We start from the raw sequence: 40,810 nt of genomic DNA, 5'->3' as shown, positions 1-40,810 counted from the left end.
GAAATGAAGCGCTCCTATTTTTCGAAGGAGCAGGCAGAGGCACAGCTCGGAAAAAGGATCAGAAGTTTGGTAGAGTTTTCCGGCGTGCCAGTGGGAACAACGGGCACCGTGGTTGCCTTTGATGAAATTTATCCGGAAGGCTTTGATGTTGTTATTGAGTGGGATCTTGCAGATCGCTTATATGGAGCGCAAACGAAGCCGCTGCGTGACTGGTTCACGCGTGGTGAATTCGAGGGATTTCTGGTTGAATGTTAATTCCGAGCGGCATCCCCTCTATTTTTTGAGAGATGGTCTGCAATCGTGAAATGAAGAAGGTCGAGTTGGAACGGATACAACGGTATGAAATGATTCGAGCTGCCGAGAAAGGCGATCTAGAGACGATCCAGCAACTTGTGCATACCGGTGCAAACGTCAACTGCCGGGACTACTGGAAAGCAACACCCTTACTGTATGCCGCCAGGTACGGACATCCCGTGATTGTCGAGTCGCTCCTTCATTCGAGTGCCAATACTCATCTCAGATCTCGATATTTCGGAACGCCGCTGACGGCCGCTTGTTCTGGAAATCACATCGAGGTTGTCAAAATTCTGTTGAAGCAGCCGGACATACATATCAATGAAAAGCAGCATGGAAAGACTGCCGTAATGATTGCGGCCGAGAACGGGTACGGAAGACTTCTTCAAGTCTTGCTGAGACACGAAGCGGATGTTGACGCACGCGGTCCATTTAATGTAACTGCCTTGATGCTGGCTGCTGAAAAGAAAAGGCACAGAATTACACGCAAACTCTTGAAGGCAGGCGCAAATGCGGATCTCCAGGACTGGTATGGCAAGACGGCTTTGATGAAAGCTGCCGCGTCAGGACACGAGCCAACAGTGAAAGAACTAATCAAAGCTGGAGCGAATTTGAACGTCCGGGACCAGAATGGAAATAGTGCTGCAGATCATGCGGCTTTCCATGACCGTCAGTCTGTTCTGCGATTCCTGATCAAGAATGGCGCTGATCCACGTTACGTCAAGGAAAGTCTCTTGCTCGCGGCTGTTCAAAGTAATTCCCCGCGTCGAATTGCTCACCTGCTCAAGAACGGTACGGATCCAGGGAAAAAGGACGGGCTTAAAAGGACGCCATTGATGTGGGCCGTCATACTGGGCAAAGAACGAGCAGCGCTCGCATTGATCCGGGCAGGTGCTCGGATTAATTCGAAAGATTTCCAAGGCTGTACGGCATTGATGTACGCAGCGATGGATGGCCTAAACAGGATTGTTCAGGCGCTCATTCGCAGAGGAGCCCGCGTGAATCTCCGTGACCGGTCAGGTGAGACTGCCGTATTGATGGCACGAAAAAACCACAAACACAAAACAGTTCGACTTTTGGTTTATGCCGGACGCAAAGCCCCCTAGATGGTAGCGATGGTAGCGTTCCTCAGATTGACAAACTAGGTCTTTTGTAATAAGAAATACGGTTCGCCTAAGACACGGCGGGGGAATCCACCAGCGACCTTAACAGGTCTCGGCATCGACCAAGATCGGGGTGTGTCTTAGTGTGGATGTCAGGAGGGGTACTCGTGCTTGCAAGATTTTCTTCAATCATTTCTGTTCTTCTACTTCTTAGCATAAGCAGCGCCGGCCTTGCTGCTGCGCCTCGCTATAATGCGGCAGTGGGAACCGGCGAGATACGCTATTCGCCATATCTGCATTCCGGTGAGTGGAGCCTCACGGTTGTTGATTTCCAAATCAAAGGCCGCGGTTTTGACTATGTCTTCGCGCGGAAGTACGAGTCGCAAGCACTCTACGATGGTCCACTGGGTCAGAATTGGGACCATCAGTATTTCATGCGGCTCATGGAACTTCCGAACGGCGATGTCTTTTTTTATGATGGCATGGGAAGAAAAGAGCTTTTCCGTGTGCTTCCGCCTGCGCCGCTTCCCGGTCCGTTGCTTTATATGTCTCCTGCCGGACAATTTGCCGAACTGAAGAAGCTTCAAGACGGGAACTGGCTGGTTCATCAACCTGACGGAATTGCCTATTTGTTCAATAACTACGGTCAGCTTGTCCGCATTCAGGATCGCAATGAGAACTACATGGAGTTTCTCTACAATCCAGTTGGCCAGTTGAGTGTGGTGATCGATACGATGGGACGTCCCATCTCCTACCAATACAACGGAGATCAAAAACTCATTAAAGTGCGTGACTTTGCCGGACGAGAATGGAAATTCAATTATGATGAAGGGATTGCTTCAAGTGATCCGGACCGCAAACCGAATTTCTTAACTTCGGTTACGACGACTGCTGTCACCGGCACATCAAACGGGAATGAGTTCCCAAATGGGAAAACCACTAAGTATGAATACAAGCTTGGAGACATTCTCTCGCTGCGGGCAAACCTCACGAAAGTCACCAATCCGCGTGGTGAAGTGCTTATCGAGAATCAATACAATGACCAGGACCAGCTCATTAGACAAAAATATGGCAACGATTTCATCGAATTTGCGTATGAAGAAAATAAGACAACGGTCACGGATCGCAACGGAAATGAAATTGTATATGAGTTCAACGCATACGGTAATCCCACGGCAATAACCAGAGCGGGTCTGACCACCAGAATGGAGTATGATCCTGATATCATCACCCCTGAGCTGCCTCTCATTCCGTCCGATGGGCTTTTGACCAAGATTACATTCCCGGAAGGCAACTCCATTGAATACACATATGAAAAATCGCTTCTCGCGCGATTCTTGCGAAGAAGAAGTGAGGCGAATCTAATCTCCGTCAAACAAATTCCTGGACCACGCGGGTCCGGCGGAAGCAGCGAGACGTTGACCACTACTTATATGTATGACCCGCTTCACAACCAGGTTTTGACTGTGACTGATCCAAAAGGAAATGTTACTACCTATGAACGCGATCAACATGGCAACGCAAACAAAATCACCATGCCCGAAGGGGTGATACAAAGCTTCACGTACAACAAGTACGGCCAATTGCTCACCGAAACATTTGGCGAAGGAAACAGCAACAACTATGAATACTATCCAGAAGCTGGCGGGTCGACGGTCCGGCAAAATGCAGATCAGGCAACAGGAGGATATCTCAAAAAGAAAACCACTGGCGGGCTCTACTCCAACACTTTTGTGTATGACGACCTGGGACGTCTGAGTGAATTCATTGATGGAAATAATGTCAAGAGTACATATGAAGTCAATGCTCTGGATCAAATTATTAAAGAGGTCCGCTTCGAACCGCTCTCTTTTGAAACTCGCTATGAATACGACCTCAATGATAACCTTGTTAAGAAACTGATCCAGCACAGCTCGGCAGGTGGGGATGGGTTCACGGAGTACCGCTACAACCACGATCATCCCTTGAACTACTTGATGCAGGAAGAAAGTGAGATCTCTGAAGGTGTTTTTGCCATTACGAAATATGACTACGATGCCAATGGGAATCGTACGCTCGTAACAGATCCAGAAGGAACTCAGACCAGTTATGTGTTCGATTCTCGTGATCTCAATACTGAAGTTATCAGGGGTTTTGGATCTTCTGATGCCTCATCTTCCGTTTTCACTTATGACGGCAACGGAAATTTGAAGACCTCCGGTGACGGAGAAGGCAACACAACGGAATTCTTTTACGACGGATATGATAGTCAGTTCGAAGTTAAGGATGCTCTTGGGAATATTGCTTCATATGGATTTGACGATGTAGGGAATGCGATAAGCCAAATCAGCAAAGATTCTGAGGATGTGGTTTTAGCACAGACTACAAACACGTATGACGGATTGAATCGTCTGAAGACAAGAACAGAGAAGTTTCAGCCTTCCGATGCGGTAATCACATACAATTATGACAAGAACAGCAGGATCACATCTTTGATCGATGCCAACAACCATACTACCAGCTACAGCTACGACACAGCCAATCGGATCGCGACAATGACCGATCCTGCTGGCAACAAAGTCACTTACGAGTACGATCCAAACGGCAATACCAGGAAGATCACCGAAGAAGAGACCGGACCGTTGGGATCAGAAACGTTTGTCACGACCAGTGAATTCGACAAAGCGAATCGCCTTGAGAAATCCATTGATCCAGCGGGTGACACGATGCAGTATTTTTATGATTCGATGGGCAACAACGTCATCACGATCGATGCGGAAGGAAATCAGACTGCAGCCAGTTTTGATAACGCGAACCGTAGAGTCAAGACCGAAGAAGCAAACGGTTCAATTGTCACCAAATTCGACTATGACCTGAACGGACGCCTTGAAAGCATCACCGATGCTAATGGGAACACTACCACCTACAGATACGATAGCTTAAATCGGAATACGAAAACGATCTATGCGGATGGGAAGGAGATAAATCTGACCTTCGATCTCGCAGACAATGTGAAAACCGCTACGGATCCAAACGGGACGTTTGTTACAAACACATATGATCCACTGAATCGACTCGCTTCGCGGAGCATCACAAAAGCTGCGGGTGTGGAGGGCACGACAACTGAGAGTTTCGATTATGACGGATTATCCAGATTGAAGAAGGCAACGGATGACGATTCGGTCGTTGAACTGAATTATGACACTCTTTCGAATGTGACTTCGGAATCGCAGAATGGCAAAACCGTTTCCAGCAAGTATGACGGCATCGGCAATCGAACTGAGATTACATACCCATCAGGCCGTCAATTGAACTTCCGTTATGATTCGCTGAACCGTCTGGAAAAAATAGAAGAGCAAACCGCACTTGTTGCGCAATACACATATCAGGGAACGGGAAGAACGGCCGGGATCGGCTTGAACAATGGGACCCACTCAGAATTCGGATACGACAATGACAGAAGAATCACTGCCATTCGCCATGTGAATGCAACAAACCAGGTTGTTTCAGGCTTTTCGTATGGCTGGAACAGAATGGATCAGCGAAATTATGAGCAAAAGCTGCATGAAAATGGCCGCGCAGATGTCTACAGTTACGATGCGATTTATCGCCTTACACAGATGGCAATGAATGCTCCTGATCCCATAAATGTTTCTACGGCGCAGAAGACGATCGTCTACAATCAAGACGACGTTTATAACTTCAAGCAAATCACTGAAACGGAAGGCGGAATTTCCAGAATCAAGACCACTCAGATTAACAACCGGAATCAATATACGGTTTTTGACAACCAGCCACTTTCCTATGATCCAAACGGAAATACCAAGAATCTATTTGGAAAGCAGCTCACTTATGACTATGCCAACCGGTTAACAAGAGTCGTAACTCCGGATGGAACGACGACAACAATGACTTACGATGCCCTCGGACGACGCACGTCTCTTTCCTCCGGCGGACAAACAACAAATTACGTGTGGTCCGGGCAACAAACTCTGGAAGAATTTGCCGGCGCCGGACTCCAGGCTTCTTATGTGTACGGCCGTGGAATTGATGAGATTGTGCAAATGAAGCGCGGCGGTCAAGCTTATTATTACCATATGAATTCGATCGGATCGGTTAAAGCGATTACCGATTCAACTGGAAAACTAATTGAACGTTATGATTACGACGCTTACGGCAACCGTATCATCCGCGCCGATCAGACGCCGCCTGCTGTGGAACAGGTTCGACTGCGATCCGGAGATTTGCACGTGCGCCTCACTGAGCCCGCCCAGAAAACGACATTACTGGCAATATTGAAAGATAGCAACAATCAGAATCATGCAGTTACTACAGCATTCGAAGAAGGAGATAGAAAGATCATTCTGCATCCCACTACGCCCCTTGCAGCCGATAGTCAATTCGTTCTAACGATTCAAGCTGGATTGACGGATTTGGCATTGAATAAAACCGCAACTGCTTTTCAGCAATCTCTTACAGTATCGGGCGACGAGATTTATTTTGACAACAAGGCACCTGAGGTGGCAGAGATTACGATTGCAAATGGTCGCAATATCAAGATCCGCTTCAGTGAGGAAATTTCCGACTTTCCGGCGGCGGCAATTTCACTGGTATTCAATAACCAACCGGTTGTCGCCTCTCTTTCTTTTTCCGCTCCGTCTCTTGAAGCGACACTCTCTTTAGCAGAAATTGCCACACCTGGAGCATATACCGTTCAACTTTCTTCTGCGGTCAAAGATGAAACAGGCAAACCTCTCTCGGACTTCCAACAGATTCTGATCATTGCTGGTCCGGATCAAGTGGTGTATCGCAATGAAAAGGATGTGGTGTCAACCAGTATAGTGAACAGCGACATGGGATTTCAGGGAAGGAAGATAGACAGTTCTTCTGGATTAGCATATTTCCGAGCTCGATACTTGGATCCTGTTTCCGGAAGATTCACGTCACCAGATCCTCGTACGTACGTGGATTCTTTCAACATTTACCAGGCTTTCGGCAATAATCCAGTAAACGCTGTGGATCCCCTCGGACTCGATTGGTTTTTTGTAACGAACGTAAAGAATCAACCAGACCAGTGGGAATGGCACGATGGCATTGCTTACTCATATGCCGATAAAACGGGTCGTATCAAGACGCCAACTGGTTATAAGCACTTGCTTGTGGCGAAACATATAGAAAATGATATTACTACTGGTGCGAAGATATACCAGATGGATATGTACAATCAGAATACAAAGAAAATCTCTGGACGTGCCTTCTCTGGAGGGGAGTTCTTTGGTTTTAGTCCAGTACGTCAAGGAAACTATACAATCCGCGCGGATCTTGAAAGAGATACAACCGGCCCAACCGCAATTAATCCGGATTCAGCATTATGTAATCCGTACCCCGCTTACGGGCTTCAAGTGATTCCCGACGCAACCTTACCTCTGGGACCAGCGACCAAACCAACAACGTGCGGGCCAAAGAACCCATACGGTGCTTATGGACCAAAGCGGGCAAGACTGATTCCATGGCAAGGTAAGGATGAGGGCTATTATCTGCATGGCCAGATACCCAAGAGAGCAAGTACCCCGGGTGCGACACACGGATGTCTTTGCTATGGAACGGATACACGCATTATTGATTATTTATGGACACTGAACGAAAAAGTTCCAGTTGCTGTGGATGTTCCCGTAAAACAGCCTCCACCTCCGAAACGTTCTAGACTGCGCTTTACAGAACAGACTGAGTAAGTATGATGACTAAATTTCTCATTTTCTTTCTCGTGATACCGATGGCAGCTTTTGCTTGCGAGAGTATGCCTTCGGATTCGTCGAGCCCAGCGGATCCTAATTCAGAGGAACTTAACAAAGAATTGCTTGAGGCAGCAAGACTGGGTAAAAGAGAGGAAGTCTCGATTTTGCTAAAGAAAGGAGCAAAGGTAGAAACCATGGATAAAGATGGCAATTCAGTTCTGATCGTCGCCGCATGTCATGGTAAGGTCGAATTGATAAAGGATCTCATCAATGCTGGAGCGAACCCGCGGACTGAAGGAGGATCTAGGCTGTCTGCGCTTACAGAAGCTGCAAGGTGCGGTAACGAAGGGGTATTGAGCTTCTTGTTAAAGACAGGTTTAGACCCGAATTCAGCAGACTCATTCGGATTTACTCCCCTTATGGGAGCTTCGAAGGCAGGAAGCTTAGATTGCGTGCAATTACTAATAGGGGAAGACGCAAACATAAACGCAAAGGATCATTTCGGAATTACTCCGCTTCTCTGGGCGGCCCAAAGTGAAAAGCCACAGTTAGAAGTTGTCAAAGCCTTGATCCAATCGGGCGCAAATATGAATGAGTCCACGAAAGGTGGTTGGACAGCTTTGATAGCCAGCACTGGCCGAGGCGCTGCAGATATCGTTCAATATCTTCTTGAACTCGGCGCGGACGTGAATGCGAGTTCCAAAACTGGTTGGACGGCTCTAATGGCGGCGGCGTACTCCGGGCGAAGCGACCTCGTCCAAATTTTACTGGCTTCGGGGGCCACAGCAGAGACGAAAGACAAGAATGGCAAAAGCGCCCTTGATTATGCTCGAGAGCGGGGCCACAAAGACATTGTCGATATTCTACTCCGTGCCTCGAAAGATTAGACGCATTAAGTGCAGAAATTATCCGAGTGAAACTTCCTAAAGGACAGACAATCATGAGATTCATTCTAAGAGTCGTGATTGTCTTCACCGTTATTGCTCTTGGTTACAGTTTGCTAATTCGAAGTTCAAAAGCAAACGGCGACGATTCTTGCGGTGCAGTTCACGCGGACATTACTTTCTGCAACTTCGAGGTACCGGTATCTCTCAAAAAAGGCTACGGCAACTTCTCCGTAACTTACTCTTTTGATTTAGGTGCGCAGGGGCGCGTCCAGAACATACAGAAAGTGAGCGCTCCGTTCGAGAATTACGAAGACGTATCGAAATGCCTGAAAAGTTGGAACTTTGTGGGGGTTAAAGAGCAAACGAAAGTCGTCGCGATCTTTCAATGGACTCACGGGATTGGTTGGGAAAAACTTCTTGTTAAGGGAGAATGCATTGATTACGCCATTTCCCTAACGGGAGTGTAATTTAGTGTTTTATTTTAGCTCTGATTTTTCGTGATAATTTCTTTTTGTTTTGCTTTGAGTTTTCGATTTTTGCATTCTTTTTTCGTTCTTCTGTTTTGTTTTTTTCGCGATAGTTTCTCCCTTTTTTGTGTTTAGCTGGTTATTGATTCTGAGTTGTTTTTCTACCAGCCGCGTTCTGCACCCATCTTCGGAGGAAGAGGCGATAACGGAGATTGGGATGCGGAGGACATTCCGAGAGCCAGAGACGAAAGCGGATCAATTCTTCTTCTATATTTACGCTGTGGAAATCCTTCATGAGTTCAAATAGGAAGTCCAAATCCTTGGAGCGATTGAACGGATAACCGGGTATTTGCTCGAGTTTGTCGAGTAATCTTTCCATCGGGTCGATGCTCATGGAAACACCTCAACTTTCACGGGCAGCCATAAAGACTTCCTCTGCGGTAAGAGAATCTTTTTCGGCAAGCGCGCCGGCGGCAAGAGTTTTGAAGGCGAGTTGGCAGACTTTGCGTTGAATGCCACCTGAGCTTTGATAAATGGCATCGGCGGCATCAGCGGTAAAGAGTGATTTGGAGCGTCCCGCAATTTTGAGATGATGCGTCAGGAATGGCGCAATCTCTGCCGCCGATAGAGGGGGCAGATGGAACTTGAGCTGGATTCGTTGACAGAGAGATTCAAGGATGGCCAGATTGAGGCGATCCAAAAGTTCGGGCTGGCCGGCCAGGATAAACAGCGCCGGATCGATGGAATCCATTTGAAAGTTGGCAATGATCTGCAATTCCAAAAGAGCGTCTCTGCTGATGCGATGCGCTTCATCGAGGATGAGCACTGGAACTTTCTTTTCATGAGTGACCAGGTGCTTGATTTGCTGCTGAATCGAGGCAAAGGTATCGATTTTCCGGAAACGACGCTCGCCACCAAGGGATGCATTGATCTGGCGATAGAAGTCTGAAACAGTCACGGTGGAAAGCGGCAGATAGACCGAAAAGTAGCAAGCAGCCGAAAGCGAATCGGTGAAGGCGCGCAGTTGCAAGGTTTTTCCAACACCCGATAGTCCGGTAACAACCAGGATTCCGCGGCGGTCCTTCATGTACTCAAGACGCGAATGGAGTTCTTTTGCCGCATCCGTTGAAAAGATTTCCGATGGCGCCATGCTTTTGGCGAAAGGAAGTTTTTTAAGGTTGTAAAAAGATTCAATCATGGTAGTGAGCATTATTTTTTCTCCTTCTTTTTAGAATCCGAAAAGCGGATGGAAGATGATGGAGTAGTTGCGTTTTCGTTTGGCTTGCAGCGCGTCAGTTTCAAGACAAGCTTTCCGTCTTCAAACAGATAAAGTCGCTCCGGCGAGCCGGTAGGATGTCGAACCTCGATCTTTTTGCCGATATAACGCGCGGGAGCTTCCCAGAGTTTTCCATCGAGCGCAACGGTAGAATCGTTTTTGACTTTTCGCTCAAAGGATTGATAGAAAGCCCAATCGAGTTCTTCATCGGAAAGCTTTCGGATCCGGGTAACTTTGGCATCAGCCAACCAGCGATCTATGGGTCGTGCCTCGATGCCATGATGAAAGCTCTTGTGGTAATCCGACTCGAGCCAGCCGGCAAACAGATCATTGATCTGTTGTATGCCAATCGGTCCGGCAGCGGGAAGTGTTGAGAGAAACTGATCGCGCACGCGTCTCCACATGCGCTCAATTTTGCCGCGAGACGGCGAGTCGTAAGGTTTTGAATGTCGCAGCACGATTCCAAGTCTTGCGCAAGAGAGCTGCAAGCTCTGGCTTGAGAAAATGCTGCCGTTGTCGCAATAAAAAATTTCAGGCAGACCAAAACGCCGGATCGCCTCTTTGAGCACCGTCTCCAGGGCAAGAGTGTTTTCGGCAAAAAACCATCCGCTTGCCACAATCATTCGTGAATGATCGTCAATGATGGCGATCAGATAACTTTTGCGTTTCTTCTTGCTATCAGAAAGATGAGGGCCATGCATGGTGTCTGAGATCCAAAGCTCGTTGATATGCTCCTTTTCATATTTCTTGCGAGGGACAGTTTCCGCTGTCCGCTTCAGCAAATGACGAGCAGAGGCAAATCTGCGAAGTGCGGATTCGGAAACATACGGCGGATTGATGATTCCTTGTGAATCCAGGAACCGATAGAAAACTGAAAGCCGAGCGCCCGTAAAATCGGCAGCCGATTCTCCGATAACTTTGGCCAGCTCAGGTGTGATTTTACGCGACGTTCCGGTATCGTTTCGAGTGCTCGGAAACAAGGCTTCAAATCCGCCGGCGCGATAATCAGCAAGCCAGGACTTAAACGCCGAAACGGTGTAATGCTTGGTTCCGTAACCGGGAACATCCCATGTTTTTTCCGCCTGCCTGGCAAAGTATTCCTTTTGCCGGATTCCCTTCTCCAGCGCAGCGGCAATGATTTTGTACCGGAAAAGCGCAATGAGTTCTGCAAGTTTTTTCTCCATGAGTCCTCCGTGCCGCTTATCCTACGAAAAAAAAATCGTCCACTCACCGAAAGTGGTGTGATTTTTTCGCCAACTTGAATGAACCGGCGTAGCAAATCAAAAAAGCGTGAATCTTTCGCGCATGAAAAGTAATTATTGCCCCGCTGCATGCCTGCAGAAACGTACGGGTCTACTGCTCTTTATCCAACCTGTATCAATGAAGGAGCGGGTGCATAAATTGGACACTCACGTTGGTTGCTCTGAAGCTCGCCTGCGTTTCTGGGATGCAGTCCCCAACAAGAATTGATTTTCGGCCGCATAAAAATCAGAAATCATGCCGGATAATCCGTCGCTATAGCTCTCCACCATCGAAACCAACGCCGACTGCCAGCGATCCGCCGGCTCAACAAACTCGGCTTGTAGCAATAATTGAAACGCTACTTGAAACATCAACATCATCCAAAAGATCGTTCGCTCGCACAGACTCTCAAATACTGCCTGGTAATGGTCCAGCGCCTTCGAGCTACCACCTTCAGCGGAAACCTTAAAAAAATTGTAGGCTGTTGGCGCCGAATAGCGCCTGTAAGGAATCACCAGATGTGGCAGAAGAGAAAAAGTTTTGTGCGCCGCCAGTTCTACTTTTCCCTTCCGATGGCAGAGATACCGAGCAATCCAAATCTCGAGACTCTGTCCGTTTTCTTCTGTAACTTCCCGGCTGTAAAAACCGTGAAACTTTGCACAGCCAGGCCCTTTGCAAATCGCGCAGCATGCTTCATAAGACGGAAAATCCCAACGATTCCGCTCCACTAATCTCTGATAATTTGACAGCGAACAATCAATTTTGTACTGTAGTTGCAGTCTATGGGGAAAGGCATCTGTTTTCTGCAGCGAACAGAAAACGAAAGGATGCCTTTCGTACCTCCGATAAAATATTCCGACAAAAATTCTACCGGATTATTTTCTCTCAAAGGCACACAATCTACCAAAACTATTTGAAGAAAACTCAGGCAGGAAAAAGAAAAGAGGGCGCTAAATTACACGGGAGATCGATGTCCTTACGTTCCTCCACTTCCTTGAGTTCGGGAAGACCAACTCAATAATGTGAAAAACAGCATGAGGCGATTAAAAAAACTCTTTGTAGTTGCTGTTGTCATCGTTTCATGCATGATTGCATGTTCATCAAAGGACATGAGCAAGGCGACTTGGGAGTATCGGTATTTCCAAAGCCATACACCAACAGCTCGCGAGAGAATTCCTGGGGAACAATTACTCCACAAGTACGGGATTGATATCAACACCAGCGAAGGCACCATTAACAAAGCTCAGTATCGGCTAGAGCATATCCCTCACAGAGACCGGACTGAAACCATAGAAGTTTCATTTCCTTCGAGTACAGGGAATTATTTCTCGTTTCTCCAGATAACACAGTTTCAGAATGAAGTACTGTCGGTGGATCTTTTCTTTTTATCTGATGAGGATACCGAATTCACACACCGTCTGTATGACAGCAGCAAAGGATGGGCACGCTACGAACAAGCATGGAATGAATACTTATCCGGGTATCTCCAGGAACGGCCATTTCTTCCGGACATTAAATTGCCATACGCGTTAAGGGAGTCATTTCTTCTCTTGATTGATCCAAGCAAGGAAGGGATTTACGGATTCTTCTGTGATGTGGCCGGCATGGCTCCCGCAAAGCGGCGAGCGATCATGCGCTTGCTTGACGCAAAGCAATATTCTGCTATACGTCATGTACTCCACAGTCACTCGAACGTCAGCAAGGTATATGCTGCTGAAGCTCTTATGATGTTGAGAAATGATGGAGAAGTTCTCGATCCCACGGACGAACAAATAATCACTGGATTGAAAGCGCGAGAGGATTCGATCGAGGTTTGTGAAGGCTGTGAGCATTCCAACAGAAAGATAAGAGACATTCTCTCAGAAGCGGAGAAGCTCAGACTGCCTGATCTACTTCAACTATATCGTCTCGAAAAAGATCAATAAACGTTCATGCTCTTGAGCTCAAGATCTTACAAGGGAACATGAAATTTGCAGCGCAGATAGTATTCATTTTATTGACGGTCACAGTGGCATTCCTGAGTTGCGGCTCGCACAAGCAAACTGGAATTTCGGGCATGCCTCCAGAAATCCCAATCCCAAAGGAATTGGCGGATTGGCTTTTACCCATTTTGGAAGGCGAACTGGATCACTTTCCTTCTGAGTCGCGCATTGCACAGATTGAAATTGATACACCCGAACAAGCGTACAGCGAACTTCGCAAACTTTATCCAGAGAAGGCTAAGCGGGTAGATTGTTGGAGCCTCACTCGAGAGTATTTTGTATTTTCTCTTGGGTTCGAAACCGGTGGCAAATGCACGTACTTATCTGTTCTGTATGTCCCGAAAGATGGTAAGCAATTCAGGTATTTTTGGCCTCATACCTGATGGATAGATCCTGGTATGGAACATGATCCAGCAAAGAGGTGTCCAATCAGTTGCATGTTGCATAAGGTTGACAGGATGAAGGTTGTATGAACCGAAAGGGTGCCATCATTTTCACTTTCCTTGTTGGAATATTTCCAGTGGTTTCCTTTGCCAAGGACGGTTCTTCCTCACGTTCCGTCCATGTTTTTGTTGCATTATGTGATAACAAGAATCAGGGAATTGTTCCGGTTCTGGAACATCTTGGCAGAGGCGACGATCCGGTGGGAAACTTGTATTGGGGTGCCCGTTTCGGCGTTAAGACCTTTCTTAGAAACTCTCGAGAATGGAGAATGATTTCTTGCAATTCAGGCCCCGACGCTTCCGTTCTGGAGCGTTGCATTTTTCGGTACGCGACGGAAGCTGTGTATTTGACTGCGGACGCTTACAACGGAAAAGAGATCAGGCGGACCATCAATGACTTTTTGGAATCGCTTCGGGCGGGCACGGAGACAGCCTGATTCTCCCATCAGAAAAGAATCTTGCTTTGAATATTCGCGGAAAAGCGGACCTTCTAATCTATGTCGGTCACAACGGATTAATGGATTACTGGCCGAGATCGTTTCCGACGAAGAAAGATTCTGTGAAACGAGAAGTTATGATTCTGGCTTGCGCGAGTAAACCGTATTTTTTGGAGCCCGTTAAGCGGACAGGAGCGACTCCGGTTTTGTGGACCAGCGGCCTACTTGCTCCGGAGGCATACATATTAACTGCTGCTGTCGCTGGATGGATCGCCAATGAGAATCACCAGCGTATCCAGTTACGAGCTGCAGAGGCTTACAACCGGTATCAGAAGTGTGGCTTGAAGGCCGCGAGGCGACTTTTTGAAACAGGATCGTAAGCTCTTACTCCAAACTCGATTCAAAAGCATGGTCGGGAAAAAGATCATTGTGAATTGAGGTAAGAAGTTTGGTGCCTTCCCTGCTCAAGCCAAGCGTGCGGTCCGGCTCAACATACATTTTGTGAAAGAATGCTTCCACCCATACTTCGATTGGGCTTTCTTGAGTAATTATTTTCAGTCCCATGCCACCTGTTCCCGTACAAAAACACAGGCAGTCGCTATAAGAAGCCGCACTGTTCAAAATGCGGATGAGTTTATCAGCACATGTTCCACGGCATTTCCTGATTTCAAGAACCGGCATGCGATGGAACATTTGTTTGCGTCGTAATTCGGCCGAGATCAATTCTTCGGGACCAAGCCGGTAGGCGATAATTTCGATCTGCGAGGATGAGTAGTAACCGGGAATTAGAGCCTGATGGCGGGAGGAATCATAATCTCGCTCGCATTGCTCAATTGTGCGAGGCTCAGGAGGCGGCAGCGGTGTTTCAGCTTTTGGCCCGCCTCTAACTACAGGCCGCAACGGCATAGAAATTTCCCGCTGTAGATCGAAAAAATAAATCATGACAGCGGCAGTAAATACCGCAAGCGCCAAAGCCAAAAAAGCACGTATGTTCGTTCTCATCGGATTACTGCCACTCTGCGTAAGTGAGAACTGAAGGTTCTTCCCATGTTCCGTTGAACTTGTAGTAGTAGCCACCAATTTCCATCAGTTCGGATCGGCTGTTCTTCGCAAGCGCTCTTATCTCCACCCAACCGTAACCGAGATTTTCTGCATCTTCACGGATGGATCGGAAAATGCTCTTCAGCTCAAGTGCTACTGGGCTTTTTAAATCAACCATGCGGCGATCGAGAACAAAGGCTGTTTTGTACGAATACGATGAACCTTCGCCACCATGCGCTGCAAAAACCGGCTCCGAATTGATTTCAAATCGTTTTCCATAATTCAAAACGATGAGGGTCCGCTGCTCGGGCCAATGCACTTCGACGCAGTCCGCTGATTGAGGAAACAGCGGGACCAGTGGAGGAGGTACCCACTCAGCAATTGGAGTTGCCGGCGAGACCGGAGTATTCCAGCCTTCGATTAAGCTCAAGTAAATTTCCGTAACCCAACAGGAAATGACAACAAGCACGACTGCGACGAACGCCGCAACCAACCTCCTTCCCCAAAGTGAAGATACAGGAAAGCGCCGACGGTTTGTATGCTGCAATGGCTTCGGAGTCAGTGATTTCGGCAATGCCAACTTGGCCTGCTTAAGCCGATGCCGAGGGTTCCCTGTCAGAGATCGGATCCTCCGAGCAATTCCAACATTCTGGAGCAAACACAAAAATAACAGAAGGTTCAAATACGTGATCCAAACTTTCGCAAAAAGCCAACCAAACCAGTTGTAAGGACTCCAAAAGCAACCGAGAGTAATGCCTCGTGGAGCGGGATTTAGGAGGTTGACCGGAGCGAAGATCAAGGATCCTATCCACGGAATGCTTTTAGAAAAACAAAGCGAAGCACAATAGGCCGCCAATACAAGTGCAATCGCGGTCCGCCAAACAGTACCGAATATCAGTTTACGTGGAGAACGGATAAGTAAAGCGATCAATGTTACCTGGATGAGCGAAAGGAACAAAAGCGGTCTGGAGACTGCGAAGAGAAAAGTGTTTGCCGCATCATGCATAAACCATGAAGTAGGAAAGAACAGATCTTCGCTGGTAATGATTAATGCCAAAGGCGAACAGAGTAGCGTGAACAAGATTCTCTTATTCAGAAAGAGCGATGGCGCCCATCTGCTTATAGAAGGAGAACATCCGAAAACAGCGCATCTTTTCTGGTTCAGCCGCCAACATTCCTGATGATGACGGGTACGGCAAGAAGTGCACACCTCTGTGCCTTCCCATCTATCAAACGGCATCCGGCAGAAAGGACAGTGCTTCATCAATTAATATTGGACACATCAGAAGCGTTTTTGATCGGGTATCCTTTCGGCTGAAGACGAAATAAAATATTCCCAATCATTCCCAATAACAGATTACATTTTTGGGGGCGCCAATGATTCCAGAGATTGGAATACTTATCGCATTGTACGTTTTCCTGCAAGTTCTCCCTTCGAAGTGGACCGTAGTAAATACAATCACACGAACTGTTATTGCTGCCGCAGCGATTACAGTACTGTTCGATCTTGCATTAAGGGGATTTACGGACAGTAGCTTGGCGACAATGCTTAAAGGAAAACCCGAAGCCGTAAACGGTCCCGAGGGACAAAGAGAGGAGAGGATAGAAAGTGAACCTTCAAAAGTTTCCGTTACTAAAGCAGACGGCGGCAGCATAACGACCAAGTTGGGACATGGCTTTGCAATAGCCAAAAACTCAGCTTTACACCGCGAATGGATCGCGATTCATGATCCATCACTTCCTGCTGATCTTGATGGTACCCCAGGGATCAAAATGGTCTATGTTTCTTCAGAATACAGGGGTGATTACAACTACAAAGCAAACGTGACTTTAATACCGAGAGAACCGCTCAGTTCGATTGAAGTACGCTTCTTAACTTTCGACGTGTGGGGTGATCACGTCCGTAGCCTGGTTTATGAAGAGGTCATCGATCTGCCAGCCGGGAAGAAACATCAATTTGAAGGAGCGTGGAATGTCTTCTCGGAAAACGAAGCCGAAAAACATTATGCTTCGATTGCATATGTCTCACGGGTGCGCCTTGCGAACGGTAAGGTGGTGGAGGCTTCAGTCAGCCCGGTGGTGGCTGAGGCAAGAAAGTTTACTGGCAAATTTACACGAGAGGATCTCGAACCGGAAACTAAGAAGCCTGCAAAAGAAGAAAAGACTTGATCTGACGCGGGCAAAACTTCACCGTCTAATGACTCTTCAGGCTATTTGCTTCGGTCGCCGTAGACTTGTATGTCGGTGCTTTTGTGAAGGACGTAGCTGTTTGAAGTGAGATCTACCTCCCTTTTGATTTCGCACGCGCCATCTTGGCTCTAGCGATGTCGCCATCTTTATCAAGGAAGTACATGTAGCCCTGTTCCCTCTTCACATCGGCTTTTGCAACTTTTTCGGATTTGCGTTTTGGACCACCTTTCTTCTTTCCGCCACGCGCCATTGGGCTTCTGCTGAGATCACCATCCTTGTCAACGAAGTACAAAAAGCCTGGTTCGCGCTTCACTCCCAGCTTTGCAACTTTTTCTTGTGCCATTCCATCCTCCGAGATCCAACAGTATTTTGCACAGAATCCTAGCATGATTCTCAGAAAAAGTGAGGCGAGTTCAGTCGAGTGAAGGATCACTGACTTTTGGTTTTCAAGAACGAGAATTATGGGAATAAGATGAATTCTTTATTTGCCTTCCTTCCTTAATTGCCGGAGCTCATTAACAAATTTTTCAAAATCGTCATCATCTTCCCAAAGATCGGCGCCTTTCCCAAATACTTCTTCCCACTGGAAAGGTCCGACACCCTGCTCATCTGCAAGTTCCTCCAGGGTTTTCTCCCGCCAAAACTCTTCTGGATCAAATTTGAATTTCATACTCTTGGTCTTTTAAGCATACACGCACTAAGAAGTGAATTCACTCATAGCAGCAGGAAAGCCCAGGCAGCAGGTAGTCTGCAATAGCTGCCAGTACCAGTTTCCCCAGGATCCTTGCTTCGAAGTCTCTTGCCCGGAATGTGGCGCCGGACGGGAACGATACTGTAAACGGCCAAGCGAACACTCCGGTCCCTTCGTCCCGTTTCATGCTGCGCGCGATCTGAAAGCGCTTGAACTTGGGTTTTACGACCATGCTGGAAACTCGCACTGTGGACCCCATTCGAAAAGCGAAAAGGCGAAGCAAATATTACAGGCCGCGCGAATCACGAACGATAGCAGGAAAACAGAAACGTCTTCATCACAGGATACGCAAACAGCCCAATTCAGTCTGATGTATGACTGATCGCCTCTAGTTCTGCCAGGGTAAGCGGGAACCGGTTTCTGTTTTTCAACTCTTAAAACTTTTCAAAAAGAAAATGGCAAGACTCGCATCACAAGCAAAACTCGGGTTCTATCCAACACCACCAAAGACTCTCGAACTGATCTGTAAGATCGTCAAACCGGAAACATCGATCAGCGAGAAGACGACCGTTCACATCTTTGATCCATGCTGTGGCGAAGGTGTGGCGCTGGCAGAAATCGGCAACGCGTTCCGCACACAAGGATCGGACGTCGCATCTTACGGCGTGGAGATTGATGCCGGAAGAGCTGCGAAGAGTCAAAAAGTACTGGATACTTTCGTAAACTGCAGCATATTCGATCTAACGTGCACCAGGGAGACCTTTTCACTGCTCCTCCTTAACCCACCCTACGATTTCGATTATCGAACCGGCTTGCGCAGCACACGGCTTGAAAAAACGTTCTTCAAAGAGACTGCGGATTACGTTGCCCCGCGGGGCGTGATGATTCTCATTGTGCCCGTAAACGGGATCGATGGTTACATGGCAAAGAGTCTGACCTATCGATTTGAAAACATCAGAGCATTCAGAATGCCGGTCGAGGAGTTTCAAGAATTCAATCAGATCGTAATCTTCGCAACACGAAAAATAAAGAGCAGCTTCGAAGCCGAGACAGCACAGCAGCTCATGGAACAACTCTACAATTCTCCCTTTCTGGGCAAAGAGACAGTTCAGGATTTTCGTTATGCGGTTCCCGCAACAGCCGGGCCGCGTCTATTCAGGGATTCTCATCCGACAGTTGATGACATGATCAAGGATATGGCCCACTCGCCGCTCAACAAGCAGATGCAACGAATTCTACAGTCTCCTGAGGAGCTGTCCGCAGTGACTCCTATCATGAGGCTCAGACTGGCTCATCTTGCAAATCTGCTGACTGCCGGGTTCATCAACGGCTGCGTGACAAACGGCAACGAAACGATCGTTGTGAAAGGCTTCACCGAACAGCTCACTGAAACACGCACTGAACAGGTTGATGCCAGCACAGTTAAGGTAGTGGAGACCAGTAAGGCGCGCGCATGCGTTCGTTACTTCGATTCCGAAGGCACGCTCTACGAAGTCCGGTAAACGTCCATCTCTCTATGAAAAACGTTATCTATCAAGGGATTGCTGCGTATGCGGATCAGTTTGCCGTTTCCAAAGAAGGAGGTCTCTACTTTCTATCTTTGTACGGCAACACTCAAGCAGTAAATGGGATCCTGGCCGGAATCGTGCAGCACAGCGCTATAGAAGTTCAACTTGCGGGAGAACCGTTTCAAAAGCTCCAGCCATACGCACGAATAGACAATAGCAAAAATTACATCGCCGCAAGACGCAACTGGGCAGAAGACTCTAAGACGCACATCAAATCCGTGCCTTTGTCCTGGGGACGCTGTCACGGTGTTTTCTGGGATGACAGGTGCGTGCTGCGGCAAACGAAGAAAGACTTCGTTGTCATCGGAGCTGACGAAACAGATTCACGCAAAAGGATCTTCGCAACTCTATCGGCACGCCCGATACCGCTGCTTGAGTCCTGGCAAGATGTCCTTTTCGAAATACTGAAAGAAGATGGAATCATTACAGATCTGCTTTCCTACGGTTGCTGCGCTTACGCCTTCAGCTACCAGGAAGAACGCATCCTGGAGCTTATCGGTGATGCAATTCGTTCGAAGTCGATCAACATCTGAAAATCTCAACTGACTGCGAACCACGATCAAACCATGCTGCAACGAAAAGAAATATCACTCAAGTCTTTTCTGGACGACTGGGCCGAACGGCTCGGTGAAAAGGTACTCCAGCTTGTAAGTCCTCTTCACGATCCGCTGGAAACCAACGACAACTGCAATCAATTTGAGCCCAGGATCGCTGAGGTGCCTGCAAACAGAACCCCTCTCCCTGCGCAGAAAGAAGTAATCAAAGCTCTGGCAAAAGCATTCTACATGTACGGGAAAAAGTCCCTGGTTCTTGTTGGTGAAATGGGAGTCGGCAAAACACTCATTTCAATCATAACCAGCACTCTGGCACCTGTTTCCGAGCGAGTTTTAGTGTGCTGTCCTCCGCATCTTTGCCCGAAGTGGGCTGCGGAAATCCTTTCAACGGTACCGAACGCGCAAGTCATCAGCCTCAACGTCAAGGACCCTATCAGCACTCTTACTAAAATCCTGGAGGCTGAAAAGGGGCGAATCCCGGTCCGGCCTCAGTACTACATTATTAGCAGGGAAAAAGCGAAACTCTCCTATCATTGGAAGGAAGCGTACAACGTTCGCCGTGTAGAGAATGGGCAGAAAAACTATGCCTACCTGCACTGCCCCAGATGCGGTTTCCGTATCACCGATACAAACAAAGAAGGGACGTCAGAATACGTCATACCATTGGGCCACACAGACCTGCACAAACGTAAGCACTCCTGCCAGGGAATCATCGGATATCGAATTTACAGAACCGACGGCGTCATCGAGAAAATCAAATACCGGAGAGTGCCCACTTCCTATAAGGTGAAAGAAGATGGAAGCGAACGCGCGGAGTCAATCCGCTGCGGCTCGCCGTTGTGGACAGCGATCCCTAAGATTCGCCGCATGTCGCCGGCTGAATTCATCAAGCGCAAGATGCGAAACTTTTTCACCTTGGGCATATTCGATGAGTGCCATGAACTGGAATCGCTGAATTCGCTGCAGGGAAACACCTTTGGCAGGCTGGCTTCGTCAACGAGGCGGATTCTAGCTTTGACCGGGACTCTGACAAATGGCTATGCCACTTCGCTATTCGCACTCCTCTACCGTATGGAACCGCGAAAAGTGAAAGAAGCAGGCTTTGAATATGGAGCAGAAACCGAGTGGATGTCGCAGTATGGAGTACTGGAAACTGTACGGTACATCGATGCAAATGATTTTCGCAGCGGACGGGGGAAAACAAACGATAAGATCGTCCGCCGGCGACCCGGTATCTCTCCGGTCGTTCTCCCGAAATACTTGCTGGACAAATGCGTGTTTCTGCGTCTAGCAGACATCAGCGAAGCGCTTCCGAAATATTCTGAACAGGTTGTTTCCATTCGCATGGCCGAAACCCAGCAAAAGGCCTATGAAGAACTTGCACGGAAGTTTAAGGAAAGGCTCAATGCGAGTGAGGGCACTCCTCCCATGGCCTTACTTTCGAAAATGTTGATGTCCCTTTTGAGCTACCCCGACTCGGCGCCACTCTCCGGTGAATATGTTGTAGTAACGTCCCGTGACGGAGACGAAAAGGTGGAGATCGCCGCGCCCCGGCTTGATTCTTCGATTAGTTATCCCAAGGAACAGGCACTTATCGATAAGATCTGTAGTCAAAAGAACAAAGGCAGAAAAGTGCTTGTCTTTTGTTCATTCACCGACACGCGGGATATCATTCCCAGAATCCAGCTGAAATTGGAAGAAGCCGGACTTTCAGTTGCAATACTGCGGTCCACAACGGTTAAACCTGAACAGCGCATTCGATGGTTTGAAGAACGCGAAAAAGAAAATGTTGACGCAGTGATCTGCAATGCCGAGCTAGTCAAGACAGGCGTGGATCTCTACTCATTTCCAACTTGCATCTTCTATCAAACGGGATACAAACTCACCACACTTCGTCAGGCAGCCAGGCGCGCCTACCGCATCAATCAGACGCAAGAAGTAGAGGTGCTCTTCTTTGCATACAGAAAAACGCTGCAAGAAGAATGTCTTGCGCTCATGGCTAAAAAGATGGAAGCGGCCCTCATCGTGGAAGGCGAACTGCCGGATGAAGGAGGACTCACTTCACTTTGCGATTCGTCAAACACGCTACTCGAAGATCTGGTCAGGTCACTTTCAACAGACATCCGAAGCGGATCTGCAGAAGAGGCATGGAAACAGTTCCACAGAAAGGAGATCGAAATCGCGAGATCCATTGGGTCCATTGTCGCGCAACAAGATCTCCAGAAAACTGAAGCCGTTATCGAACTAACGACCCTTGGTTCGCGTGAAATAGAACAAATCCAGCCTGCCAGGGCAAAGCTGATCCGGTTTCACCGTTCGAAACTAATTGAAGTTTCAGAAATAAACGACTTAGAAGAACTGCCTGAAGATCAAAAAGGCACGATCGTGCAATTTACGTTGTTTTAGCAAATCGCTCTGTCTTCCACTGTTAGGTAGCGAGGTTACAAAGAATCGGACGTCGAAAACAGATCTATTGTAAATCACCACTTGTTTGCATCGGATTTGAGTAGTGCCCCGAGCCTGTACAACCCCAAAATGCTCAGGGGGCGGATGAGCGCATCGCCGAGTCGAGATCGGCTCTAAGATCATTTGCATCCTCAATGCCAACACTAATTCGTAGGAGCGACGGCGGGATATGTTCCTGGCCCGGAATCGCGGCTCTTCGTTCCATCGTTGATTCAACTCCACCGAGACTTGTGGCGTAGCGGATGAGTCGGGTTCGTCGGCAGACAGCATCAGCGACCTCCGATCCGCCAACTACATCGAAAGAGATGACGGTTCCGAATCCCTTGAGTACACGCTTGGCGACAGCATGCGTTGGGTGCGAAGGCAGGCCTGGGTACCGGACGCGAGTGACCAGCGGATGTGTCTCAAGCCACGCTGCAAGCATCATTGCGGTTTGCTGGGCTCGTTGCAATCGAAGCGCGAGCGTTCGGGCGCCGCGAACGGCGAGAAACGTCTCGAGCGTTCCCGGTGTGGCCCCGGTTAGCTCCCGGCATTTCCTCAGGGCGTGCCACAGTGCAACGTCTCTTGTCGTAGCGACTCCAGCCAGAAGATCCGAGTGGCCACCGATAAACTTGGTTGCCGACTGCAGGGACACCGTTGCACCAAATTCAAGCGGTTGCTGATTTAGTGGGGTGGCAAAAGTATTGTCCACGGCAACGATCGTCCCTTGCTTGCGTGGTGCAGTGCAAATGGCCTCAAGGTCAGCCACCGTGAGCAGGGGGTTAGACGGTGATTCAAGCCAAATCAGATCCGCGATGGTGCATGCACGAATCCAACCCGCCGTATCATCAACGGGAATAGGCTGCACTGACCAGCGTCCCTTCTCTTCTCCTGCGGCTACCAGGCCGGCAACGCCTTGATAGCAGTCATCCGGTAGAGCGACAACGGTACCAGTCACAAGCTGATCGAATACTGCGGCGATTGCAGCCATGCCCGAGGCGAACGCCACAGCTTTACCGGACTCAAGCCCGCCAACAATTATTTCGAGGGCCTCCCAGGTCGGTGTACCATCATCGCGCGAGTACTCGCGCCGACCGCCGATGATAAAGTTTGATGCGGGAATCAGTGGTACGTTCAGCGGTGCACCGGGTTCAGAGTCGCGGCCGGCCGATACGAGCCACGATTCCAGTTTGATTTAAGATCTGTGCTCATCCATTGTCCTAATTACTCCCAAGCAACAGTTTCGTATGCCGCGGAGTCGCCGTGGGTAACATTATATATACATGTCATCTGCGCCATGCCATTCGTGAAGCAAATTTTTCATCAAAAGAGCGCAGTCAAACTGGACACTTCCAATAGGAAATTTGTTCGGATCGGAGAAATAGCTTGAGCAGACCGCGTTGACAGATAGTGGCTGGACTTTCCAATTCTGAGTGCGCAAAGTGAGGCCATCAAGGCGATTCTGATTCCCCGTAACTGAATATCCAACCGAACCAGATTCAAAAAAGTCGGATGCTTCTTGCAAGTTTGAGAAGACTGAGCCCGGCGGCATATGATCGGATACGCTTCCGGACATCTTGATATTTACAACTCCGTCATCCGATGAAACTTCTACATCTATATTGTCCTGCAATTCGGAAACACAAAAAGAAGCGCGATTATGTTCTCCGGGGAAAAGTCGACCGCCAGCCAGAGTATTTATTAATGAATCGGTATCGCGTCGAGGAATGAACACTCCTTCTCGCAAGACGCCATCTTCATCTTCCCAAATTACCGCAATGCGATGAGCGGCATTTTCGCTGCTGATTCCAAGTATGGTGGGGATTCCTTTGGGTCTGATATGTTCCAATTTAATAAGACATATTCCCGCAATGGCATATCCCTTCTGCAATTTGGGCCTAAACGGCTTGGGCAAATGTTGTTGTATGACGGCTGGATCAATTCGGAAATTCACCAAAATCCTTCGATTGATAATGCCTGTAATTACGGGAACTCGCATAACTTCTACCTGAATCGCAGCAGTAAGCAATTGAAGCACAATGCTCGATGAGTGTTGCCCACACGAAGATGATAACCGATAACAATCTCCCTTGCAGCCCGGCTTTCGAACAGATTGTGCTTTCAGATATGAGCCTACAGATCGGCGTCAAGCTGTAACGCAACGACTCAGGCTTCCCGATTCTCGCTTTAAAACACCCAAAAACTTTTCTATCAAAGGAGCCCAAGAATATGCAAACCGATAGAGATCTTCTTACTGATCAGGAAGGACGTGTTACAAGATTGATCGGCAGGATCGCTAAGGATGCAGTTGGTTCAACATGTCTTCCAGTATTGCTCTATCACGAAATGAGGAACTTATGGCCGTGAAAATGGATGAACTTCCGCCAGAACTGAAACGCAAAATCGGAAAGAAGGTCGGCATTCAGCGAGAGCAAATCATCAAGGTCTCTGCCGCAGTCGTCCGCGCATGCGCTGAGAGCGGCGAGTCTCTTGCCATTCAACGAAAAGCTCTTGAGCTCGCGTTGAGATGGCTGAAAGTGCGATAACCGGATTCTGATTTCCCGCCTTAAAGATCCAGGACGTTTTCTTGAACGGAGTAAATGAACATGCAAACAGATGAAAATCTTCTTCTTGATAAAAATGAAACACCAAACCCGACAGCCAATATGAAGAAGGAACCACAACCATCACCGGGCATGCAATTCCAAGTACAAACCGAGCTTCTGCTCAAAGAGCTTCAATTGCTTGTACCCTTGGCTGATCAGAAATCTACTACGCTGCCAGTCCTTCGCAACGTCCTTATCTCTGCAAAGAAAAGCACGATTCATCTTGTCACATCGAATCTCGAGACCGCAATGGAAAGCGAGATCCCAGCAGAAGTAACAACGGAAGGTCAAGTCACAGCTGATGCGAAGGACCTCCTACGAATTCTTAGAGCGGCCGGCGAAGTCGAATCGATTGAGCTGAGCGTGGATGTTGAGCATCAAACGCTCCATGTGGAATTCGACTCGACCGAGTTTGAGCTTCCTACGCTTCCGCCTGATGAATTTCCTGCTCTCCCTTCTATTACAAACAAGAAGTCAATCACCGTACCGACCGAGGTTCTGAAGAGAGGCATCGGGGCAGTGCTTTTTGTAATTCCAGCGGAAGATATTCGCTATGCTATGAACGGTGCGCTCGTCAAGTTTGACGGCAACAGCATAACGTTTGTCGGGACCGATGGACACCGCCTCGCCTTTATCAACCCAAGGACCGACTCAACAATTACAAGGGTGGAGAAGGAAGCAATCATCTCCGGGATTGCACTGCAACAACTCGCCCGCCTCATTTCAAATTGTGACGCAGAAACTGTGCAATTCACTCTGGAGGCATCGTACGGTCTCTTCCGGATCGGTTCGCGGACATTACTATTTCGATTGATCGAGGCCCAGTTTCCAGAGTACGAAAAATTCATCAGCCTTAAAAACCCATTCGCTGCCGTCCTCAATACATCAAACTTCATACTGGCCTTGGAAAATGTAACTGTGATTGCAGGTGGCCGCACACCGATCACTGAATTGAATATCAAAAATTCTCAGCTTGAAGTTACGTGGTGCGGTCAGGATGGGAGCAATGCGGCGACAACTATTGCAGCAGTTTATCAAGGGGAGGAAATGCAAATCGGTTTCAATTCGAATTACCTGCTGGAATTCCTGCGCAGCATTGACTCAGATGAAACAGTCATTGAGCTCAGCACGAATACGACAGCGGCGCTTTTACGACCCAACGGTGGTAATCCCGATGGCCAAAAATACGTCGTGATGCCGATCAGACTCTAGGTCTAGGATCCCACCCCCACATCAGCTATGCTCCCTTTCTCCAGAAAATCACCTTTAGAACGAACCTGACACTCCAGTCCTCGATGAACTCTGCAAACCATGATTGCACAGCAGTGAGCATTTCCAGGCATGAACCGAATAAAACAATGCTTAAAACTAAGAGAAGCGTTACCTACAGGTTGTACCCTTCAGTAAAGCAGGAGGCTGCTCTGCAATCTCACCTGCGCCTTCACTGCGAGCTGTATAACGCCTGCCTTCAGGAGAGGCGGGAGGCTTTCAAGCGTGGTGTTTGTCTAAGTGAAGAAATGCAGGTGCGCCAGCTGCCGGAGATTAAGAAACTGCGACCCGAACTGAAGGTCTTAGGAGGTCATGCCTTTCAGGAAACGGTCCGGCGGGTGGATCTTGCCTTCAAGGCGTTCTTCCGGAGAGTGAAAGCCGGACAGACACCTGGATATCCGCGATTCAAAAGCAGCAGCCGATATTCCGGATGGACCTACAAGAGCCTGTCCAACTGGAGATTTCGCTCGGATGGTAAACATGGCCGAATCCGAATGGACGGAATCGGAACAGTCCGCATACGCGGCAAGGCGCGCACAGTCGGGAAAATCAAAACCTGCACGATCACGCACAAGGCTGGACGGTGGTACGCATCAATCGTGATGGAGTGTCAGCCAAAACGGCAAGCCGGTAGCGTTGACCGGGGCTTTGACTGGGGAATCGAAAGTTTCCTTACACTGAATGATGGATCAAGAGTCGCAAATCCGCGCTTTCTTGATCAAGCCAAGCAGGCGCTTTGCGAAGCCCATCAAGAACTGTCCCGCAAGAAGCGCGGCAGCAACAATCGCAGGAAGGCAGTGCGCAGGCTCGCAGCGCTTCATCGCAAGGTTGCGAACCGCCAGAATGATTTTCTGCATCAGGTGTCCTCGCGCTTGGTTGAATCCTCTTCCCTACTTGCAACCGAAAAGCTCTCTCTAAGAAACATGAGCCGATCCGCGCGCGGGTGCGTCAAAGAACCAGGAAAAAACGTCCGGCAGAAGTCCGGGCTGAACAAACGCATTCTTGACACCGCACCGGGCAAATTTCTTTCAATGCTTCAATACAAAGCGGAAGAAGCTGGTATCGAACTGGTAGAAGTGAACACCCGCAAAGCAAAGCCATCTCAGACATGTCCCTATTGCGGAGCAGTTCGCAAAAAACTGCTTTCCGAACGCATACACATTTGCCCCTGCGGGGCCAGGATGTCAAGAGATCAGGCCTCGGCTCAGGTCTGCTTGAACCATGCATTATTTGGAGCCGGGAACCGGCCCAGTGTTGTCGCAGTTCAGGCGGCATACGAAACTGCCACCGATCTTTTCAGTATTGGTGGTCGGTAGTTCATGATATCCGGTACGCGACGAATGAACCTTCCCTTACGCATCAGACTCTGAAGGTGCCATCATGCTTCGAATCGAGAGGATCAACATGGAATCGATCAAGATTCAGGGAAAAAGAAAACTCAATCAAAGAGCGACCTTACTCCTTCTTCAGAAAATTGAGGAACTTCGCACAGCGCCTGCAGCCACACTTGAGCCAGGTGAGCACAACGAAGAACATGGCTCACTTTTCGTCAAGTGGAACATTTTAAAAGATACACCCTATTCAAGTGTCTGGCAGTTTCACGTGACCATTTACCATGCTGCATCCAAAACCGCCATTGTAGATGGGATTTTCTACAGAAGAGAGGAAAACTAAAAACGCCCTGTGGAAACTCCACGTCCAACACCAACGGTTTTGGGTCTTGAAAACTTTCCAAAAAAAGGAGAAGAAATGATTCAGGAAAATAACGGTCAATTTATTGTCGATGAAAAATTTTCTGTTTCGAAAGCGAACGGCAAGTACGTTTGCGCATGTGGTAAGCCGAGATGTCCCCATCTTGCGCAAGTCAGCGCATACCTCAACCAGAATACGAAAAAGAAATACGCTGGTGTAACCACAACCCCGGGCGTTTCACATGCGACCATCCAGAGTCCGTACGGTTCGGAGGAAGTCCAGGCATTGCGTTTATTGAAAGTGGTTCCGGAGAATGCGCCTCCAGCAGCACTGTGGCTCCTTCACAGGTACGCGGTCGACAGCGGTCTTTCACCATTCAAGAGACAAATCTACCTGCAAGTTCGAACGGTGAACGACGAACCATCCTACAGCGTCGAACTCGGCATTGACGGGTTGCGAGCTGTGGCAGAAAGAACCGGAACCTATGCCGGGAGTGACGATGCGATTTTTGAGTATGACAAATCCGGTCAAGTCCAGAAAGCAACTGTGACTCTTTGGAAGATTGTCAAAAACATTCGTTGTCCCTTTACCGGATCAGCGAGATGGATCGAATTCTGTCCGCCCGATAAGCGAGCATTCATGTGGCGAAAGATGCCGCATGGCCAACTTGCGAAGTGTGCCGAAGCGCTGGCTCTGAGAAAAGCGTTCCCGAATCTCGGTGGATTCTACATCAGCGAAGAAATGGATCAGGCGGGAGAAATCCTCAGTGCTGCCGAAGCGTCTGCAGATCTTGCAAGGAAAACTGCGCCAACACCGACATCAGCACGGCAAGATAAACCCACCGAACAAACAGTGCAAGTTAGCGAGCCGGTGGAGCCTCCCCATTTAAAACCGCTGAAAACCAGCATCGCAACCCTTTGCGCCAAGCTCTCGCTGAACGCTGACGAATGGCTCACAAAGGAATTCGGTGTTGCACTCGATCAGTGCACAGCAGAGATCGCCGCACTGGCAATCACGAGGCTCACTGAGTTTCGTGCCAAGAAAACCGCATAGACCAGCGGAGACCATATAAAATGTTTCCCGAACTGCTGAACGAAGCACGCAGAGAATCCTGGTTCTTTGCTGACTACCGTCCAAGGATCAGTCAAAATGGGCGATGTCTGCGCTGCTCTGTATATGATCGTCTAGGATACCAAGAGGAAAAAGAACCGCTTGATCCTGAATCCATCGCGAAAATCGAAGAAGGACGCCTTCACGAAGAGGACATCAAACAAAAATTCGCGTTGCTAGGATGTCCACCGATGGACTGTCAACGCGATATCTTGATTCCGGCGAAGACGCACACGGGCCTCATCAAAGGGAAGATTGATTTCTGCATATGGATCGATGAAACCGGGCTTGAGCACGTGCGCCAGCGCGGCATCCCTGTTCCGCAATTCGTAACGCCAGGCAAGAAGCTTGTCGAAGCGAAATCCATAAGCCGAATGGGTTTCGATTTCCTGGGCGAAAAGCCGATGGAGGCTCATGAAGCGCAGGCCATCACATATCTCCACAAATTGATCGAGGAGGGAGTCTATCAAGCGATAGTCCTCTATAAATGTCGAGATACCGGCAGATGGAAGGAATACTCTTCCCTCTTCTAGATACCCTCTGCTTTTTTGAGGGCATAATTCATTTACTTTTTGGCGGAGTTATTTATGTTGAGCAATTACAAAATTATTCCCATTTACTTGTTTGTTTTGTTTTCATTTCTAATCAGTCCATTGGCCGTTTTTGGACAGCAACAGCAATCCGGAAGCATTTCGGGTAAAGTCACCGACAAAAGTGGAGTTGCAGCAGCGGATGCGGAAGTCTCGATTGTCGAATTGAGGCGTCGTACGAAAGTGGATGCTGAAGGCAATTTTCGATTTGCCGATATCGCATCGGGCCGTTATTTAATTGAAGTAGTCAGTCCAAGATTTGGCAATGTGATTGAAACGGTGCTGGTCAATGCGGGCCAGGAACTAAAACTGGAAATCACCGTTGACAGATTGGTCCATCGTGAAGAAGTTGTTGTTTCCGCAGGCCCGGAAGCGCGTTCAGGGGCGGAAGTGTATCAGCCTGTGGAGGTGTTATCCGGCACGGAGTTGACTGAGCAACTGCAGCCCACGATTGGTGAAACCCTTTCCCAACAAGCGGGGGTCAATTCCACTTATTTTGGTCCGGGAGCAAGCCGTCCTGTAATTCGCGGGATCGGTGGAGATCGCATCAGGGTTTTAGTGGATGGTATCGGCGTGGGTGATGCTTCAACCACCAGTCCCGATCATGCAGTGAGTACTGATCCGGCATCCATGGAGAGGATTGAAGTAGTACGCGGACCAGCAACACTCCTGTATGGCAGCAGCGCCGTTGGTGGAGTCGTCAACGTGTTTGATGGCAGAGTTCCGTCCTATCGCACAGATAATCCCGTTACAGGATCTTTAGAATTAAGCGGCGGATCCGTTGCAAATGAGTGGTCGGTCGCCGGGTCTGCAACCGGAACAGCGGGACCTTTCGGATGGCACGTTGACGGGGCGAAACGCGACGCAGACGACTATAACATTCCAGGGTTCGCTCTTGCTGATCCTGAACCAGGCGAGGAAGGGGTTTCCGGCACTTTAGTAAACAGTAATCTTGAGGCCGACTCCGAGGCAGTTGGTTTCTCCTACATAGCGGATCCGGGGTTCATCGGATTCTCTTACTCGGCGTTCAACACAAACTACGGCAATCCTGCTGAAGAAGAAGTGCGCATCGATCTCGAACAACGGCGTTTCGATGTTCGGGGAGAACTTCGTCAACAGTTTGCATTTCTTCGGGGTTTGAACCTGAGAATCGGAACAACAAATTACGAGCATGTAGAACTGGAAGGTCCCGAGGTCGGTACACAATTCCTGAATGACTCCTGGGAAACTCGTATCGAAGGAATCCAGAAGAAATACGGGGCACTCACCGGAAGTTTTGGCATTCAAATTGCGAACCGCGAGTTCTCTGCTCTGGGTGAAGAAGCGTTCGTCCCGCCTACGGATACAAACAGCTTTGCTCTGTTTGTTTTTGAGGAAATCGGCAGTGGGCCGGTAAAGTTTCAGGCCGGTGCCCGTTATGAAGATCAGGAAGTAACTGCGCAAACGGAAGGAGTCAATAATCGAAATCTCAACGGATTTTCTCTGTCCGGCGGAATCCTGTGGCTACCCAACGAAGACTATTCTCTCTCCACCTCTGTTGCGCGGTCTGTAAAATTGCCCAACGCAGAGGAACTGTTTTCCAATGGCCCACACCTGGCGACGAACGCTTTCGAAATTGGTGACCCTAATTTGAACGAAGAAACAAGCGTCGGAATCGATATTTCAGTTCGCAAACGCACGGGGCGAGTAACCGGAGAGATTAGCTTTTTTGTAAACCGGTTTAATGATTTTATCTTCGACCAACTCACGGATGAGATCATAGATGATCTCCAGGTTTTCCGTTTTGTTCAGGCGGATGCGCAATTTATTGGCGCTGAAGCCCATGGCGATATCGAGCTATACCATGTCGAACCGCATCATATTTCGCTTGAGCTTGTAGGAGATTTTGTGCGGGCGGAGCTCACCAACACCAACGAACCCTTGCCCCGCATCCCTCCTTTTCGTCTTGGCGCCGGAGTGAAGTATGAGGGCAAGTCCTTTTTTGGAAACATAGGGCTCCGGTATGTAGACAATCAGAGTCGTGTGGCTCCCTTTGAACAACCGACAGACTCCTACACGATGCTGAACGGAAGTATTGGATATCGTCTCTTTGCGGGCAGGACGGCCCACGAGATCATTTTGCGAGCGACAAACCTTACTGATGAGGAAGCGCGCAATCACGTTTCCTTCTTGAAGGATCTGGCACCTCTTCCGGGACGCGACTTCAGGATCGTTTACAAGCTGGTGTTCTAATCGGTTTATTTACCGGGAGAAGAGTGTGAAGCTCCAAGGGCGCATTACGGCCATTGCCCTACTAGTCTCTTTTGCGATCAGTGGCGTTGCATTCGATTTGCATCGTCACGCGGAAGGTCCACCGCAGTCATGCCATGCAGGTCTTAGCAAAAACACAAAGCAGATGGAAGAAGGCAGTCGTATCTGCACCATCTGCTCGCTTGCGCGGCATCGTGTATCTTCGCCGCCAGTGGAACTTTTTGGAGCTCCTCTACTTGTTCGATGCTCCCAACCGCCTGTACTGCATTTTCAAAGTCTCATCTTCCCTTACGCGACGTCTATTTCGCTTCGAGGTCCACCAGCCTTCCTGAGTTAAGCCGTTTTTTGACGCTTCCCGTCTCAAGCGACGGGATCGTTTATTAACACGAGGTTCTCAAGGAGGGTCTTATGCAAAAGATTACGCATTCTCTTACGGCATTGCCCGGCACTGCACTCTGCATCAGTGCCGGGGACGTTTTGCTGGATGACATCGATCCGGTCACACGGCTGCATCGTCCCGGACTTTCAAAGACTTTAGTGTTCAAAACGCTTGGGTGGCTCGCTGCGGACAGCCAATGTACACGGCATCCATACGCTAGCGTACCGGCCGGTTCGCCGGGCCGCCTTGAAATTGGTAAACATGAATTTTTCGTGTGGTTCTGATTAAGGAGGATGCTCCAAATGAACGAGACAATTCACATTGAACAATTGGAGTTTCGATGGCCACACCAGGATGCTGCGCTTCTGAAGATCCCATCTCTTGAAATTCCGAAAGGAGAAAGATTGCTGCTGAAAGGACCGAGCGGTTCAGGAAAAAGCACATTCCTGAATCTTGTGGCCGGTCTTTTGGAACCCAGTCAAGGTGAGATTCGCATTCTGGGAACGGCTTTATCTCAGCTCAAATCGTCGCAGCGGGATCAGTTCCGTGTCGATCACATGGGTTTCATCTTTCAAACATTTAATCTGATTGCCTATCTATCTGTCATCGATAACGTAACGATACCCTGCAGTTTTTCAACCACACGTCGGAAACGTGCCGAGGCATTCGGTTGTTCATTGGAAATAGCAGCCAAAAAGTTGCTTCATTCTTTGGATCTTGATTTTCGCGAAGTATCCGGCCGGCCCGTTACGGAACTGAGTGTCGGGCAGCAACAACGCGTTGCAGCCGCAAGGGCTCTGATCGGAAGACCGGATATTATGATCGCCGATGAGCCGACTTCAGCTCTTGATGCTGAGCGGCGCGAGAATTTCCTGAACCTTTTGTTCGAACACTGCGGCTTAAACGGGACCACTCTTCTCTACGTAAGTCATGACGCATCGATTGCGTCTCATTTCAACCGTCTTATCGACATCCGTGAATTTCATCGAGCCGATGTAAAGGAGTCAAGCCATGCTTCTCATACGCCTGTCCGCTAGAAGTCTTTTCAACAGAAAATTGACAACTCTTCTGACTCTCTTCTCCGTTACAGTCAGCGTAATGCTTTTGATGGCTGTTGAGACGATTCGTATGACAGCAAAAGAGAGTTTTCAAAGCACAATCTCCGGAACAGATCTTGTTGTCGGGGCTCGCAGCGGATCGATTCCACTGTTGCTGTTTTCTGTTTTTGGAATCGGCAATCCGGAGCAGAATCTTTCCTGGAAGACTTACGAACACTTTGGCCAGCATCCCGAAGTCGCTTCTGCTGTTCCGATTTCGCTTGGAGATTCTCACAAAAGCTATCGTGTTGTTGCCACAACGCCGCAGTACTTCAGCTTTTACGGTTTTTCCGATGACCGCGCACTCTCCTTTGATCAGGGTGCGCCGTTCGCGGAAACGCAAGAAGCCGTGATCGGTTTTGAAGTTGCGCGCAAGCTCGGCTATCGACCAGGAAGGGAGATCCATCTATCTCATGGAACGGCAGAAGTAAGTTTCGAGCAGCATGAAGAGCATCCCTTTGTAATCCGTGGAATCCTGCAGCAAACGGGAACGCCTGTGGATCTTGCCATTTTTGTTCCGATTGAAGCAATGAGTCTTCTGCATGAATCTCGTAGCGCCGGCATCCTACCGGAAGAATCCGAACAGGAACTTTCTGCGTTCTTTCTCAAATTGCGTTCTAAGATTTCCGTTCTTCAGATGCAACGCGAGATCAACGAATACGGAAACGAACCGCTCACCGCAATCATTCCTGGAAGAAGCATGCAGGAATTGTGGAAAATCGTTTCTGTTTTGGAGCGGGCTTTTCTTGCTGTGAGTTTTGTGACTTTCATTTTAAGCCTGACCGGTATGTTTCTTGTTTTCATCACGACTTTGACTGAGCGGAAACGAGAGATGGCGATTCTACGGACGGTCGGCGCCCGCCCGTGGTTCCTCGCGTCACTTCTATTGAGCGAAGCCGGACTGCTTGCTGTTGCAGGCTCCGGACTCAGCCTGATTCTCCTTCAGGTTATTTTCGGCATAACAGGACCCTGGATCGAATCGAAGCTGGGCTTGCAGCTCGCTTTGACCGGCTTCCTACCGGTCCAGTGGAAATTCTTATGTGCGGTAACCGTTGCTGTGGTTCTTTCTGCTCTGACTCCCGCGTTGCAGATCTATCGAGATTCTTTAAACGAAGCACTTACGGTGAAGCTATGAAGAAAAGAAAAAAGAAGAATGGCAATGGAGCGATTGTCTTCCTTTGTTTAATCCTTGCTTGCTACTTGATTGCCGGCTACTGGAAGAAGTTTAAGGAGATCGATGCGGCGGAAAAGACAGATATTACGTTCGAAGAAACACCTTCACCCACAAAACCAAAACAGACGGTTCCGGAATCAAAGGACGATGGCATCCCAAGATTGGGCTGGAAAGATCTGGAAGGATTGGATTATCTGACAGGAAAGATTTCCCCGGAAATTCAAAAGCTGAACAACCACAGCGTTAAAATTCCCGGGTACATCGTTCCGTTGACGGATGATCTAGATTCCTTCAACGAATTCTTGATTGTGCCCAATCCGCAGGCATGCATCCATTTCCCGCCGCCTCCTCCCAATCAAATGCTGTATGTGAAGACGAAGAAAAACCTTCCGATCAGCATCACGTTTTATCCATTCTGGTTTCAAGGAAAACTGGAAACAGTTTCAACCATCAGTGAATTCGGAAAAGTGGGCTACAGGCTCACCTTGCAGAGACTCGAAGCTTACAAAGCGAAACAGGTTATGTGATGAACTTTGTTCAAATTGTGCGCCAGACCGCACCGGTATGAAAAGGGGTTCGCGATCTTTTTATCGAACCAGCAGAACGGTTCGTCAGGGCAAGCGTAAGATCCGTTACCACAAGCTCCGAAAATATCGAAAGGTAAACATTCCTCTTCTTATCTTAAGCCTTCTGATCATAATTCTCCTGGCAATCCTGTTGGCTCGATCCCATCATCACGAGCCAGAGGTGTTGGATTCGGACGATAATACCAGACTAGACGCAGTACACTGATGCTTCACTCTAGTTTTTTTCTAATAATAAGGACTAGCGCTCGCGAGATCCTCCTGCGAACTCTGAGCTCTTCGTGAAGTTGAAACCAAACCGGGCAATATTGTCTCGGATCTGCCTCGGAGGCTGAGGCGTTGATGAACCTCCGCAGTTTGAAATCGAACGGTTTCCTGGTTTCATTTCTCTTGCTGCTGTTGTCTTGTGTGAGGAACTCTGTACCGGATCTCGCCATAAAGAACCCTCGTGTGCGGCAGCGCATCCCGATTCTCATTAACCTGGCCGAGCCGTGGGACGACGCAGAACGTGAGTACTCCGGCGCTGCCGTTTATGACGATTCCGTACTCTTGATGCCGCAGTATCCACACCGCGTCGGCAATCGGATTCCGATGTTTCCGATCAAACCTTTTCTAGTCTCAAGCCCGGATGAGGTCGAGCAAACTCCGCGGGCCGTTCCATTCGATGATGATGGCTTGGCCAACAGCATTGAGGGATTTGAGGGATTTGAGGCGTTTGCGTTTCTGGGAAACAATGTATTTGTTACCATCGAGTCCAATCAATCAGGCAGGATGATGGGATACCTGGTCCGTGGAAGGATGATTCTTTCGGAATTGTCTCCCTCCATCAAATTGGATGCTACCACCCTTATAGAGTTGCCGCCCCGCGCCAACCTGGCCGACATGGCTGATGAATCAATCGTGATACTTCCCACCGGAAGACTACTGACATTCTTCGAAGCGAACGGTGCAAATGTTGTTCGGAATCCGTCCGCATACTTGTTCGATATCACGGGCGATACAATAAAAAGGCTCCCTGATGTGCCGATTCCAAGCATCGAATATCGTCTTACCGATTGCTCTCCGGCGGATAGAAGTGGCCACTTCTGGTGCATCAATTGGATGTATCCGGGTGATGAAGCGAAACTGAACCCTGCCCGGGACGCTTTTGCTGAACGCTGGGGTATCGACAGCTCACAGTCAGACGCATGGAGAGCCGGTAATAAATTAGTTGAACGATTGGTGGAATTACAGTTCGACGGAGCGACAGTTCAGGCGACCGAGAATTCACCCATCTATTTAAAGCTTCGTTCTGATGGACTTCCCCGAAACTGGGAAAGTCTTGCCTTTGTGCCCGAGCAGGGATTTTTTCTGGCAACCGACAATTATCCGAAAACTCTATTCGCTTTTGTTCGCCTGTAGATCATTGGGGTACTCATTATATTCCTTCCGCGATCTCGTTCCTGTTAACTAAAATCGACGCCGATAAATCTCACGAAAGTATTAGCACTCAACGTAGGACTACACCGGGAAGTGTGGTTAGTTCACCAAATTCCGAAACCGACGCCGGAAATAATCCTGAAACTGGTCTCGTGCTGAATCCCGTTTGGATCATTCACAATAGGAATTCCTACGGAAAAATAGACGGACCACTGTCCTGACATTCCGATTCTCATTCCTGGAGAAACATAAACAAGATTTCCTCCGGTATTTGGATCCTCAACGCCAGCAATTTTGTGAGCTTGTTGCCACTCACCGTTCAATTCCAGGATAAGATCCCAGACAAAGTGGGGATGAGATTCATGCTCATGCTCAGTATGATCATGATTGTGCTTTTGATTGCCTTTCCATCGATAAGAGAAACCGACATTGTAATGAAAGAGGTCACCCAGTTCGGTTTCCTGCGAGCCCTTTGTAGTAGCAGTGTAGAGTACATTCGAATCCACCGAAGTTCTAGACAGCTTCCTGGTAAATGCAAACCCAAGCAGTACGTCTGTTGAGCCTGAACCCGGCTGGTGTTCGGTTTCAAAAATGTTTCCTTCCGAGTCTTTCTCGCTCTTTGAGCCGGTCGAAAATTTCACTCCTGCGAGAAGCGCCAACTGGAGTGCAGATTCGTCCGTGTTTATGAAACGATACTGTCCGAACACTAAAGCATCCCCGATTCCCCTCGCATCGCCCCCATGAATCTCCGCTTCCTCACCATGCCCCGTTCCTTCCAGGGGTTCCTCATGTCCATGATCTTCAATTTCCGCTTCCCGTATGTTGTTTCTGGCTACATACGGAATGCGAAAACTGAGCGAAAAATTGTCAGTGACACCATAGGCACCATTAAAGAACGGGGTCAGCACGGAGCTCGTGCTGTGGACATGTTGATCTTCTTCAGCAAACTCAATGAGTTCCTCATCTGTAAATGTCTTCAGATTGAGGTATTCCAGACGTGAAGAGAAAGACCACTCCCCTTCGGCAAGAGTTGTCGCACTGACAGTGATAATAGGGCCTGTTGAATCGGCGCCGAATCCTGCCGAAGGATGATCCGCAACGGCCGCTCGCGATATCAAAAGAAGGAAGCAAAAGAAAAAAGTAGAGAAATAACAGGATACACGCATAATGACACTCCTTTCCTAGTCTTTGAAAGTTTCGAAAATGTTTATCAGGTTAAGAAAGAAGCAGCTTCGGCGGAGGAGTTGAATCGTCTGATAACGGAAAGTCCGGTACAGTCATCAAAACAGGTCTGGAAAATTCTCTTATGGATCCTTGGTCCTTTACGACAGCAGGCAGAATAGCATGAAATGAGAAAAGGAGATCCTTGTCATTATGATTGCACGCAGACTTCAGAACGCACATGTTCTCATTGGCTGATCTATGACACGACGCAGTTGAAGCAAGATCTTTGTTCGCCTCACTCTTAGTTCTTGCATTTCGGATAGGGCAGAAATGGTCTTTGCAATCGCTGCAACACGGTCGATCATCCAGTACTTCCAGGGAAGAAGCGACAGACAGGAAGCTCCAAACAACTAGAAGCAGGAATCCTGTCTTGTTCATACCGGTCATTTAGTATATTCATGTTTTCGCTTGTTTGGAATATCTAAGAAGTCAGCCCCCTGAATCAATCTCATTCTAGCGGGCGACATTTTCGACGATTTGAAATTCAATCGCTTGCAGCACTGGCACTGGGAAGTATTGAGCCGCTTGCGCAAGATCTCGGATCACTGCCAGGTAATCTGGATACGTGGCAACCATGATACCGTTTCAGCCGGCACAATGTCCCATATTCCGGGAGCTCGTGTGCGCAGCAGCTTTTCATGGACGGCTCATTCGAAGATACCGCAGGTAATCCATTCCGAAGATACTTGACGTCCTACGATCGAAAATCCCTCAATGAGAACCTCAATCAAGAAATTAAGAATCCAATCAGGGATTTGACGACTTGATCGCAGGACCTTCATTCAGCGTTCGGCATCGTACGGGGTATAATGCAACCGTGCCTCAAAAGAGCAATATGGCTAAAAATGAAGCAGTGTAAGTAGTTCTAGTTCATGGCGGTTTTGTCGATGGCTCAGGTTGGGAGGCAGTTTATAAAATCCTCGATCGGTGAATCCTAAGAACGGCCTACCCTGCCGACAGATTTTTGTGGATTCGCAGCGCCGCTACAAGCTTAAGGAATTTCGGCAGTTCGATGTAACATCAGCCACATTCACGGGAGTCAAACAATGTGACGCCAAGCGATTTCCAATGACTGTGCCCCACGGCCGTCAACTTCCAGCAAAATTCATACGTGACCTGGAGAGCAGCGAGAAGCTAAAACGGCTCTGTACTTCACAGAATCTTCCGGAGTTCGTCAAGAACGGCGAGCACAACGGAAGCAATCGAGATTTCTCCATTGCATTGATCCTCACATGGCGGGGATACAGACCAGAACAAATCGGCTCAGTGCTTCTAGCCGCTCCGTACTTCAAGAAGTTCGCCCGATCTGAAGCGTATCTTCGGTTTACGATCAACCGGGCTTTTCAGGCAGTGCAGGCTGCTCGAGTCAAGCCAGTTAGAGTTGCCTGAACAGCAATCTCCAAAGATGGGACCGATTCATTTCGCTTCGATTTCACAAAACTTCTCTAATACGGTGTTACTCGAATCCAAATATCCGTGAAAGGATTGCGGGCTGCAAATATTCAGACAAGGGATGATCTCCAAACCGGTTCTTCAAATCTTTCTCCAGGATCTCTCGGTATTCAACTCGGTCCGGATCTCTTACATGCCGATATAAGTAAATAACCGCGAGTGATTCGACCTCTGAACCTTCAGGATCCTTCCAGTAGTCTCCGCTGAACTGAGCTTGGAAGATTAACGAATCGGTCTCGTTATTGATTTCCAAATCTCCGATGCTGTCATCGAACGACTCCGGATCGCAATGATGATTCTTTTCCCGGCACCAGTCCTCGTCTGAATAGAGCTGCCTCATCTTTTCGATATGTCCAAGCCTGATACGCTGATATGGTTTCAAGGGATAAATCTCTCTTGCTGACTTTGTAACGGGATTGTACAGGGAAATAGCCGCCGGATGTGTCGGAGCAAAATGGACTTCGCTGTTGTGATAAACCACAGTTTCATCATCAAACATCGCGAGAGGCCAGCCATAAAGAGCTTTTCGGAACTGCAGCTCTTTGGTGAAAATCAAAGTGCAACCGGCAGAAGGATTGATATGAGTTTCCAGATGAACGAAGTTTTTGGAATATTGAATTCCAGTAATTGCATTTGAGCCAAAGCAGTATTCGGATTCCCTCAAGTTCAGTTTGGTTTCAAACCATTGCAGCTTTCTCCGGTCAAAAAGCACAACATGGATTTCGGGATCAGCTCCGTGAATGAAATATCCTACGCAAAAGAAGTCCTCAGTATCTGAAATCTCCTGGCCCAATATCGGGAGATCCAAATCCATTAATGGGACATAATCGAAACCGTGCTCCTTCAAAACATCCCTCAAGGTCGTACTCCATAGTGGGGTGACAAACAATGCCGTTATCAGGACTGCAAGACCAACGATTTTCATCTTTCTAGTCTATCCGTACCGTATTCAGAAAAATCAGAAAACACCTGACTGGGGCCGAGAAGAATCTTCATCAAGGCCAACCAGTCAGGCATAGGTCAAGCTATCAGCTTGGAGTCTGTTGGAACACTCGCACCGAAATCCAAAAGGAAATCAGAGAGCTTCCTCAAAATGACTTCCATTGGAAATCGATCCACATTACCAAGATTGAAGAGGGAGACTCCCCAACGCCTGGCAAGTCGAATCATCTGGCCAGTACCGCCGATATCTCGTCCTTGAGGAGTCCAGCATAGAACGAATTCCACTCGTGTTCTGTCGGAGAATTCTTCTCCGAGAAGAATCAAAGTGTTTCGTGCATGTAGCCGGCGCACGGCGTCCGGGATTGTTTTCCAATACGGATGTAGTTCACTCGCGAGATCAAATGCCATCTGCGGCAATGAATGGAATGGCGAACCGTGGCCATTATAACGGGCCCACGGCAGGTACACTCGTTTCGTGCCGCGAGCTTTATCCGCTCCTTTTTCAAACGCAGAATCTGCCCCTTTGGCCGCGCCTGATCTCAAGGTGAAGCCACCCAGTGCGAGGTAGTAAGCAACAAACTCCATGATTTTGAGTATGTTTACCGGAGTGATGCGAGCACCAACTCCAGCATAGCTCCTTGCAGAAACCAAAGGCATCATGCGTATCCTCCTTTTGTTCTCCTGCCTT

The 40,810-nt window shown here is 48.5% G+C and carries 40 protein-coding genes; 26 read left to right on the top strand and 14 right to left on the bottom strand.

Features of this window, described 5'->3' with window-relative positions; genetic code table 11:
• The 5 genes from L0156_20410 to L0156_20390 all read left to right on the top strand — a co-directional run.
• Positions 1 to 255 (top strand): hypothetical protein (locus tag L0156_20410; protein ID MCI0605354.1); only part of this gene is annotated, 255 nt, incomplete at its 5' end.
• A 50-nt stretch (positions 256 to 305) separates the two neighbouring features.
• Complete coding sequence (locus L0156_20405) at positions 306 to 1,400, top strand: ankyrin repeat domain-containing protein (protein ID MCI0605353.1); 1,095 nt, start codon at positions 306 to 308, stop codon at positions 1,398 to 1,400.
• Between the two features lie 164 nt (positions 1,401 to 1,564).
• Positions 1,565 to 7,108, top strand: coding sequence for a DUF6531 domain-containing protein (locus L0156_20400; GenBank protein MCI0605352.1), 5,544 nt, complete (start codon positions 1,565 to 1,567; stop codon positions 7,106 to 7,108).
• A gap of 2 nt (positions 7,109 to 7,110) precedes the next feature.
• Positions 7,111 to 7,998: an ankyrin repeat domain-containing protein gene (locus tag L0156_20395; GenBank protein ID MCI0605351.1), complete on the top strand. Its 888-nt coding sequence runs from the start codon at positions 7,111 to 7,113 to the stop codon at positions 7,996 to 7,998.
• Between the two features lie 26 nt (positions 7,999 to 8,024).
• The gene (locus tag L0156_20390) at positions 8,025 to 8,465 is read left to right on the top strand and encodes a hypothetical protein (GenBank protein MCI0605350.1); all 441 of its coding nucleotides are present in this window, start codon (positions 8,025 to 8,027) and stop codon (positions 8,463 to 8,465) included.
• Positions 8,466 to 8,604: 139 nt separating this feature from the next.
• Here the strand turns inward: L0156_20390 and L0156_20385 are convergent, their stop codons facing one another.
• From L0156_20385 to L0156_20370, 4 genes are all read right to left on the bottom strand, one after another.
• Positions 8,605 to 8,859, bottom strand: a complete 255-nt coding sequence (locus L0156_20385; protein ID MCI0605349.1) for a hypothetical protein — start codon at positions 8,857 to 8,859, stop codon at positions 8,605 to 8,607.
• A gap of 9 nt (positions 8,860 to 8,868) precedes the next feature.
• Complete coding sequence (locus L0156_20380; GenBank protein ID MCI0605348.1) at positions 8,869 to 9,675, bottom strand: AAA family ATPase; 807 nt, start codon at positions 9,673 to 9,675, stop codon at positions 8,869 to 8,871.
• Entirely contained in the window at positions 9,675 to 10,925 is a 1,251-nt protein-coding gene (locus tag L0156_20375; GenBank protein MCI0605347.1) for a DDE-type integrase/transposase/recombinase, read from the bottom strand. The genes L0156_20380 and L0156_20375 overlap by 1 nt, the downstream gene beginning before the upstream one ends.
• A 225-nt stretch (positions 10,926 to 11,150) precedes the next feature.
• Positions 11,151 to 11,711, bottom strand: coding sequence for a DUF6431 domain-containing protein (locus L0156_20370; GenBank protein MCI0605346.1), 561 nt, complete (start codon positions 11,709 to 11,711; stop codon positions 11,151 to 11,153).
• A 381-nt stretch (positions 11,712 to 12,092) separates the two neighbouring features.
• Here L0156_20370 and L0156_20365 point away from each other — a divergent pair, with 381 nt between their 5' ends.
• The 3 genes from L0156_20365 to L0156_20355 all read left to right on the top strand — a co-directional run bounded on the left by L0156_20365 (position 12,093) and on the right by L0156_20355 (position 14,225).
• Positions 12,093 to 12,908, top strand: coding sequence for a hypothetical protein (locus tag L0156_20365; protein MCI0605345.1), 816 nt, complete (start codon positions 12,093 to 12,095; stop codon positions 12,906 to 12,908).
• 526 nt (positions 12,909 to 13,434) lie between these two features.
• The gene (locus L0156_20360; GenBank protein ID MCI0605344.1) at positions 13,435 to 13,845 is read left to right on the top strand and encodes a hypothetical protein; all 411 of its coding nucleotides are present in this window, start codon (positions 13,435 to 13,437) and stop codon (positions 13,843 to 13,845) included.
• Positions 13,846 to 13,967: 122 nt separating this feature from the next.
• A complete protein-coding gene (locus L0156_20355; GenBank protein ID MCI0605343.1) occupies positions 13,968 to 14,225 on the top strand; it encodes a hypothetical protein in 258 nt (85 codons plus the stop codon).
• Between the two features lie 4 nt (positions 14,226 to 14,229).
• On the opposite strand, the gene L0156_20350 is transcribed toward L0156_20355, so the two are convergent.
• Together L0156_20350 and L0156_20345 are read right to left on the bottom strand one after the other, a co-directional pair.
• Entirely contained in the window at positions 14,230 to 14,847 is a 618-nt protein-coding gene (locus tag L0156_20350) for a hypothetical protein (GenBank protein MCI0605342.1), read from the bottom strand.
• A 4-nt stretch (positions 14,848 to 14,851) separates the two neighbouring features.
• A complete protein-coding gene (locus tag L0156_20345; protein ID MCI0605341.1) occupies positions 14,852 to 15,316 on the bottom strand; it encodes a hypothetical protein in 465 nt (154 codons plus the stop codon).
• 947 nt (positions 15,317 to 16,263) lie between these two features.
• On the opposite strand from L0156_20345, the gene L0156_20340 reads away from it, so the two are divergent.
• The gene (locus L0156_20340) at positions 16,264 to 17,055 is read left to right on the top strand and encodes a hypothetical protein (GenBank protein MCI0605340.1); all 792 of its coding nucleotides are present in this window, start codon (positions 16,264 to 16,266) and stop codon (positions 17,053 to 17,055) included.
• 112 nt (positions 17,056 to 17,167) lie between these two features.
• Here the strand turns inward: L0156_20340 and L0156_20335 are convergent, their stop codons facing one another.
• The 3 genes from L0156_20335 to L0156_20325 all read right to left on the bottom strand — a co-directional run bounded on the left by L0156_20335 (position 17,168) and on the right by L0156_20325 (position 17,999).
• The gene (locus tag L0156_20335; protein ID MCI0605339.1) at positions 17,168 to 17,419 is read right to left on the bottom strand and encodes a hypothetical protein; all 252 of its coding nucleotides are present in this window, start codon (positions 17,417 to 17,419) and stop codon (positions 17,168 to 17,170) included.
• 138 nt (positions 17,420 to 17,557) lie between these two features.
• On the bottom strand, positions 17,558 to 17,746 hold the full coding sequence (locus tag L0156_20330) for a hypothetical protein (GenBank protein MCI0605338.1): 189 nt from the start codon (positions 17,744 to 17,746) through the stop codon (positions 17,558 to 17,560).
• 40 nt (positions 17,747 to 17,786) lie between these two features.
• Positions 17,787 to 17,999 (bottom strand): hypothetical protein, encoded by a 213-nt coding sequence (locus tag L0156_20325; protein MCI0605337.1) that lies wholly within the window; start codon positions 17,997 to 17,999, stop codon positions 17,787 to 17,789.
• A gap of 223 nt (positions 18,000 to 18,222) precedes the next feature.
• Between L0156_20325 and L0156_20320 the strand changes: the two genes are divergently transcribed.
• From L0156_20320 to L0156_20310, 3 genes are read left to right on the top strand one after another with little or no spacing between them, the layout of a single operon-like run.
• Positions 18,223 to 19,269 (top strand): DUF6094 domain-containing protein, encoded by a 1,047-nt coding sequence (locus L0156_20320; GenBank protein ID MCI0605336.1) that lies wholly within the window; start codon positions 18,223 to 18,225, stop codon positions 19,267 to 19,269.
• A gap of 14 nt (positions 19,270 to 19,283) precedes the next feature.
• Positions 19,284 to 19,868: a hypothetical protein gene (locus L0156_20315; protein ID MCI0605335.1), complete on the top strand. Its 585-nt coding sequence runs from the start codon at positions 19,284 to 19,286 to the stop codon at positions 19,866 to 19,868.
• Between the two features lie 33 nt (positions 19,869 to 19,901).
• The gene (locus L0156_20310; GenBank protein MCI0605334.1) at positions 19,902 to 22,295 is read left to right on the top strand and encodes an SNF2-related protein; all 2,394 of its coding nucleotides are present in this window, start codon (positions 19,902 to 19,904) and stop codon (positions 22,293 to 22,295) included.
• A gap of 133 nt (positions 22,296 to 22,428) precedes the next feature.
• On the opposite strand, the gene L0156_20305 is transcribed toward L0156_20310, so the two are convergent.
• On the bottom strand, positions 22,429 to 23,529 hold the full coding sequence (locus L0156_20305) for a PLP-dependent transferase (GenBank protein ID MCI0605333.1): 1,101 nt from the start codon (positions 23,527 to 23,529) through the stop codon (positions 22,429 to 22,431).
• A 78-nt stretch (positions 23,530 to 23,607) separates the two neighbouring features.
• On the bottom strand, positions 23,608 to 24,333 hold the full coding sequence (locus tag L0156_20300) for a DUF2071 domain-containing protein (GenBank protein MCI0605332.1): 726 nt from the start codon (positions 24,331 to 24,333) through the stop codon (positions 23,608 to 23,610).
• 230 nt (positions 24,334 to 24,563) lie between these two features.
• On the opposite strand from L0156_20300, the gene L0156_20295 reads away from it, so the two are divergent.
• From L0156_20295 to L0156_20235, 13 genes are all read left to right on the top strand, one after another.
• Complete coding sequence (locus L0156_20295) at positions 24,564 to 24,701, top strand: hypothetical protein (protein ID MCI0605331.1); 138 nt, start codon at positions 24,564 to 24,566, stop codon at positions 24,699 to 24,701.
• Positions 24,692 to 24,880 carry a hypothetical protein gene (locus L0156_20290; GenBank protein ID MCI0605330.1) on the top strand — a complete coding sequence of 63 codons (189 nt, stop codon included), beginning with the start codon at positions 24,692 to 24,694 and terminating at the stop codon, positions 24,878 to 24,880. Before L0156_20295 ends, L0156_20290 begins: the two co-directional genes overlap by 10 nt.
• Before the next feature lie 60 nt (positions 24,881 to 24,940).
• Positions 24,941 to 26,152, top strand: a complete 1,212-nt coding sequence (dnaN, locus tag L0156_20285) for a DNA polymerase III subunit beta (GenBank protein MCI0605329.1) — start codon at positions 24,941 to 24,943, stop codon at positions 26,150 to 26,152.
• Positions 26,153 to 26,298: 146 nt separating this feature from the next.
• Positions 26,299 to 27,525 (top strand): transposase, encoded by a 1,227-nt coding sequence (locus L0156_20280; GenBank protein MCI0605328.1) that lies wholly within the window; start codon positions 26,299 to 26,301, stop codon positions 27,523 to 27,525.
• Positions 27,526 to 27,589: 64 nt separating this feature from the next.
• Positions 27,590 to 27,883 (top strand): hypothetical protein, encoded by a 294-nt coding sequence (locus tag L0156_20275; GenBank protein ID MCI0605327.1) that lies wholly within the window; start codon positions 27,590 to 27,592, stop codon positions 27,881 to 27,883.
• 75 nt (positions 27,884 to 27,958) lie between these two features.
• Complete coding sequence (locus tag L0156_20270; GenBank protein ID MCI0605326.1) at positions 27,959 to 28,954, top strand: recombinase RecT; 996 nt, start codon at positions 27,959 to 27,961, stop codon at positions 28,952 to 28,954.
• 20 nt (positions 28,955 to 28,974) lie between these two features.
• Entirely contained in the window at positions 28,975 to 29,544 is a 570-nt protein-coding gene (locus tag L0156_20265; protein ID MCI0605325.1) for a hypothetical protein, read from the top strand.
• Between the two features lie 54 nt (positions 29,545 to 29,598).
• Positions 29,599 to 31,833 (top strand): TonB-dependent receptor, encoded by a 2,235-nt coding sequence (locus L0156_20260; GenBank protein ID MCI0605324.1) that lies wholly within the window; start codon positions 29,599 to 29,601, stop codon positions 31,831 to 31,833.
• 426 nt (positions 31,834 to 32,259) lie between these two features.
• Positions 32,260 to 32,514 carry a hypothetical protein gene (locus tag L0156_20255; protein ID MCI0605323.1) on the top strand — a complete coding sequence of 85 codons (255 nt, stop codon included), beginning with the start codon at positions 32,260 to 32,262 and terminating at the stop codon, positions 32,512 to 32,514.
• 18 nt (positions 32,515 to 32,532) lie between these two features.
• A complete protein-coding gene (locus tag L0156_20250) occupies positions 32,533 to 33,267 on the top strand; it encodes an ABC transporter ATP-binding protein (GenBank protein MCI0605322.1) in 735 nt (244 codons plus the stop codon).
• Complete coding sequence (locus L0156_20245) at positions 33,242 to 34,462, top strand: ABC transporter permease (protein ID MCI0605321.1); 1,221 nt, start codon at positions 33,242 to 33,244, stop codon at positions 34,460 to 34,462. Before L0156_20250 ends, L0156_20245 begins: the two co-directional genes overlap by 26 nt.
• Positions 34,459 to 35,028 (top strand): DUF3299 domain-containing protein, encoded by a 570-nt coding sequence (locus tag L0156_20240; protein MCI0605320.1) that lies wholly within the window; start codon positions 34,459 to 34,461, stop codon positions 35,026 to 35,028. The genes L0156_20245 and L0156_20240 overlap by 4 nt, the downstream gene beginning before the upstream one ends.
• Positions 35,029 to 35,427: 399 nt before the next feature.
• The gene (locus tag L0156_20235; protein ID MCI0605319.1) at positions 35,428 to 36,486 is read left to right on the top strand and encodes a hypothetical protein; all 1,059 of its coding nucleotides are present in this window, start codon (positions 35,428 to 35,430) and stop codon (positions 36,484 to 36,486) included.
• A gap of 122 nt (positions 36,487 to 36,608) precedes the next feature.
• Here the strand turns inward: L0156_20235 and L0156_20230 are convergent, their stop codons facing one another.
• Positions 36,609 to 37,670, bottom strand: coding sequence for a hypothetical protein (locus tag L0156_20230; GenBank protein MCI0605318.1), 1,062 nt, complete (start codon positions 37,668 to 37,670; stop codon positions 36,609 to 36,611).
• Between the two features lie 985 nt (positions 37,671 to 38,655).
• Here L0156_20230 and L0156_20225 point away from each other — a divergent pair.
• Positions 38,656 to 39,117 carry a hypothetical protein gene (locus L0156_20225; GenBank protein MCI0605317.1) on the top strand — a complete coding sequence of 154 codons (462 nt, stop codon included), beginning with the start codon at positions 38,656 to 38,658 and terminating at the stop codon, positions 39,115 to 39,117.
• Between the two features lie 67 nt (positions 39,118 to 39,184).
• On the opposite strand, the gene L0156_20220 is transcribed toward L0156_20225, so the two are convergent.
• Together L0156_20220 and L0156_20215 are read right to left on the bottom strand one after the other, a co-directional pair.
• Entirely contained in the window at positions 39,185 to 40,105 is a 921-nt protein-coding gene (locus L0156_20220; protein MCI0605316.1) for a hypothetical protein, read from the bottom strand.
• Positions 40,106 to 40,200: 95 nt separating this feature from the next.
• The gene (locus L0156_20215; GenBank protein ID MCI0605315.1) at positions 40,201 to 40,782 is read right to left on the bottom strand and encodes a hypothetical protein; all 582 of its coding nucleotides are present in this window, start codon (positions 40,780 to 40,782) and stop codon (positions 40,201 to 40,203) included.
• Positions 40,783 to 40,810 lie beyond the last annotated feature (28 nt).

The sequence above is a fragment of the bacterium genome, assembly GCA_022616075.1.
Lineage (GTDB): Bacteria > Acidobacteriota > HRBIN11 > JAKEFK01 > JAKEFK01 > JAKEFK01.
This window is presented reverse-complemented; position numbering and strand designations above follow the sequence as displayed.

Excerpts from the sequence above, each read along its gene's own strand:
- L0156_20275 (MCI0605327.1), top strand. The coding sequence starts at position 27,590 with ATGCTTCGAATCGAGAGGATCAACATGGAATCGATCAAGATTCAGGGA.
- L0156_20325 (MCI0605337.1), bottom strand. The coding sequence starts at position 17,999 with ATGGTCGTAAAACCCAAGTTCAAGCGCTTTCAGATCGCGCGCAGCATG.
- L0156_20270 (MCI0605326.1), top strand. The coding sequence starts at position 27,959 with ATGATTCAGGAAAATAACGGTCAATTTATTGTCGATGAAAAATTTTCT.
- L0156_20365 (MCI0605345.1), top strand. The coding sequence starts at position 12,093 with ATGAGCAAGGCGACTTGGGAGTATCGGTATTTCCAAAGCCATACACCA.
- L0156_20330 (MCI0605338.1), bottom strand. The coding sequence starts at position 17,746 with ATGAAATTCAAATTTGATCCAGAAGAGTTTTGGCGGGAGAAAACCCTG.
- L0156_20380 (MCI0605348.1), bottom strand. The coding sequence starts at position 9,675 with ATGCTCACTACCATGATTGAATCTTTTTACAACCTTAAAAAACTTCCT.
- L0156_20290 (MCI0605330.1), top strand. The coding sequence starts at position 24,692 with ATGGCCGTGAAAATGGATGAACTTCCGCCAGAACTGAAACGCAAAATC.
- L0156_20245 (MCI0605321.1), top strand. The coding sequence starts at position 33,242 with ATGCTTCTCATACGCCTGTCCGCTAGAAGTCTTTTCAACAGAAAATTG.
- L0156_20235 (MCI0605319.1), top strand. The coding sequence starts at position 35,428 with ATGAACCTCCGCAGTTTGAAATCGAACGGTTTCCTGGTTTCATTTCTC.
- L0156_20350 (MCI0605342.1), bottom strand. The coding sequence starts at position 14,847 with ATGAGAACGAACATACGTGCTTTTTTGGCTTTGGCGCTTGCGGTATTT.
- L0156_20385 (MCI0605349.1), bottom strand. The coding sequence starts at position 8,859 with ATGAGCATCGACCCGATGGAAAGATTACTCGACAAACTCGAGCAAATA.
- L0156_20295 (MCI0605331.1), top strand. The coding sequence starts at position 24,564 with ATGCAAACCGATAGAGATCTTCTTACTGATCAGGAAGGACGTGTTACA.
- L0156_20255 (MCI0605323.1), top strand. The coding sequence starts at position 32,260 with ATGCAAAAGATTACGCATTCTCTTACGGCATTGCCCGGCACTGCACTC.
- L0156_20220 (MCI0605316.1), bottom strand. The coding sequence starts at position 40,105 with ATGAAAATCGTTGGTCTTGCAGTCCTGATAACGGCATTGTTTGTCACC.
- L0156_20395 (MCI0605351.1), top strand. The coding sequence starts at position 7,111 with ATGATGACTAAATTTCTCATTTTCTTTCTCGTGATACCGATGGCAGCT.
- L0156_20280 (MCI0605328.1), top strand. The coding sequence starts at position 26,299 with ATGCTTAAAACTAAGAGAAGCGTTACCTACAGGTTGTACCCTTCAGTA.
- L0156_20215 (MCI0605315.1), bottom strand. The coding sequence starts at position 40,782 with ATGATGCCTTTGGTTTCTGCAAGGAGCTATGCTGGAGTTGGTGCTCGC.
- L0156_20320 (MCI0605336.1), top strand. The coding sequence starts at position 18,223 with ATGGCAAGACTCGCATCACAAGCAAAACTCGGGTTCTATCCAACACCA.
- L0156_20340 (MCI0605340.1), top strand. The coding sequence starts at position 16,264 with ATGATTCCAGAGATTGGAATACTTATCGCATTGTACGTTTTCCTGCAA.
- L0156_20265 (MCI0605325.1), top strand. The coding sequence starts at position 28,975 with ATGTTTCCCGAACTGCTGAACGAAGCACGCAGAGAATCCTGGTTCTTT.
- L0156_20240 (MCI0605320.1), top strand. The coding sequence starts at position 34,459 with ATGAAGAAAAGAAAAAAGAAGAATGGCAATGGAGCGATTGTCTTCCTT.
- L0156_20230 (MCI0605318.1), bottom strand. The coding sequence starts at position 37,670 with ATGCGTGTATCCTGTTATTTCTCTACTTTTTTCTTTTGCTTCCTTCTT.
- L0156_20315 (MCI0605335.1), top strand. The coding sequence starts at position 19,284 with ATGAAAAACGTTATCTATCAAGGGATTGCTGCGTATGCGGATCAGTTT.
- dnaN (MCI0605329.1), top strand. The coding sequence starts at position 24,941 with ATGCAAACAGATGAAAATCTTCTTCTTGATAAAAATGAAACACCAAAC.
- L0156_20405 (MCI0605353.1), top strand. The coding sequence starts at position 306 with ATGAAGAAGGTCGAGTTGGAACGGATACAACGGTATGAAATGATTCGA.
- L0156_20250 (MCI0605322.1), top strand. The coding sequence starts at position 32,533 with ATGAACGAGACAATTCACATTGAACAATTGGAGTTTCGATGGCCACAC.
- L0156_20300 (MCI0605332.1), bottom strand. The coding sequence starts at position 24,333 with ATGCGAGTTCCCGTAATTACAGGCATTATCAATCGAAGGATTTTGGTG.
- L0156_20260 (MCI0605324.1), top strand. The coding sequence starts at position 29,599 with ATGTTGAGCAATTACAAAATTATTCCCATTTACTTGTTTGTTTTGTTT.
- L0156_20335 (MCI0605339.1), bottom strand. The coding sequence starts at position 17,419 with ATGGCACAAGAAAAAGTTGCAAAGCTGGGAGTGAAGCGCGAACCAGGC.
- L0156_20375 (MCI0605347.1), bottom strand. The coding sequence starts at position 10,925 with ATGGAGAAAAAACTTGCAGAACTCATTGCGCTTTTCCGGTACAAAATC.
- L0156_20310 (MCI0605334.1), top strand. The coding sequence starts at position 19,902 with ATGCTGCAACGAAAAGAAATATCACTCAAGTCTTTTCTGGACGACTGG.
- L0156_20360 (MCI0605344.1), top strand. The coding sequence starts at position 13,435 with ATGAACCGAAAGGGTGCCATCATTTTCACTTTCCTTGTTGGAATATTT.